The sequence below is a fragment of the Luteolibacter sp. Y139 genome (assembly GCF_038066715.1).
Taxonomy (GTDB): Bacteria; Verrucomicrobiota; Verrucomicrobiia; order Verrucomicrobiales; family Akkermansiaceae; genus Haloferula; species Haloferula soli.
This window is the reverse complement of the sequence record NZ_JBBUKT010000001.1, coordinates 973,389-1,031,059: the sequence shown is the minus strand read 5'-3', so window position 1 is coordinate 1,031,059 and position 57,671 is coordinate 973,389. Positions and strand designations below refer to the sequence as shown.

The following is a 57,671-nucleotide window of genomic DNA, read 5'->3' as shown; positions in this document are numbered from 1 at the left end:
TCGGCGATGGCACCCATGTCGAGGTCGTCGGTGAGGACGAGGTGTTTGTCGAAGCCGAGTTGGTTGCGGAGGAAATCGGTGACCATGCGGCGCGAGAGCGAGGCCGGTTTGTCAGGGTCGATTGCGGGAAAGAGGACGTGGGCGAGCATCACGGCATCGAGCTCCGGCATGAGGGCGGTGTAGGGAATCACGTCCTCCTTCAAGAGGTCTGCTAGAGTGGCGTCGCTAACCGGAAGGTCGTGATGCGGATCGGACATGGCGCGACCGCAGGCGGGGAAGTGCTTGGCGCAGGAGAGGACGGAGCGCTTGCGCAGCCAGCGGTTCCAATTGCCGGCGAGGTCGATCACCCTTTGAGGATCGCGTCCCCAACAGCGGCCGCGGAGTGAATTCTGGAGTTCGGGATGGTGGTCGAGGTCGAGCACCGGGGCGAAGTCGAGATTGAAGCCGAGCAGGCGGAGTTGGTCGGCGGTGTAGACGCCGGCCTTGGCAGCGAGCACGGTTTCGCCCTTCGCCGCGAAGGCGTTGGCGGAGGGAAGACTGGGTGAAATATCCTTGGTGCGGGTCACGCGGCCGCCTTCCTGGTCGATGGCGAGGATCGGCTCTTCGCGGGACAGGGAGCGCAAGTCGTCGGTGAGCTGGCGGGTCTGCTCGGCGGAGACGATATTGCGGCCGAAGAGAATGAAGCCGGCGGGCTGGAGCTTGCGAAACATCTCCGCCTCGTCCGGCGCGATTTCCGGGCCGCGGACGCCGAGCAGGAGCAGGTGACCATTCATGAGCGGAGGATGAATGTAGGGGCGTCCGAGAAAAGCGGGATTCTCAAATCACGCGGGGTTTCCCGTTGGCGACGCGAAGGGGTGGGCGTATCTTCCAACAGAAAGCAATGAGCGAGACCGACTCCCCGATCCATCTGCAAGGTCAGATCCTGCTGGCTGACCCGTCCCTGCATGATGGGATCTTCGACCGCTCTGTCATTCTATTGGCGGATCACTCGGCGGAGAACGGGGCCTTCGGGCTGATCCTCAATCATCCGACCGGGCACAGTGTCGGGGATTTTCTCAAGGAGCCGGCCTTCGAGCCGCTCAAACACGTGGCCGTGCATCTGGGCGGCCCGGTGTCCCGCGAGCACCTGACTTTTTCCGCCTTCTGGTGGGCGGAGGACAACCGGCTGAAGTGGCACGTCCGGATCCCGGCCGAGCTGGCAATCAAGCACAGCCGGAAGCCGGGGACGCTGGTGCGCGCTTTCGTGGGTTACTCCGGGTGGACCGCCGGGCAGCTGGAGGGGGAGATTCGCAGGAATACGTGGATCACCACGCGGCCGAATACGGATCTGCTGGGGCAGAGCCACGACCGGGACCTGTGGGCGGAAATCCTGCGCTCGATGTCGCCTTATCACCGGATCCTCGCCGAGGCTCCGGAGGACCCGCGGGCGAACTGAGTGCCCCGGATTCGGCTGGCCAATCCCTCAACCCCGACTTAGACCCGGCGCGCCGTGGCGGACACCGAGACCCAGTTTTTCACGATCGAAGACGGACCGATCCATCTTCGCGAGGGCGGCGAACTGCCGTCTGCGACCCTGGCCTATGAGAGCTGGGGCACGCTGAATGCGGAGGGGACGAATGGCATCCTGCTCTTCCACGCACTCTCGGGCTCGCACCATGCCTGTGGCCACAATCCTGCCATCCCCGGCACCGGCTCGATGTGGCAGCCGGAAATGCACGAGGGTTGGTGGGACAACATGATCGGGCCCGGCAAGGCGCTCGACACGAACAAGTATTTCATCGTCTGCGCGAACTACCTCGGCGGCTGCTACGGCTCCACCGGACCTGCTTCGATCAACCCGGCGACAGGCAAGCCGTGGGGCTCGGCATTCCCGCATGTGACAACGGCGGATCAGGCGGAGTTGCAGGCGAAGCTACTGGACCATCTCGGCGTGGGAAAGCTGCACGCACTCATCGGCCCCTCGGTCGGTGGCTTGATCGCGCTGACCTTTGCGACGCGCTTTCCGGAGCGGGTGAAGAATGTGATATCGATCGCGGCGGGATACAAGACCACCGTCTTGAACCGCCTGATCCTGTTCGAGCAGATCCTGGCGATCGAGAACGACCCGCATTTCAATGGCGGCGACTACTACGACGGCGGCAATGGCGGCCCGCTCTATGGCTTGGCCCTCGCCCGTATGATTTCGCACAAGACCTTCGTGCACCTCGATGCGATCGAGCGCCGCGCGCGGCAGGATGTGGTGCAGCCGGACGATATCCTCGCGTGGTATCGGGTGCGCGACCAATTCCAGAGCTACATGCTCCATCAGGGGAAGAAGTTCGTGAAGCGCTTCGACGCGAACACCTACCTTCGGATCAACGACATGTGGTCGCGTTTCGACGGTGCGCATGAAGGCGATGCCGAGACGCCGGAGGATCTGTTTTCGCGGTGTCGCGAGGCGGACCAGCGTTGGCTGGTGTTCTCGATCGACTCCGACTTCTGCTTCTATCCGGAGGAGCAGGCGGAGCTCACCAAGCTTCTGGAAAGCGCCAAGGTAAACGCGATGCACGTGACGGTGCACTCCGACAAGGGCCACGACTCCTTCCTGCTGGAGCCGAACTTCTATACGCCGCACATTTCCTGGTTGCTGGGTCAGCCCTGAAAAGGCGGAGGCCCGGGAGCGACCCGACTGGCCGGTATCTTCGTGTCCGAAAACCTCGTTGTGGGGAGGGTAGGGGGAAAATGCCGGTCGCCCGGTCGTTCGACGGGACTCCACGGTAAATTAGGCAGATGGCGGGCGGGTCTGACAAGACCCATTAGAGACCCGGCGCTTCCTGCTGCAGGCGCCATACGCCGCGGAGTTCGCCGAGCTGGTAGTCCCGCCCGCTTTCGTCGACCCGGCCGCAGCGGAGCTGATGTCCATCGAAGTCCGCCCACAAGGCGGGGCAGGGATTCATGAAGGCGCCGAGGTTGATCACCAGCCGGCCGCGCTTGTGCCAGATGCCGGCGCGGTGGAAGTGGCCCTTGATGATGATCTCGGCCTTCGGAAAATAGCGTTCGGCAAAGGCTGCCGCCGCATCGGCCTGGGTGGTCCAGACCCGGATCATCTGGAAGGCCCGGGTCGGTGGACTGATGGCATCGAGTGCGCGGTTCCACAGTTTTTTGCCCTTCGGGTACTCGCGGGCGCGGAGCAGGATCGCCATCTCGCGGGCAAGCACGATGCGGGCGGCGGGATCGTTGACCGCGGCCTGGTGGCGGGCCCAGAGCTCGGCCACTTCCGGCTGCTGGGTCAGCGCTTCACGACTCCATGGGGAGCCATCTTCAAAGAGCGAATCGCCGTGGATGACGAGGATCCGCCCGCCCGCAAGCTCGGCCCAGCCGGTGCCGGGCCAGCCAGGATCATGATTGCCGGGGAGAAAGACGGGCTGGGCTCCTTCCTCGGCGCAGATCCGCTTGAGGTCCTTCAGCATCTCGGCCGATCGCTCGAAAAAGAGTCGCGCCAGCTCCTGCCAGGTATCGCCATTGAAAATCACCGTGCCTGCCCCGGCGATGAGCGGCCGCAAGCTTTCCGACGACTCAATGCGGGACACACGGTGGCCCAGATGCAGGTCGGAAAGGATGCGGATGGGGTAGGTCATGCCTTCGCGAGGGACCGCTGGCGGACGGCTTCGAAGAGGCAGACGCCGGCGGAAACGGAGACATTGAGGCACTCCACCTTGCCCGCCATCGGGATCTTGGCGAGGAAGTCGCAGTTTTCCTCGGTGAGACGCCGCATGCCCTTTTCCTCGGCGCCGAGGATGAGGGCGAGCGGGCCCTTCAGATCGAGATCGTAGATCAGCTTGTCGGTGTGATCGGTGGTGCCGACCAGCCACAGCCCGGCCTTCTTCAGGTGCTCCATGGTCCGCGCGAGATTCGTGACCTGGACGAAGGGGACGTGATCGGCGGCACCGACGGAAATGCGGCGGACCGTTTCGGTGATGCCGACGGCCTTGTCTTTCGGTGCGACGACGGCATGCACGCCTGCGCCGTCCGCGGTGCGCAGGATGGCACCGAGATTGTGCGGGTCCTGCACGCAGTCGAGGATCAGGATGAAAGGCTCCTTTTTCTCCGCGATGAGCCGCATGAGGTCGTCCTCGTCGAGGGACGGGACTTCCTTGTTGGACTGCTCGTCGGGACGCTTGGCGTGGCGGTTCTCCCGGGCTTCATGCTCGCGGCGGCGCGGTTTCATGGGCGGGAGCTTGGGAGGCGTGGCGGAATCGGGCAAGTCATCCGGCAAGGAAGCGCCGCCGAAATCGGGATTGTTCAGCCAGTCGAGGGAGGCTAGATTTGGAACATGGCATCGACGCTATCCACCAGGCTTGCCGAGCTGGAGCAAAAGGTTGCCGCCTTGAGTGACAAGGTGGAGCAATCCAAGGACTGGCGTACCGCTGTGGGAAAGCTCCGGGACACGAAGCTCAATCGGGAAGCTGACGAGGTTGCACGGCAGATCCGGGCGTCTGGAGAGGAGCCCTGAGCCGTGCTCATTCTCGACACCAATCACCTGACCGAGCTGGGATACAAGAGCCGGGCCGGAGTTCGGCTTGAGCGCCGTCTGATCGAGTCGGGCGAAGAGGTGGTAACCACCATCGTGTCGATAGAAGAGCAGCTGCGCGGATGGTTGGCGTTGATTGGCAAGCAGGCCGACGTGCACCGGCAGATCGAAGCTTATACCGCCCTGGGCGAAAGGCTGGAGTTCCTTTCTTGCTTCAAGGTTCTGACTTGGGACAAGCCTTCCGCGGACCTCTTCAAGGATTTCAGGACCCGTGGAATCCGGATTGGAACGATGGATCTGAAGATTGCCAGCATTGCCATGGCCAACGATGCCGTGCTGCTTACGCGCAATCTGGTCGATTTCGAAAGGGTCCCCGCTCTCCGCTACGAGAACTGGTTGGATTGATTCCGCTTGGTGTCCTGTTGGACAAGACCGCCGTTAGAACGGGAACTCCACCTGCGGTCCCTGAGGCTTGGTCTCCTCGGACGCGGCGTCTTCGCTGCCTTGGCGCATGCCGGCGGAGGCGAAGCGGATGAAGCGTGAAAGCGTCTGCTCCATGGTCGGATTGCCAGCTTCGCCAGCGGACATGCGCTGGAGCTTCTCGCCATGGGCCATGGTGTGGATCATGGAGCCGGACATGAGGTGCATGCGCCACCAGATGTCGTCCGCGGCCAAGCCGGGAAGGGTCTTGGCAATCGCCTTGAAGAAGCGCGTCGACATGGTGATGAAGAGCTGATCGACGACTGGAGGCATGTCGCAGCCGTGGCCGAACATGCGGCCCATCAGCTTGAAGAAGATCTTTTCGGAAAGCTCCGAGCGGCGCACCTGGGTGGCGAAGGGGCGGATAAACGCGTCGAGGATTTCCTCGATCGGCACCGGCTTGCCGGCGGCGCGGCGCTCAAGCGCCTCGAGACGGGCGAGGCGCTCTTCATTGACCGGATTGATGTAGCGGGTCAGCACCACGGCGATGAGGCCCTCGCGGCTGCCGAAGTGATAATTCACCGCGGCCACGTTGGCTCCGGCCTTGGTGGTGATGTCGCGCACGGACACGCGGTCAAAGCCCTCGTCGGCGAACAATTCCTCCGCGGCTTCGATCAAACGCTGCTTGGTGGCGACCTTTGAATCTCCTGCAACTGCGCTCATGCGGGCAACCTTGTGCCGGTCCCCCGGTGTGTCAAACGATTGATTAAACGGGTGGACCGGTGATTTACGTAATGGCTTGGAAGGGCTGGATTTGCGAGCTTGTGAAAGTTTTCACAAGCGGTTAGAGGGGCTTCAGAAAGCCCTCGGAAGCCAAATCAAAATGACGGGAGGGGGCGGTGACGGCCTCACTCATCGGTCACGCGGAAAAAGCAGGTGGGCTGGGTGGCCCGGTCCACCGGGACCAGTTCCTCGTGGCTGCTACCGGTGGCGGTCACGGTGCGGACGTCGGTCCAGCCGGTGGTGAGGCCCGTGCTCTTCTGGATCCTGTAGGTTTTCCCTGATTCGGACTTCCAGCGCAGGCGCATCTGGTTTCCCTCGAGGCTGGCCTGCTCGAACTCAAGGGGTGGCTTTCCCAGCACGGTGAAGGTGACGCGGTTCGAGACTTCCGTGTAAGAGTCATTCGTGAACATGGCCGCGAAGTAGTTCCCCGGCGGGAGGTCTGGGAGGTGGAAGTTCACGCTGCCGGAGGCGGCGCCGGCGAAGTAGAGGTAGGCGGTGAGGACGTTCACGCCGGGGGTCTCGCCTTCCTTGAAGATGCCGATCCAGTCCTTGGCGATGCCAGGGCCATCGCTGAAGTGGACAGTGAAGTCGCTGCCTTGGGAGACCTGCGCCGATTCCATGCTGACGGAGGAAATCAGGGAGCCGACGGAGAACGGCACGCGGGTGCTGATCTCCTGATAGCCATCATTCACCATGAAGACGGCGTAGTAGTAGCCCTTCGCGAGGCCGGTGAAATCGCGGAAGCCGGAGGCGGCCGCGGCGTAGCTCCACTTCGCGGCCACATTGGGCGCGGGATTCGTGCCGACCTTGAAGATGCCGATCCAATCCTTGGTGCCAGCGGGTGAGTTGGTGAAGTTGATGCGTGCGGTTTCGCCTTCGTCGTATGCATCCTCGCCGGGAGTCATCGTCACCATGTTGCCGACATAGAAGGACACGCGCGGTGCGAGCTCGGTGTAACCGTCCGCGGTGAAGAAGGCCGCGAACCACTCGCCGACCGGCAGGTCGTAGGTGAAGTTTAGCGAGCCATTGCGGATCGCCGTCGCGGGGGCGGTGGTGCTGTTGTTTAGGTAGGACCAGGTGGTGGAATTTGAGGAGCCGGGAGATTGGCCCTTCTTGTAGATGCCGATCCAGTCCTTCACGTGGCCCGCGCCGTTTTCGAAGGCGACGGAGAAGTTCTCGGTCGGTGGGTAGACGGACTTCTGGAGCGTGAGCTTCGGATCCGCGGTCACGCTGCCGGTGACGGTGAAGCTCACGACATCCGACCAGGGGGACCACAGGGTGTTGGTATCGCGATGGCGAACGCGGGCCTGGTAGGTGCCATTCGGCAGGCCGGAGGTGGCAATGGTGAACTTCAGGATGTCCACGCCAGCATTGGTATTCACCGGTTCGTAGAGCGGCGAGCCGGTGTCGCCGTACATGTTTTCCACGTCGCGGATCTGGTCGATCTTGAGATTGGTGAAGGCGGCGTCGGCGGCGACCTGGAACCAGGTGCTGTTCATCGCCTCGCCGCTGGTGGTCTGGTAGGGCGTGCTGGTGAGTTGGACGGGGAGCGTGACAGGGGCGCTGAAGGTATTGGTCAACGCTGGCTTCTGCGGCGTGGCGGTGACGTTGAGCTTGCGCGAGAATTGGTCGATCAACCGGCTGTTGTAGGACCAACGGGTGGCGGTGGGGAAGCGGACGTTGGCTTCGGCGAAGCAGCGGACGTCCATGGTCTTGGCATCGAGATCGAACTCGATCAGCTGCCACGCCCAGTTGGCGATGGTCTTCTGGACATCGTCGTAATTCGACTCGTTCGACTGGCCCCAGTATTGGTCCCAGGCGCTGCCGCCGGAGATGATGTGGTAAACGGGCCACTGTCGAGTTTGCCCGCGTGCGTAGAGGTGGTGGTGGGCACCGATGTTCAGGACGTGTTTCTGCGTCTGGGCGAAGACCGGCATCGCCGTATTCCGCATCCAGCTGGAGATGTCGCCGATGTATTGCTCTGCCTGATAGGGCCGGTGGCAGAGGCTGATCATCCAATCGAGGCCCGGTGCTGCATTGGCGGCGTTGACGAGGTTCTGCACCCAGGTCGTCTGTGCGGTGGTGGTGTGCTCGCTGGATGCGTGGACGAAGGCGATGTTTGCGAGCTGATAGGCGTAGTAGACCTCGGGATCGGGACTGGTGACGCCGAGGCAGCTCAGGTCATCGTAGTTGAAGACCGCCTTGTAATTCGCGAGGCCGGGATCGCTGTAGGTCTCGTGATTGCCGATCGTGGTCATGATCGGCACGCTGGGTGAGATCCAGCCGCAGAACTTGAAGTGGAGGTGGCGGTAGTGCTCCAGCGTGCCGACATCGACCTGATCACCGGGCAGGAGCACCAGGTCGATGGCTTCCTCAATCGGCACGCCATAGAGGTCCTCGACTTTCTTCTTTGCGCGCTCGACCAAACGCTCGTAGCGGCGCTGCTCGGGATCGATGATCTGGTTGTCACCGATGACCAGCACGCGGAACCTTCCCGTGGCCGTGCCGATGGCTTTCGGCGTGCGGAAACGGAAGATCTCCGAGGTGACATTTTCAGTACGAGCCCTGTAGTAGTAATAGGTATTCGGCTGAAGCCCGGTGAGCCGCACGCTATGGTAGCAGTAATTCGTGCCCATCACGTTCACCGTGCCGCTGACGGTCTGCGTCAGGGCAGCGGCGGAGGTGCCGAAGTCGACGTAGGTCTGGGTGTCGGCATCGCTCCACCAGGAGACCCAGATCGAGTCGGGCCGCGGGGTCTGGAGATAGGGCCGCAAGCCGGCCGGGATGCCTTGGAAATCGAAATTGATCGCACCAAGGGCCCAACGGGGTCGGAAGGCAAAGGCGACGGCACCCGTGGCGGAGAGACGAAGGAACTGGGAACGATTCACGGCTAAAGCGTGCGGTAGGATTTCAATGTTGCGGAGAGGGCGAATTCGCCGGATAGACGGGCATTTTCGAAGAATGGGCCGCTCCGTTGGAGCGGAGCGGCCCGGTTAACCTCGACCCGTGAAGATGTCCTATGCCGATGGCGCTGTTCAGGGAGCAGCCGGCACTTCTTCGATCTGATAGAAGCGGCGGGTTGGAGTGCCCGACCCGAAGGTTTCGGTGAACTCCGTGGTGTCATCCCCGTCGGACGGCAGCGCGGTGCCCACTTCATCCCAGTCGACCAGCGGATCGCCCTGCAGGTGATCCGAAGCATAGACGTTGTAGGTGACGTCGGCTTTGGATTTCCACACCAAGGTCACCGCGTTTTCCGTCTTGGTGATCGATGTGACTTGGAGCGGTTCTTCCACCGGCGGCGGGCTCACGACGCTGAAGATGAGCGGACCTTGTGCCATCACATAGCCATCGTTGAGCAACAGCACGGCATAGTAATTCCCCACCGGCATGGTGAAGGTCATCGAGCCATTGGCTGGTCCGACTCCCGCGGTTTTGGTGCCATTGAGATAGTTCCAAGCGTCCGAGTATTCGTTGCTGCCGCCGGGGGTTTCGCCAATGGCATAGATGCCGATCCAGTCGGTGGCTCCGCCGGCAGCGCCGGTCCAGGTGACGGTGATCTGCTGTCCGTCTTCAACCGATGCCGAGCTGACAGAGAATGCGGCCGTATTCGAGTTTTCCCGAAGCACACGCGTGGTGGCAACCAGCGGGCTTCCATTTGCCGAGAGGGTGTAGGTGGTGGAAGGGTTGGGCACGACGACTGTCTTCGAGCCGAGGCCGGTTTCCGGATCGGTGTCGGCGGTCACGTCGATGGAGGAAACGCCATTTGACAGGCTGACTGATGCGCCGACGGGCTGGACACTCCAGCTCAGGGTGACCTCGTAGGCGGGCGCTACGGCGACGCGGGTATTGGAATCCCGGGTGAGGCTGAGGGCCTTGCCCGCCTCAATGGTCAGCTGGGTCTGCAGGTCACCATTCAAGGTGAGCGTGTAAGTGGTCGCGGCCGTGGGATTCACGAAGAACATTCCAACACCGCTCTCCGTGTCGGTATCGGGCTTCACATCGACCGGACCGCTGCCGCTATTGAGCGTCAAGGTGGAGATCTGGGCGGGATTCTGGATGGTCCAGTTGAGATAGAAGCCCTGGCCATCGACCGCGGGCTGGTCGCTGGTGAAGGTTTGTAGATTGGCAGCATTCGAGGAGAACGTGACGTTGTCCATCATCCCGTAGTAGTCGTCCGGAGTGGGTGCGGTTCCGACCATCGCGTACTTGGATTGGGTATCACCGCCGAGCTGGACCCCGATGATCTTGCCGGCATCCGCGGCAGTCGCGGTGTAGGTCAGGGTCACCGTTCTGAAGCCGGTGTTGCCTGACGAGACGGTGACGATGTGGTCGTTGGGAATATTGCCACCGTTGGCCACGGACTGGGCGGTGAATTCGTCGCTGAACCAATGGTCCGAGGCAACGACGGTGTTGGCGCCGGTGAATGCCAGCGACCACATGACATTGGAGGTGGTCTTGTAGGTGGACGAACCGAAGATATCCATGCTCACCGTGTAGGTGACGCCCGCGACGAAAGTATTGCCCGCTCCGGAGAGGTTCTGCCGGACGGCGCCGACTTCGAGCGTGGTGGCGAAGGTGGAGTCAGTCGGGTAGGCTCCTCCGAAGTAGCTGGTCGTCCATCCGTTGCCGCCGTTGGTGCCTCCGCGGATCTTGCCGGTGGTCGCGCCGGGTGGTGTGCCCGCGGTGGACCAGTAGTTGGCCTGATTGCTGGTGGCGGTGGCGAAGTTGCCATTCATCAGGTTCGCGGCCACCAGTGATTGAACGAGGCCAAAGCCCGCGGCGCCGAGCACGGCGAGTCGGAAGAACTTCGGGATGTGGATTTTCATGAGGTCGATTTGGGAGTGTTGAAACGAGGGAGGTCTGAAAGGGCTGCAAGATCGGTTGATCCCAGACGCACCGATTCGCATTGTTACCGACCGGGCCGTCTCCGGTAGTGGGGTTTTCGACGGGTGAGGGGGCAATTTCGCCGCGAGCGCGGGTCGCAGGTGACGAGCGGACCACGGGATGACGATTCGCCTTGCCCGCACCCGAATTGGCGGGGAAGCGTCTGTCCCATGTCGAACTCCCGCTCCTCGACGCGATGAGCCAGAAAGCCATCCGGCTATGGCAGCGCCAGCACTTTGACGAAGCGCTGCGGGAGTTCCGGCTCGGTGCCGCCAAGGCTCGCGGTGCGGTGGCGTGGATCGACTATGCGCATGCCCTCGCGCTCTCGTGGCAAGGGCGGCGGGCTGTTGAGGCTTTTGAACGAGGTCGCCGGATTGGTCCGCAGGGAGCGGTCGACAAGTCAGCCGCGGACCGATTCCTCGGCTTGGGGCGCTTCGATCTAGCAGCGGCGTTCCTGGAACGGATTCGCGACCGTGGTGATGCTGAAGCGCGCCATGCGCTCGGGCTCGCGGAGTGCCTCGAACGTGCGGGCAAAATCGACGAGTCTGCCGAGGCGCTCGATGCTGCCTTGGGGCGCTTCGGCCCACTGCCTGAACTCCGGATCTTTCGTGCGAAGCACCTGAGGCGTCTCGGTGAAACGGAGGAGGCGCTGGCTCTTCTTGATACCGTGATCGCCGATGGCCGCCTAGTGGGCCGGCCAGCCAGTTCCGTTCACTATGAACGCGCCGCTTGCTTGGAAAAGCTGGGACGTTTCCCGGAAGTCTTCCCGGCCTTGCGACAAGCGAAGCAACCGTTGATCGCGGCTCATCAGGAGATGGTGGCGCAAAGCACCCGCGCGCTCCATCGACTGAGGGACGAGGTCTCCAAGCTGACGCGTGATCAGGTGCGCGGCTGGAGAGAGAAGCCGGCGGGCAGACCGCTTTGCCTGATGACAGGTTTTCCCCGCTCAGGCACCACGTTGCTAGAGGTCATTCTCGACAGTCATGAAGGCGTGATGACTTCAAGTGAGGCGCCGATCTTCAGCGACTTCGTCCTCACACCCGAATGCGACGAGCAGGATGGGAGCTTTCCTGCACTCTTTGACGGTCCCAAAGCGAAAGCACTGGCGGCACGCTACTGGAACTATCAGGAAGGCAATCTCGGCGAGCCGGGAGGGCGTTTGTTGGTCGACAAGAATCCCGCGCTGACGCCGATCCTGCATTACTTCATGAACGTCTTTGGTGGCAGCCGCCTGCTGTTCTGCCTGCGGGAACCCAGGGACGTGATGATCTCGTGCTACCTGCAGGATCTGCCGGTAGGGAAGGTTTCGGTCCAGTTCTTCGAGTGGCGCACTTGCTGGGAGTTCTTCCAGATCACGATGGAAATCTGGCTGCGGATCCGCGAGCTGCTCGACGGGGATTTCCTGGAAGTGCGCTACGAGGATCTCGTGCGCGACCACTCGCGCACGATGCGGGGAGTGATCGATCATCTCGGGCTGGAGTGGTCAGACCGGATTCCGGAATACCTTCAGCGGAAGGAAGGAGTGCAGGTTTTCTCACCCACCTATGCTGATGTCCGGGCTCCGATCCATGGCGCGGCGGTCCAGCGATGGACGAACCACGAGCAGCACTTCGGCGGTCCGGATGAGGTGCCCTTGGAGCATCCGCTATTCCGGGACTTGGGATACTGATCCAAGTGGCGAGGAGGCGGTGGCAAAATCGACGGACTCGTGGGGGATTTCGCCAGAATCCGGCTCTGCGGGGTTTCAAGATTGACGATTCTATCTTAGCCGTTGGTTTGCTTGTATGGCATGGCAATCGCACCTCCCATGAACCGGAAAATCGTCGGCATCCGCTTCCCCCAATGGTCGGCGGTCGGCCCGGGAACCCTCGGCGGCGTGGTCGATTTCATGCGCGGCCACGAGGCGTGGAGGTTGATCACCGAGAACGACTCCTTCGGCGAAATGGAAGCGGTGAAAATCGACGCGGAGTGGCGCGGCGATGGCCTGATCCTTTTCCGCGCCACCGAACGCGAGCTTGCCAGCTATCGCGCCCGCGGCACGGCGGTGGTGCTTACCAGCACCGAGGGTCCTGATCTCGGTTATCCGCGGGTGGTGCCGGACAATGCCGAGATCGGGCGGCTTGCGGCCCTTCACCTCATCGAGTGCCAGTTGCCGCACTTTGGCTTCCTTGCTCGCGGCGAAACGTTCTACCGCGAGGAGCAATTCGCCCCCGGTCTTCGTGTTTATGCCCGCCAGCGGCTAAAGGGGTTCCGTGCAGGTTTGTTAGAATATGGGCATGAGCCGGTGGTCCACTACTTGCGAGGTCGTCCACTGTGGGAGGCTCACGGCTGGCGTGAGGTGCAGACGGAGGTCATGGCCTTCCTTGAAAGTCTTCCGCAGCCTTGTGGCTTGTTTGTCGCGGACGATTCGCTCGCTGCGGTGGTGCTGCGCGCGGCGGACATGTTAGGCCGTCGGGTTCCAGAGCAACTGGCGGTGATCGGCTACGGTGACGATCCCAATTACTGCTTCTCGACCTTTCCGGCGCTCAGCAGCATCGAGCACCCCGCTCATGAGATTGGCCGTCAGGCTGCGGAACTTTTACGGCGGCAAATGGCAGGAGAGGCGGTGGAGCCCGGCTCTTCGATTGTGCCGGTGAACCGGGTGATCACGCGCGAATCCAGCGACATGCTGGCGATTGCTCATCCGGAAATCCGCGAGCTGGTCCGGCACATCCGCTTGCGGGCACCGCATGAGGCGGTTCGCGTGGCCGAGCTGGCTGATCTCACCACGCTTTCGATGACGACGATCAAAGAGCGCTTCGCAGTCTCGCTTGGTCATGGGCCGAAGGAGGAGATCCAGCGGGTGCGGGTACGGTATCTGAAGCATCTGTTGGGCGATCCGGCGCTCACGCTCGTCGAGATCGCGCGGCGGATGCAATTCGGGTCCGCGCACGAGCTGAGCCGCTTTTTCCTGGCGGAGACCGGGCAACGACCGAGCGACTTTCGCTCCAGCTTGGAGTCCGGTGCAACCCATGTAGCGGAACGAGCCGTGGTCTTCGACATGGATGGCACGCTTTTCGATACCGAACCCGTGTATTGCGAGGCCTACCGGCAGGCGTTCGCCCGCCAAGGGGGGGAACTGACGCATGAGGAGTACTTCCGCGAGCTGATTGGCCGGTCGAATGACGACATCGAGGGTTATCTCGCCGCGAAGGCTCCGGCGGGTTTCAACCTGACCGGCTTTCGCAGCGGCTGGCGGGAGGAATGGAAAAACCTGGTGACCAAGGAGCCGCCGGTACCTTCGCCAGGGGTCACGGCCTTGCTTGAGGAAATTCTGGAAGCAGGGGTGCCGATTGCCCTCGCGAGTTCCAGCGACCGGGCGGACATCGACCTTTGCCTTCAAGCTTCGGGGCTGGACCGCTATTTTCCGATCCGCGCTTCGGGGGACGAAGTGGCCGCTGGCAAGCCTGCGCCGGATCTTTACCTGCTGGCGTGCCGGCGATTGGGAATTGGGCCGACCCGCTGTCTGGCGATCGAGGATAGCCGTCATGGGGTCGCCGCCGCCTTGGCTGCCGGGTTGGCGGTGGCACAGGTGCTTCCGAATGGAGGCACGGCCCGCGAGGGGGTCAGGGGTGTGAAAAGCCTGACGGAATTGCTAGGTGGGGAGTGGCAGGGTTTGATTTCTGTAAATTGTTGATTGATAGTGCAATGCGAGCTTGTGAAAATTTTCACAAGCTCCGGTTGCAATCTGCTAGGAAGCTGCGAGCTTTGCGGCATGGCAGCCACAAGCAAAGGGGTAAGCCGGGTATTGATCATCGGAGGAGGCTTCGCAGGCCTTGAATGCGCACGGACGCTGGCCGGAGATTCCCGCTTCTCCGTGACGCTGGTGGACCGGACCAATCACCACCTTTTCCAGCCGCTGCTTTATCAGGTGGCGACGGCCTCGCTGGCCGCGCCGGACATTGCGCGATCGATCCGGCAGATCTTGGCGGATGCGCCGAATGTGACGGTGCTAATGGATGAAATCACCGCGCTCGACCCGGTGGCGAAGACCGCCACTGGAGCTTCGGGGACGCACTATGAGTTCGACTATCTGCTCCTCGCCGCCGGGGCCCGGACGTCGTTCTTCGGGAAAACGGAGTGGGCAAAGTATACGCTCGGCTTGAAATCGCTGGCCGATGCACAGGCGGTCCGCCGCACGGTGCTGTCGAATTTGGAGGCCGCGGAACTTACCGACGACGAAGCGGAGCGCACGCGTCTCATGACCGTGGCCATCGTGGGTGGCGGGCCGACCGGGGTCGAGCTGTCGGGGGCCTTTGCTGACTTGGTCCATCGCTCGTTGAGGTCGAATTTCCGGCGGATTGATACCTCGAAGCTGCGGGTGGTGCTGATCGAAGGATCGGCACGGGTGCTGGAGGCCTTCGACGAGGACCAGAGCGAATATGCCCGCCAGCGCTTAAAGACGCTGGGTGTGGAAGTTTGGACGGGGATGCGGGTCGATGACGTCCAGGAGGGTCGGCTGCATTTCACCGATGGCACCCAGTTGGAGGCCGAGGCGATCATCTGGGCCGCCGGGGTGGAGGCGAATCCGCTTACCGCCATGCTCGGCGTGCCGCTGGCCGACCGGGCCGGGCGGGTGACTCCGAATCTGGACCTGTCGCTGCCGGGACTGCCGAACATATTCGTGGCCGGTGACCTGGTGCGGATGAAGGACGGAGATGACAAGCCGGTCCCCGGTCTCGCCCCGGCGGCGTCGCAGATGGGTCGGCATGTGGCCAAGCTGCTGAAAGCAGAGGCGGACGGGCGTCCACGGGACAACTTCTACTACTTCGACAAGGGATTCATGGCCATCATCGGCAAGAACCACGCGGTGGTGAAGGCGGGGAAAATGCGGATGCGGGGCTTCCTGGCCTGGTGCGCGTGGTTGTTCATCCACATCGCGTTCCTGATCGGGTTCCGGAACCGGCTGTCGGTGCTGCTTGGCTGGGCCTTCGCCTACCTGCGGGACAACCCGGAGGCCCGGATCATCGTGCATCCGCCCGGGGTGACGCCGAATCGTTAGCCGGATCCGCTGGAATAGGAGGGCATTCGGTGCTCTCTTGTGGCTGTCGACAGACGAATTCCGCGTCTGGCGGCGTTTATCCTTCAATTCTCCATGAGTTCGAAAAATCGCAACCTGACCCTCGCGGGCGTCGTTATCGTGGCCAGCGCCGGAGCCTTTGTCGCCGGTCGCATGACTGCCCCTGGTGCCGACGCAAGCGCCTCAGGCGAAAAGGGTAGCGCCGGTTTGTCGGGCAAGGTTTCGGACCGGGGTGGTATTGGAGAGTCAGGCGAGGCCGGGTCTTCCCGCCGCAGCTTGGCCGAGCGGGTCGCCGCCAACAAGAGCACCGCGGTCAAGGGCGAGGAAGCTCTGGCGAAGATGGAAGCGCTGATGCGCACCACCGACCCGATCGAGCGCAGTAAGGCGTGGCTGGATTTCGTCAATTCGATCGACCCGAACGAGTTCGAGTCGGTCGTGGCGTCTTTCCGCTCGCTCGGCATGACCGACACCCGGATGACCGAGTATTCTATGCTGCTGAGCGCGTGGGCGAAAAAGGACCCGATGCAGGCGCTGGAATATGCCAAGGCGAACACCGGAAACCGTTTCGCCCGCAATACCATTCTCACGGCTTGGGCGGCCTACGATCCGGACGGCGCCATCCGCTGGGCCGAGCAAAATCACCAAACCAAAGAGGGCGAAGGAAACCCGTGGATGATCGGCGTTATCCAGGGACTCGCCGCCAGCGATCCGGCGCGTGCGTCGCAGCTCCTGGCTGGGATGACGATGTCCGAAGAGCGCGGCGAAGCTCTCAGTGTGCTGCTGCCGACGATCCTGGCCCAAGGTTCTGACGCTGCGAAGGCGTGGGCCGATGGAATGGCCGACGAGTCGCTGAAGCAGGGTGCCATGAGCCGCATCGCCGAAACACTGGCGGCCAAGGATCCAGCCGGTATGGCCGCGTGGCTGATGCAGAACCCGGGCGAAGCTGCCGATCGCTCGATGGACAACGTGATTTCCGCCTGGATGGAAAAGGACAAGGATGCTGCCGTGGCCTACTACAAGGGGCTGCCTGCCGGCGATGTCCGCACCAATGCCCTGCGTGGCGTGGCCAACAGCATGGCGATGACGGATCCCCGCGCCGCCGCGGATTTCCTGGATGCCCATGCCAGCGATGCGAACGACCGCGTTTACGAGCAGTTCGTGTGGAACTCCTTCGGCGAGGCCCCGGACATCGCGGTGAACTACATCAGCAAGCTCACCAATGAGGATCAGCAGTCGCGGCTGTACGGCCGCATGCTAGATGGCTGGCTGCGTAAAGATTACAACACCGCCTCGCAGTGGATCAGCCAGAATTCGCTGCCGACGAATGTGGCCGAGCGGATTCAGAAGCGCATGCAGGACATGCAGCAGCGGCAGCAGTGATCGACCAGGGCAGCGCGGGATTGCCTTCGCTGGATTGATGCGGTTCGTTGAGGCATGGGTTTCAAATGGTTTCCCCGCTTTCTCGTCGTCATTTCGCTTTTTTTGGCGGGAGTTACGTGCGGCTTCGAACCCTCGGGGCCTCCGCCTGACAAGACGCTGGAGTGGACTTTCCTACATGTTTCCAACCGGACGATTCCGATCCTCAATCTCGACCAATCCTCGCTGGAGGAGGCGGTGGATTTTCTGAACACCGCTGACATCCCGAAAGACTATCGGGTGGAGATCGACGCTGAAGGTTTCGGAGAAAAATCGAACCGAAAGATCACCCTCAAGCGCGAGGGGAAGACCTTGCTCGAGGTGCTGATTGAAGTGGCCGGGCAGGCCGATGCGAATCTGGTTTTCAGCCCGGGACGAATCTCGCTGGTTCCTCGTCGGGACGGGAAAGGCGCTACCAAAGCTCCGCGCTGAAGACGTGAATCAGTCCAGTAGCTCCGGATAATACTTCCGGGCCAAGCCGACGGTGGCATTCATGATCTCCGGGCTCAGCGGTGTCTTGAGCGCTTCATCGGCCATGGCCACGCACTCGGAGTGGCTGAGTGCGCGGATGGCGCGGCGGACGCGCGGGACTTGATGCGGGCCGACCGAGAGTTCCTCGACGCCGAGGCCTAACATCAGCGGCGTAAGCCGGATATCGCCGGCCATTTCCCCGCAGACACCGGTCCAAATGCCGGCGTTCACCGCCGCATTGACAGTCTGCTTGATGAGGCGGACTACGGCTGGATGGGTGGGCCGGTAAAGCTCGGCGACGTGGTGATTCACCCGGTCCACCGCGACGGTGTACTGGATGAGGTCATTGGTGCCGATGGAGAAGAAATCGACTTCCGGAGCAATCAGGTCGGCGATGATGGCGGCGCTGGGGACCTCGATCATCACGCCGGTCTCGAGCATTTCATCAAAGGGGACACCCTGGTGGGCCAGCTCGTCCATGCACTCCTTGAGATAGTTCTTGGCGCGACGGACCTCGCCGAGGCCGGATACGAGCGGGAACATCACAGCGAGCTTGCCATGGGCGCTGGCGCGCAGGATGGCGCGGAGCTGCTCCTTGAACATGCCGGGCCGGTCGAGCGAGACGCGAATGCCGCGCCAGCCGAGGAAGGGATTTGGCTCCGGTTCGGTGAGCGGTTCCACCGGCAGCTTGTCCCCGCCGGCATCCAGCGTGCGGATGATGACGGGGTGGGGAGCCAGAGCCTTGGCGAGCCGCGTGTAGGCTTCCGACTGCTCCAGTTCGCCCGGCATTTCCTCGCCGTCCAGCAGCAGGAACTCGGTGCGGTAGAGACCCACGCCCTTCGCGCCGCTGTTTTGCACGAACGCGATTTCGTCGATGAACTCGATATTGGAGGAAAGCGTGATCGCCCGCCCATCGGTCGTGGTGGTGTCCTCGTCGCGCTGGGATTCGAGGTCGAGGCGGACCTTTTCCTTGCGGTCTTGGATCTCCCGGTAGCGGGCGAGTGTTTCCTCGGACGGGTGGAGGATCAGGCGGCCGGTGTAGCCGTCGAGGATTGCCGGGGTGAGCGTGCGGATGTCGAGGACGGCGTCCTCGATGCCGACGATGGCCGGGAGGCCGAGCGAGCGGGCGAGGATGGCGGTGTGAGAGTTCACGCTGCCGAGCTCGGTCGCGAAGCCGAGGACGTGGCGGCGATTGATCGCGGCGGTGTCCGACGGAGAGAGATCGTAGGCGACGAGGATGTGCTGCCCGTCCGGCTCGGTATGGCGCGGTGTTTCCTCCTCGCGGAAATTCCGCAGCACGCGTTGGCAGACGTCTTCCAAGTCGGCGGTGCGCTCGCGCAGGTAGGGGTCCGGGACCCGGCGCATCGCTTCCAGGAAATGCTGCATCACCGCGTAGAAGGCAAACTCGGCATTCTGGCGGCGGGTGGAGATGGCTTCGGCGACGCGGTCAAGCATGGCGCGGTCTTCCAGCACCATCAGGTGGGCCTCGAAGATCCGGCTCTCCTCCTCGCCGGAGATCGCCTTGATGCGCTCCTGCAATTCATCGAGCTGCCCCTTGGTTTCCTCCAAGGCGGCCTTGAAACGCTCCTGCTCGGCGGGGATGTCCTTTTCGGAAATCTCGTAGACCTCAGGGGCGGAGAAGCCGCGGGCGACCACATGCACCGGGCCGATTCCGATCCCCGGTGAGACGGGGGTGCCTTGAAGCACGGTTTCCTGTTTGTCGGCCATCGGCGTTTCTGCACGCATGCTGTGAGGCCGGGGCCATCCTTCAAAGAATAAAAATCAGGTCCAGGAGCCCTCAACCCCTGCGAGCTGCAAAAAAATCCCTTGGAAGGATGGGGGGCAACCTCCTAGGCTCCGCCCGTCCCGAACGACCACCCATGGCGCAGCGCGAATTTACCATCCAGAACAAGCTCGGTATCCACGCCCGTCCCGCGGCTCAGTTCGTGAAAACGGCCAGCCGTTTTTCGTCGGAAGTGCGCGTCGAAAAGGACGGCGAGGAAGTCGATGGCAAGAGCATCATGGGTCTCATGATGCTGGCCGCCGGCCATGGATCGGTCATTAGCGTGGCCGCCGATGGCTCCGACGCTGATGCCGCGCTGGATGCGCTGGCAGACCTGATCGGGCGGAAGTTTGAGGAGGAGTGAGGCGGCTGGAGGCCGAATCATCAATCTTCCAATCACCAATCGAAGTGTTTGGAAGAATATTGGGCCTGCCGGCAAAGGCGGCGCGCCGCGCTGTGAAGAGCGCTTTCTGATGGTTCCGCTTTCGCGTTTGGCGACAGCCTCTCCTACACCTCTCCTGCCATGTGGCGGAGCAGGCGCTGGTTGAACTCGTCGGCCATGTTGTAGCCGAGGCGGCGGAGCTGCTGGTCCAGCGCGGCGATGGCGACCATGCGCGCGGTATCGCGGCCGGGGGCGACGGGGACTTCGACGTGGGGGACCTGCTGGCCGAGGATTTCGTAGGACTTCGGCTGGAGGCCGAGGCGGTCGATTTCGTTCTGGTCGGCGTGGGCGATCAGGGTGACGACGAGATCGAGGCGCTTTTCCGGGCGGATGGAGGCGAGGCCGTAGAGGTTGGCGACATTGACGATGCCGATGCCGCGGATTTCCAGATAGCCACGGGAAAGGGCGGGGGCGGAGGCGTTGAGCTCGCCGCCGACGAGTTTGATGCGGACCATGTCATCGGCGACCAGCGCGCCGCCGCGTTCGATCAGGCCGATGGCGGTCTCGCTCTTGCCAGCACCGCTCTTGCCGATGATGAGCACGCCGATGCCTCGCAGGTCGACCATGCAGCCGTGCATGGTGACGTTTGGCGCGAACTCGTGCTCCAGCCGCAGGGTGGCGGCATTGAGGAATTTCATGGTCACCAGCGTGGTGCCAAAGACCGGGATGCGGTGCTCTGCCGCGATCTGCATGTGCTCCTCGGCCAGCGTGGCACCGCGGGAAATGACAATGCCCGGGATGTCCCGCTCGCACATGCGGCGGAAGCGCTCGGCGCTCATCTGCGGGGTGAGCTTTTTCAGGTAGGAGATTTCGGAATTCCCCAGCACCTGGATGCGCTTCTTGGCGAAGTAGCTGAAGAAGCCGGCCAGCGCGAGGCCGGGGCGGTTTGGCGCGGGCTCGCTGATCGGGCGCTCGAAGCCGTGCTTTTCCCCTAACAGCGTCAATGACAGGGCCGCAGCGTGGCGCTCGAAAAACTCTCCAATGGTGATCGAGGCCGTTTGCTTGACGCGGGGTGTCATTCGAAGATGAGGCTACGGCTTATAGCTTCGCATGGCGATGGCAAAAGCGGTCAGAACCCTGCCGAAATGCCGAGCGAGACGACATCGCCGCTGCCGGTGGCCTTGCCTTGGAAGACGCCCGTGGCAGCGCTGCCGTCGGTGATGAAGACATCGTCCGCGAAAATGTGGGTGTAGCCGAAGTCGAGCGTCCAGCAGGGCGAGAATTCCCAGGAGAAGCCGGCGCTGAGCCAGAGGCGGTCGGCGTCCGGGATGCGCAGCGTGAGGTTCGCATCGCTCACCGGCGCGTGGTCGTAGGCAACGCCGGCGCGGAAGGTCCATGTCTCGCTGGCCCGCCAAGTGGTGCCGACGGCGAAGCGCCATGAATCCTTCCAATTCTCCTGGGTGGCCGGCGGCTGGGCGGGCGCGCCGGCGATGTGTGGCGCGAGTTGCTGGAAGGCGCTCCAGTCGGTCCACATGATGTCGCCGTGGATGGACCAGTCGGCGAAATCGTGAACTGCGCTGAATTCCACGCTCGCCGGTAGTTCGACGGCGAGGGTCGCCGGGCCATTGAAGGCCGGGATCGCGGAGACGGCGCGGCCTTCCAGTTCGAGATCGATCTTCGAGCGGTAGTGCAGGCCGAAGCGGGTGCTTTCCGTCGCCTCGAACAGCACGCCGAGGTTGTAGCCGTGTCCCCAGTCGTCACCGGCTAAATCCAGTGCAGGCTGGGTCGCGGGGAAGCTCGAAATGAGGGTACCGTCTCCGTGGAGTGCGTCATAGCCGGCACCGACGGACCACTGCTCGTTGATCCGCCAAGCGAGTGAGGGATTGAGATTGATGGAAACGAGCTCGCTGAAATCGGCGACCGTCCGAGCGGGGAAGGCGAGGGGGTAGTCGGACTTGAGCCCGAAGGTGGTGTAGGCGCCGAAGCCAAGGCTGAGGTGGTCGTTGAGGCGCTTGGCGAGATAGAGGTAGGGAAGGTAGGCGTCGTCGGAGACGTTGCCCGCGGGGGCAGGAATCACCGTGCCTGGTGGCGCGGGCGCTGGCGGGGAGTAGGTCCCATTGACCTCCACATCCGGGAAGATCCCGCTGGCGCCGATGGCGAAGGACCATTCGTCTTCTAACAAGACTATGCCCGCTGGGTTCGAGGCGATCACGGTGGCGTCATCGCCAATCGCCGCTTCACCGGAGAAGGCCCGGCCGAGGCCGGCGGCGGAGCGCTCTTGAAGCTGGAACCCAGCGCCAAGAGCGGAATCGAGCAGGGCCAGGGAGAAGACAGCGATGCGGTGTTTCATGGAAGGGTCGGGACGTATTTTGCAACGATCCCCCAAGTTTTAAACATGGGGGCCATCCGGAGACAAGAAAGGCTGACAATAAGTTCCAAGGGGCCGGACGATGTCTGGTGCCGCCGTGCAGTTGACCATTGGTCCGTCCGCTGCTCCCTTCGGCGCGTCATGAGTGCTCCCGATTTTCGCGATCCCATCGGCCGCATCCGTCTCGTGGGGATGGTGGAGGCGGTGTCCTTCCTGATTCTGATTGGGTGCTCGGTGGCGAAGCGCGTCGCCGACATGCCGCTTGGGGTAAAGGTCTTCGGCCCGATTCACGGAGCGCTCTTTATGCTCCTGCTGTATTTGATTTTCCAGGCGTGGGGCGACCGGCTGCTCACCAAACGGCAGGCCGTGCTGGCCGGAGTGATGTCGATCGTGCCTTTTGGTCCGTTTTGGATGGATCGCCGTCTGGCCGAAACTGCGACACAATCGGGGGATTCGGTGGATTGACAGGGAGGGGCTACGGCCCAACCCTCCGGCCGCCATGCCCGCCGCTCCTGCCGACGTAGCCGCCCCGCCCGCCGATGCCATCACGAGCCCCACGGGCTTGGCCTCGAAACTCCTCCAAGCCGGCTCCGGCACGGAAAAGCCGGGACCGGCTGACACGGTGACGGTCCACTACTCGGGCTGGACGACGGATGGCCGGCAGTTCGACAGCTCCGTCGACCGCGGTAAAACGATTTCCTTCCCGCTCGATGGCGTGATCGCCGGCTGGACCGAGGGCCTGCAGCTCATGGTGACCGGTGAGAAGCGCCGCTTCTGGATTCCGGGCAACCTTGCCTACGGCGAAAACCCGCGTGCGGGTGCGCCGAAGGGCATGCTGGTGTTCGACGTGGAGCTCTTCGACATCAAGAAGGCTCCCGAGCCGCCGCCGGTCCCGGAAGACGTGGCCGCGCCGCCGGCCGATGCGATCAAGACCGCGAGCGGCCTTGCTTCCAAGGTACTCTCGCCCGGCAATGGCAGCCGCCATCCGAAGGCGACCGACCGGGTGGAAGTGCACTACTCCGGCTGGACCACCGACGGCAGGCTTTTCGATAGCTCGGTCGTCCGCGGTGAATCGATCGACTTTCCGCTCAATGGCGTGATCCCCGGCTGGACCGAAGGCGTGCAGCTCATGGTAGGCGGTGAAAAGCGCCGCTTCTGGATCCCCGCGAACCTCGCCTACGGCAACAATCCGCCTCCCGGAGCTCCTGCCGGCATGCTGGTCTTCGACGTGGAGCTCCTCGATATTCTCTGACATGAACATGGAACCTTCCTCTTTTGCCAACGTCACCGTCTCGACCAAGGCCAACGTCTATTTCGACGGCAAGGTCGTCTCCCACTCCCTGATCCTCGCAGACGGCCGCAAGAAGTCGCTCGGGGTGATCTTCCCGGGTGAATATCACTTCGGCACCGGCGAGCCGGAGGTGATGGAGATCACTGCGGGTGCGTGCGAGGTGGTGCTGGATGGCACCAGCGAGACGCTCACGATTTCCGCTGGCAACTCGTTCGACGTGGCCGGCAACAGCGGCTTCACCATCCGCGTGGCCGGCGAGCCTTGCGAATACATCTGCTCCTTCGGCACGCCTTGATCCGGGCGGCCGGGGAGGCTATGCCGCGCCCGCCATGTCGTTGTTTCGTTTCGTCTCGCTGCTGCCGGTGATTTTGCTGGCGTCCTGCACCCTGCATTTGCCGGTGCCGGAGGTTTCGCGGCAGCGTGTCGAAACGCGTTCGATGCCGGTCGCCGCTTCGGCGGACACGGTGCCGATCTACCTGCTCTCCGATAACCTTCACACGGGCCTGGTTTTCGATCTGAAGTGGCTCGTGGAGAGCGGCTATGTGAAGCCGCATGAGACCGGCGATCACAAGTGGGTCAACATGAGCTGGGGTGAGGAGACCGCTTACGTGCAGGAGCGCTGGTTGAATCCTTATCAGGTCTTTCGCGCGCTTTGTACGCCATCGCCGTCGGTGATGGAGATCATTCCCTTCGATTGGAAGGTGGAGCAGGTCTGCCATCATCAGAAGGTCTTGATTGCGGATGTCCCTCGCTCGGCGGGGCCGGCGCTTGCGGCCTTCCTCAATGGCTGCGCAGCGAAGCGAGCGGATGGCACTCCGGAAACGATCGCTCCTTCAAGCTGGGGAAATGGCCGCCTGATCCGCTGCCCGAAGAATTACTCCTACTACTTCCCTCGTATTTGCAACGTCTGGACCGCGCAGTCGCTGCAAAGCTGCGGCTACTCGATCAAGACGCGGTCGGCTTTGTCCGCCAGTGGTCTCGTTCGGCAGGCGTCGTCGCCGCAGAATGGATTTGTGAAGATTTGGGATCCGGCGACGGATGAGTCGAAGGTGGTGAGGTGACGGGAGCGGTTCCTTGGATTGAGCAACTCAGGGCAAGGGAGGAAACGCGATCCACGTGGAGTCGCGGAGTTGGAAGCACCGGTTCTCGAACGAACCTTCTTCGATCCGTGCAAGCAGCCACTTCAATCGGGATAATATTGCGTTCCGGTTCGGCTGCCTGAGGGCGATCACCACGACTCCAGCATGCGTATCGAACAGGTGGGGAATGGTGTGGAAGAAGTCGCGGTCAGTTGTCAGCAGTACCGCGCCGTAGGCCTGAGCTTTGACGAAGACCGACGAATCTTCGATTCCTTCCTCGGCAGTTCCCCGAAAGTCGAAAACCTCGTGGCCCGCTTCTTCCAGAAAGCTCGCAGCCGCTTTCGGAAAATTCTCGTCGAGGAGAAACCTCATGCGACTGCTTCGTAGCCCGACATCTGATAGTCAGAGAGCCGGCTGGCAAACTCAAGAGCAGCAGCGATGTCTTCTGCAGTGATCGAAGGGTAGTCTTCAAGGACCACCTCAATGGAATCGCCGCCGCTTAGAGCGCCCAGAATGGTCGACACGAGGACACGTGTGCCCCTGATCACGGGCTTGCCGTGACAAACCGTTGGGCTGATCTGAAGTCGGGGATTCACAAGAGAAGACTGCCACGAATCCCGCGTGGATCAAGCCAGCGATTTGAAACACCATCCCGGCTGGGGCCTGAATGGAGCCGCGGTGAATTCTCGGTGAAGCTTCGGATGAGTCTGGAGCGAGCTGGCGTGCCCATATGATGCTGCCGGGATGTCACGGAAGTTCTCCAGCAGGCTGGTTCTTTATGCCGGTGCCTTGGCGGCTTACTTGCTTTGGCAGCCGCTGCACAATGGTTGGCTGCGCTATGGCTTGCCGGTGATGGTGGTGGCGGTGTGGGTGGGCTTGCTGATGCTGGCGTGGGATCGGAAGAAGTGGCGGCTCGCGTTGCTGTGTCTTCCTTTGCTGGTGGCGTTGCCGTTTGTGATGCCGGGACGGGAACTGGATCGTGGCAGGCTGACAGAGCGCTATTTGGCATCGATGCGTGGCTTCGTAGGGACGCGTTATGTGTGGGGTGGCGAAGGTGGTCGCGGCATCGATTGCTCCGGCTTGCCGAGGCGGGCCTTGCGGGATGCTTTGCTTGATCAGGCAATCCGCGGCAATGGACGCGCTGCCCGGATGTGGATCGAGCAGTGGTGGTATGACACCAGTGCCTTGGCGATGAAGGAGGGCTATCGTGGCTTCACCCGTCCGGTCGGTATCGCCGGTCCCTTATGGGAACTGGATCCAGCATTGATGCAGCCGGGAGACCTCGCCGTGACTCGCGGTGGTAATCACGTGATGATCCACCTCGGCGGCGGCGATTGGATCCAGGCTGATCCGGGACCCGGCAAGGTGATCACGGGGCGGCCGGATCAGGTCGATAACCCGTGGTTCCGTTCGATCGTCTCGATCCATCGCTGGACGGCTCTTGAGTGACCGTCAGTCCGCCGAGAACACGAGGGTCAGCTCCTTGGCCTTGGCGAGGTCGCGCGGGGTGATCATCTCACGATCGAGGGGCAAGTGTCCTTGACCCTCGATTGCCTCGATCACTGGCTTGTAGGGTTTCCAATTCAAGCTGCCGAGGATGACGGTTTCGCCGAGTTCCTTGCCAGTGGCAGCTTTCCATCCGCGCCAGATGAGCTCGGAACAATAGATGGCCTCGTCGTCGAAGCGGTAGTGGGGGTCGTAGGGTTTGCCTAGGTCCCTGCGCATGGCGGCGAGGGCTGCGGGCACGTGCTTGCGGTTTGATTCGTCGAGGCGATACGCCCAGACTTTTCCGCCGCGGCCACGGGAGACGTATTCTGTTAGCGGGGTGATCTTCACCGGCCCGATGGCCTCCATGACTTTCCACGATCCTTCTTCTTGGAAGACCATGCCGCAGTGCGAATAGGGGGAGTTGGTCGAGCCTTCGATGGCATCGACCAGATCCATGCCTGCGGGATTCGGCAAGGATTGGAAGAGGATGTCACCTTCGGCCGGCTGGTAGGTGGCGCTTTTCTTGGATTTGCCGCCGGTGCCACAGGAAGCGAATGCGAGAACCAAGACGTAGAGGAGCCGGAGCATATGCCAACACGATGACCGCGGTGATGCATCTCGCCAAGTCAGATGGAGATGGAAAGGAGGGTTTTGCCTGTCGGTGGATGCGGTTTGCACGATTTGAACAGCGCCCGAATCGCCCAAGGCGTTGAAAATGAGTGAGGAGGAAAGTGGTTCGCCATGTGCGAAAACGTTGGCGAGGAGGCCCAAGGCGGCTTCCCGAAACAACCCATGATTACCATGAGAGTTCTAGCAATTCCCCTCGCCATCGTCATGCCCTTCGTCTTCACACAGTGTGAGAAGGTGGAAAGCAAAGCCGACATGTCTTTTGCCAAGAATACCTTCGAAGCGCTGGCTCGCGGCGATGCCAAGGCCCGTTCGGCGATTGATTGGGGGACCTTGGAAGCGATGGGACAGAATGTGGGGGCGGCGTATGTGCTGATTCCTTCGGAAACGGAGAAAGCGAAATTTGAGGAGGCTTTCGTCACCCAGTTTGCCGCTTCGTTCCGCCAAGCCGGTGGCACTCCCGACCAGTTCGCGAATTGGCGGGTTTCCCATCATGACGATCTCAAAACGGAAGTGGCCGCGGATTCCAACGGCGGCACCGTGACCATCACCGTGACGGAGCGCGACGGTAAGGAGCGCGTTTCCGGACTCGGCTTCATCCGCTGATGCGAGTGCACCTGCGGTGGAGTGCCATGACAGAGCAGGGGCCGGTCTCTTCCACGGAGGCCGGCCTCACAGCGTGGGGGCGATCGCAATGACGGCGTCGAGGAATGAGGGGAAGCGAGGTTCCCAGCCGAGGGAGCGGAGCTTGGCATTTGAGACGCGCTTGTGGGTCCAGCCGCGCTTGCGATCGGGGTCACGGGGGCCGGTGGGAGGAAGAGGCCGGGAGAAGATGCTACTAAGACTCTCGTAGCACTCGCGCTGGGTGAGCGAACGAGAGTCGGAGAGGTTGAAGAGTTGGGAGCGATGGGTGGAGAGGTGAGAAGAAATGCAGAGGATCGCGGCGGAGGCGTCGTCGCGGTAGATTTGATTCAGATAGCGTCGTCCATCTTCCTCGATCACCGCTTCGCCGGAGAGGAACTTTTTCAGGATGACGCTGCGCTGCGGGCCATAGATGCCGGAGAGTCGCGCGACGATGCCACCGCGGGAGAGCACGAGGTCTTCGGTTTCGCGAAGGGTCTTGCCGGTTTCGCGATCGGGCTCGGCGGGGCTTTCCTCGGTGACTTCCGAGCCATCGACCTGGGCGTAGACGGAAGTGCTGGAGGTGAAGAGGAGAGGGACGCCGGGGAAGCGGTCTAACAAGTGTCGGCAGCCACCGAGGTAAACGGCGCGATAGGCTTCCGGGCCGCCACGGCCGGACGAGGCGCAGTGGACGATGAAGTCCGGCTGCACATTCAAGGAGGAGACGTCCTCTGCTGAGGAAAGGTCGCAGGCCAGGCTGCCATCGTCGCCGGATCTGGAAAGCGCCGTGACTTCCCATCCCGCTGCAAGGAAGTCGCGAGAGATTGCTTGGCCGAGGTAGCCGTGACCGCAGAGAAGGAGATGGGGCATGGGGCTAGGCGCAAGGCTATGCGCGCCCAGAGGTGTGGAGCAAGCGATCCCGTATCAAGCGCAGTGCTCCGGGATCGATCCCTCGAATTCACCGAAGAGCAGGCTGCGGAGGATGGTGTTGTCGCGCAGGTGCCAGCTCGCCCAGGTAAGGGGCGAGTCGCCGTTGGTGTCTCTGGTGCTTTTGTCCGCACCGGCGGCAATCAAGGCGGTGATCATGTCCACATCACCGTAGGCGGCGGCGCGGTGAAGAGCGGTCTCGCCGCGAGCGCGGATGTCGCGGGCGAAGCAGAGTGTCGCAACGCCAGGGACTGTTTGCCGGTTCACATCGGCTCCCGCGGCGATCAAAGCCTTGACGATGCGAGTGCGTTGCGGACTGCCGGCCTTCGTGATCACCTGATGCAGGACGGTCTCACCGCTTGGAGCTGCCGTTGCATCGGGGTCAGCGCCAGCTTCCAGAAGAAGGTCGCAGGCTGCGGCTTGGCCATTGTAGGCAGCGGCTTCGAGCGGGCTGCTGCTGTTGAAGCTGCGGCCACTGATCGCAGCGCCTTTTTGAAGGCATTCCTGGATTGCGAGAAGATCGCCGTCCCAAGCGGCATTCCATAAGGTTTCTTCGGGGGAGGGCATGAGGAGGGAGCTGTCAGGAGGTTCGTTGGTGCGACCTTCGGTGAAAATGCCAAAGGCGCACGGTCGACCGCAGGGTAGCTAGCCGGGCAAGGGCTTTAACTACAATTTCGTTCCCCAATTGCACTCGGGCAAACCTTCAGGATCATCCCTATTTCGGAATTTCATTCAGCGTGTACCAGCCCTCGTCATGCCACAGCTTGCCGCCGGAAGCGGACTTCACGCCGGAGGCTTGGAGGTGATGGACGTGGCCTTGGACCATGCCGTCGACCTTCAGGCGGACCTTTTTCTTGTCCGGCGAAACGGTGGCGGCGGTGATTTTCGGGGTGGCTTGGTCGACTTCGGGCGAGCCGTATTCGGCGCGGTAGATGTAGGTCCAGGCTTCCATCTTGTAGGACTCCGTTTTGCCGGCCGTCTCGGGATCGACGGGTTCGGTGAAGGTGACCTCGAAGCCATCCTTCAATGCGGAGATATCGTGCATCTCGAAGGGAGTCTTGCCGGTCCAACGGACGCGCTCGAAGGTGAAGGGCTTGTGGCCGCTGGAGGCCCAGCCGCGATTGGTGCCGCCGATGAAGACGGAGCCGTCACTGGCCTGGCGCAGCGGAACTATGCCGGCCTCGAAGCCTTTCAGGAAATGGAACACGGCACCCTGATAGAGGCCGTTTACCTTTTCCAAGGAGATTCGCTGAACCTCGGACTCCGTTTGCTCACCGACGTAGATCTGCTTTTCCCATGGGCCGAATTTTCCGCCGGTGGTATCCGCGGCGAAGCCGCTGGGAGAGTGGCCGACTTTGGCGTGGGGAAGGACCACGGCCGGCGGAACGAATTCCTTGATGCGAGCGCGCTCCTTGATGATGCGCGAGAGGTCATTCGGCTCGACGGGCCGCTTGCCCATGTTCGGCGCGAGGTCGTAGAACTTGTTGCCTTGGGGATTCCCTTGGAAGGAACCGGGCTTGAGCCATTTCAGCGAGGATGAGCCGTTCCACGGGCCTTGGTTGTCGGTGTAGAAGGCGTCTCCGTCCGCATTGAAGCCAATGCCGCCGGGGGAGCGGATGCCGGAGCAGGTGGGGATCATCTTGCCGTCCGGCGTGATGCGGACGCACCAGCCTCGAAATGGGACGTCGGCGGTGAAGGAACCGGTGAGGCAGAGCGCCACCCAGATATTGCCTTCCTTGTCGGCTTCGGAGCCGAAGGCATACTCGTGATAGTCGCCCTTGATCGACCAATCGGAGCAGATCGTTTCGAAGGTGTCGGCGACGCCGTCGTTGTCCGAGTCCTTGATGCGGGTGACCTCGGGGCGCTGGGTGAGATAGAGCCAGCCGTCCTTCCAGAACATGCCGAGGGGCTCGTGAAGGCCTTCGGCGAACTTCTTCCAGGTGACCTTGGAAAGGTCGTCTTCGTAAGCGCCGGTGCAGATCCACAGGTCGCCGCGACGCGAGGTGACGGCGATCTTCTGGTCGGGCATCAGCGCGATGGAGCCGAGCTCCAGGACCTCGCCCTTGGGTGTTGGGATTTCCTCGCGGCGGTAGAAGTCGGATTGTTGCTGGGCGGAGGAAGCTGCGGCGAGGCAGACGGAGAAGGCGAAGGAGCGCGAAAGGGACATGGTGGACGCGGAGAGGGTTTTCACTTCCAGCGGTAGGTGAGAGTGGCGGTTTGGCCGGGCGCTAGCTTGAGGACGAGTTTGCTATCGCGGTTCTCAAGGGTGGCACCTTCGGCTTGGAGCGAGAGGTCGTTGCCGAGGCCGAACTCCTTGTCGCTGGCTTTCTGGACCGGGAGTTTTTCGGAGAGCAGGAACTCGACCGGGCTGCCTTGGCCTTTCAGGGACAGCGTGCGGAGGAAGGCGGGTGACTGGGCGGAGCCGGCGGGCTTCCATGAATCGAGCAGGATCTGTTTGTCGATCTGCACGGAGAAAGTCGGGTTACCGGTGGGATCGAGCTTGTAGCCGCGGAAGCGGGCGTCCTTGGGAAGGGAGGGGGAGCCTGAGAGCTTCACGACGTTCTCGCCGGCGGGCGGCTGGTCGCCTTGGCCACGCTCGACCCAGTGGCGCGAGGCATCCATGAAGGCACCGGTCCAGATCAGCTCGGCGGTCAGGTTATCGGCGGAGTAGGCGAGGTTCACACCGCCGGGAAAGCCGATGCCGATGGCGCGCGGTGTGGTGCCGGCGATGAAGTTCCGATAGACGACGGCGCGGCCGTTTTGCGGTTCGACCGGGATGGGATCGGGGCCGACCTTGGGCGGCTTGTCGGAAAGATTGCGCCAGGAGGGGATGCCTGGGCCGCGCCAGGAGAGGGCGATGCCTTCCTGGCCGTGGAATTCGAAATACTCGACCCGCAGCTTGTGGGCTCCGGCCGTGAGTTCGATTTTCCCTTCTTTGCCGCGACTGCCGTCCATGGGGCCGGTGCCGTCGACTTTGACGACTTCCTTGTCATCGAGCAGGACGCGTGCGCCATCGTCGGCATCGAGGCGGAAGCGGAACTCGCCAGCCTCCGGGGCGGTGAGATCGCCCTGCCAGACCATGCCGAAGGATTCGTTGAAGCCGGCCTTGGCGATGCTGATCTTGCCGCTGTGCTCCTCCTCGACGTTGCCGGGCTTCAGGGTGGAGAAATCGGGGAGCTTCTGCCACTCGCCCTGATAGACTTGGGAAAGGAGGTTGGCGATCGGTGGCTTGGTCGCAGTGAGCGGATGGAGCTTGAGAAGTTCCTCCGCGGTCCACTGGGTCTTGCGGTCGGCGGTGGCGTCGCGGGTGGCTTTGACGAACTCCGGGGTGACGGGCTGCTCCTTGTTTCCCCACGACGAGCGGACGTGGGTGAGGATGGCGGCGATCTGGTCGTCGGGCAGGACGCCGCCCTGCGGGGGCATCTCGAGATTGAAGGTGCGGCCGTCGACTTCGACTTCGCCGTGGAGGCCGTGGAGGACGACTTTCACCGCGCGGGTGGCGTCTCCGGCGACCCACGGGCTGCCCGCCAGCGGGGGGAAGGCGCCGCCGGTGGCGCCTTTCCCGTCTGGGCCGTGACAGGCTGAGCAGTAGAGGGTGAAGAGCTGGCCGCCGTCCTGGGCGTGAAGGGGAACGGCGCAAAGGGAGGCGAAGAGCGCGGTGCGGAGCATGGAGCTGATTAAACGTTTATTCCGCTGGCCGTCTATCTCCGGAATTGTCGTATTTGGGGGAGATTCCGGCTTCCTTGGAAACCGGCAGCGGAGGTGCGGGAAAGTGCATTGGCGCGATTTTGGAATCTGTTCCAGTCGTCCCCGGGCTGCGGGGCGCTACCTTGCGCTGCGTGAAAAGGTCCCTCGCGCTTCTCTTTCTGAGCACTTTCTGGTCGGGCCACGCATGCGCGGACCTGAGTGTCTCGAAGCTCCGGTGCGAGTATTTGGTCGATCCGATCGGCATTGATGAGATCGAGCCGCGGCTGTCGTGGGTGGTCGCTTCGACCGAGCGCGGGGAGAAGCAGACGGCGTGGCAGGTGTTGGTGGCGTCGACGCCGGAAGCCCTGGCGGCGAACCAAGGCGACCTTTGGGACAGTGGCAAGGTGAGCGGCAGCGCCACCAACCAGATCGAGTATGCGGGGACGGCTCTCGTTTCCCGCGCCCAGTGCCACTGGAAGATCCGCGCGTGGGACAAGGACGACCACCCGTCGGCATGGAGCACCCCCGCGAAGTGGAGCGTCGGGCTGCTGGAGAATTCGGATTGGAGTGCGCAGTGGATCGATGGTGCCACTTTCGGCACTACTGAAACAGGTCCGCCTGCCACGATCCTCAGTGCGACCTATGAGGCCATCGATGGCACGGGCACCCCGATCAATGCGACCGCGCTGCTCAATGGCATGGTGGCGGGAGGAAGCTTCGCGCTGGGCGTGACCAATGAGACTTTCGGAGGTGAGCCTTCCTACAATCATCTCAAGCAACTGCGGGTGCAGTACCAGCGGGGAACACAGACGACCACCAAGACCTTCGCGGAGGATTCGGTGATGAGCTATCCCGCCGATCTGCCGGCAATCGTGTTCCCAACGATCACCAGCGCGCGCTACGAGTCGGTCGCGAATCCTTCCGTCTATCGCGACGTCACGTCTTCTCTTCAGGCGAGTGCGCAGGGCGGCAGCTTCAGCAAGGCGGTGAACAATACCAACTTCGGCCCCGATCCCGCAGTCAATCAGGTCAAGCGCCTGCGTGTGAACTATGAGATCGATGGTGTGAGTTCAGTGCGCTTCACCGCGGAGAACAGCACCTTCAACTATCCTGCCGATCTTCCGAAGCCGCTCGCGGTGACGCTGACGGCAGCGACCTATGCGGCGATCGATGGCACGGCTTCGGCCAATGTCCTGACCAACCTGAACAACCGCGCCGCCAGCGGGCCCTTCAGCATCGTGGTGAACAATGCCAACCTCGGTGGTGATCCGGCGCCGAACAAGGTGAAGCGGCTGCGACTGGACTACACGCTCGATGGCAAGTCGCTGGTGAAGTATTACGATGAACAGGTCACGCTGAATTACCCAAGCGATCTCGCCAAGCCGACGACGGTGCCCTATCTGCGCAAGCCCTTCGCTCTCGCGAAGCCGGTGAAGAAGGCGACGCTGTATGCCGCGGCGCTGGGGGTGTACGAGCTCTCATTGAATGGCCAGCGGGTGGGGGATTCGATCCTCGCTCCGGAGTGGACGGACTACTCGAAGCGCTTACGTTATCAGGCCTATGACGTGACCGCACAGCTGGCTTCCGGGAACAATGTTTTCGGAGCGCATCTTGCGCCCGGATGGTATTCGGGGCACATCGGCAATGGCGGCTTCAAGTTCTGGGGCGCGAGTCCGGCCTTGCTCGGGCAATTGGAGGTGACCTTCACGGACGGCACCACGCAGACGATCGTGACGGATGGCTCGTGGAAGATGGCGGCGAGTCCGACGACCTATACCGACTTCATGTTCGGTGAGGATTATGATGCCCGGCGCGAAGTGAGCGGGTGGAATACGGCGGGCTTCGATGATTCGACGTGGGGTGGCGTGCTGCGTCGTCTGGAACCCGCGCGGCCGATCGATGGCCAGGTGATGGAGCCGGTGAAGAAGCTGATGGAGATCACGCCGAAGGCTTTGACACAACCGGCTCCCGGCAAGTGGACCTATGACCTCGGGCAGAACATGGTGGGGGTCTTGCGGCTCAAGATCACCGCTGCCGCTGGCACGAAGATCACGCTACGCCATGGCGAGATGCTGAATCCCGACGGCACGCTCTATACCGCCAACTTGCGCGGTGCGCCATCCATCGACACCTACATTTGCAAGGGCGGTGGCGAGGAAGTCTGGACGCCGCGGTTTACTTTCCACGGTTTCCGTTACGCGGAGCTTACGGGCGTGAGCAGCCAGCCGGCGTTGGATGCGGTCACCGGCATCGTGTTCTCGTCGTCCATCGATTTCCACGGCCAGTTCACCTCCTCGGATGGCTTCATCAACCAGCTCCAGTCGAACATCCAGTGGGGCCAGCGCGGCAACTACCTGAGCGTGCCGACCGATTGCCCGCAGCGCGACGAACGCCTTGGCTGGCTGGGCGATGCGCAGGTCTTCGTCCGCACGGCCACCTACAATGCGGACATCGCGGCCTTCTACACCAAGTGGATGACGGATGTGACAGATGCCCAGCTTGTCGATGGCCGGGTGCCCGACGTGGCACCGAATGCCGCACCCAGCTCCGGTACGCCGGCATGGAATGATGCGGTGGTGATTTGCCCGTGGACCATCTATCAGGCCTACGGCGACAAGCGCATCCTAGAGAAGAGCTACCCTGCCATGAAGGCGTGGGTGGAATACTGCCGGACGAACAGCACCAACTCGATCCGCGATCGCGGCCGTGGTGCGGACTATGGTGACTGGCTCTCGATCAATGCGGACACGAACAAGGAACTGATCGGCACCGCTTACTACGCTTATTCCGCCCGTTTGCTTGGCAAGGCGGCGGAGGTGCTTGGCAAGACTGCCGAGGCGGCGACCTACGAGGCGCTTTTCGAGGCCATCAAGACGGCTTTCAACGGCAAGTATGTGAACCAGACGACGGGTGCCTTCGTTGGCACTGGCGCGAGCACGCAGTGCGCCTATGCGCTCGCGCTGAAGTTCGATCTACTGCCCACCGCGCTGCGTCCGGCGGTGACGCAACTCCTGGACAACGATGTAATTGCCAAGGGCAATCACCTTTCCACCGGCTTCGTGGGGGTGAGCTACCTGCTGCCGGTGCTGACGGAGAACGGGAAGAACAACACCGCCTACAACCTGCTGATGCAGGACACGTTCCCGTCCTGGCTTTTCTCCGTGAAGCTGGGTGCGACGACGATCTGGGAGCGCTGGGACGGCTGGACGCCGCAGAATGGCTTCCAGAGCACGATCATGAATTCCTTCAATCATTACTCGCTCGGTTCGTGCGGCGAGTGGCTTTACGGCAGCGTTGCCGGCATCGGTTTTCACCCGGCCGCTCCGGCCTATAAGAAGATCCTGATTCGTCCTCGTCCCGCCGCACAGTTGACTCACGCCAGCGGCAAGATCGAGTCGATGTATGGCGAGATCGCGAGTTCGTGGAGCACGCATGCGGGTGGCTTCGTGCTGAACGTGACCATTCCGACGAATACGACCGCGGAGGTTCATGTGCCTGCGGCCAATGCCGCCGAGGTGATGGAGTCGGGTCAGCCCGCGAACGCCGTGGCGGGCATTACCTTCCTGCGCATGGAAAATGGGGCTGCGGTTTTCGATGTGCCTTCCGGCCGCTACCGCTTCTCGACCGGCACCACGGCTCCCGGTTCGGACACCGCCGCGCGAGATCCGCAGGCTCCGCTGCAGATGAGGATCTCCACTCTGATGGCGAACGATGGCAGCGGCCTTCAGTTTCTCTCCGTGGACCCGTTTAGCGTGAATGGGGCGACGCTTGAGGTGATCGACGGCTCGATCCACTACACACCGCAGCCCGGCAATGAGAGCCCGGATTCGTTCACGTATGCGGTGCGCGATGCGCAGGGCGGTGTCCGCAGTTTCACGGTGAGTGTAGGTATCATTCCTGCCGACGCGCCGGTGCAAAAGGCGGAGGACCTCAAGGTCCGTCCCGATGGCTCGCGCCGGGTTGTTTTCTCCGGAGTGCCCGGACGCATCTACCGCATCCAGTCCAGCGAGACGATGAGCAGTTCCGAAAGCTGGACCGACCGGAAGACGGTGCAGGCGGATGACGACGGGAGATTTGAAATGATCGATGCCCTGCCGTTGCCGGGGAAGCGCTTCTATCGGGCGGTTTTTCCGTGAACCCGTCGTTCATGGACCGTGTGTTCAAGGGGTGAACCAGTGCACCCGGATGAAATTTTGCAGGCCGGCCGGCGGGTTGGATATCCTGCAGGTGAGCACTTCCTTGCCTGAAGAAACGATTCGGCTTTCGACGGTGAAGGGGATGTTGGAGAAGCCAGTGAGGTTGGCGGAGTGCTCGATGGAGAAATCGATGTCCTCGGCGGCGAGCGAGCGGGTGACGGTGATCCTCCAATCTCCGCCGGGGAGCATCTGAATGAGCGATACGCCTGATAGATCAGGGTGCTGGGGATCGCCTCCGGTGGCGTATTCTATAAGAGGGTTCAGACCGTCGCCGTCGGTGTCCTGGGTTTCCGAGGTGATGTTGGCGTTGGCTTTCCATGCCGCGTAACCGAGTGTCCCGGAGGATAGAGGCGAGCCGCCGTCGATGGTGGAGGCATGCCAATTCAGGGGATCGTCAGGATCGGGGAAGGATGCCGCGCGGCCGAGGACGAGGCTGCGGCCTGCGCCATCGGCCTCGGCAGGCCAGAGGCCGTCGGTGCCGTAGGTGAAGCTGAAGATCTCGGTGCCGCTGGGGGACTCCAGGGTGACGAGTTCGCCGGCATTGTCGAAGTGGTCGTTTAGGTATTCTCCGGCGATAGCCGCGGACGGCACGGATGGATAGCGGGCGGCGAAGGCGGCGAGTCGGTTTACCACGAGGGTTCTCTGGCCCGGGGCAAGGACGCGATTTGAGGGGAAGGTGAAATCAATGCCGGCGGTGAAGCGGCAGCCGGCGAGGTCCACGCTGCTGTTGGAGACGTTCATCAGCTCGATGAACTCGAAATCGTCGGCGTCCGTGAAACCGGCGATCTGCTCGGAGAGGGAGGGATCGGCGGGATGATAGTGGAGCTCTGTCACCATGATATTGGCAGACGACGCGGGGGTGGCGGCGAAGTAGTAGCCGGTGGCGGGAGCGCTCCAGAGCGAGGCGGATTTCGCGCGTGTGGTGAGTCGCGAGCCTTGGGTGATGGTGATGGTGCCGCCGCTGGGCAGTAGCGATGCGGAAGGGCTGGTGCCACCGCCTGACAGACGGGGATCACTTCCATTCAGCGTGTAGTAGATGGAGCCTTGGGAAGCGGTGACGATGACTGAGTTCCCGGGGCCGTTTGTTAGCACGGGCTTGGGTACGAATTGGGTGTCCATCCAGGCCGTGTGCTGCGTGAGCCAGGTGCGGACGATGTCGTATTCGTCGCTGTAGGTCGCGGTTGAACCGGCGTCGGGGCCGTCGCGAAAGGCCATGGATGGCCACTTCGAGGCGTTGCGTCCCGCGGCTTCGGTGAGTTCGGTTTGATACTGGGCCAAGAGAGAATTGATGCTCGCATCGGACAGGGTGCCGCCGCGCAGTTCCGCCCAACGGTCGGTGAAGAGTTGCCAGAAATCCGGGTCGGCATAGAGGTATTTCCACCATCCCCAATGCAGGAGATCGGTGGAGTCGCCGCCGGTGGAACTCCAGTTGAGCGGGTTGCCATTGCTCATCGAGAGATCGAAATCCCAGATGGGTCCGGCGATGAGCTTGCCGCCGCGCGGCTTGTGCATGAACGTGCTCAGGCGGAGGCCGTCGACGTTCGCGGAGAGGATATTGAGAAGGCCGTGGTCGACCCACGAACCGCGATCAATGTAGTCGGTGTAAGGTTTTCCAGTCGTCGGGTTGGTCCAGTTGGGTTGGACGACGGCGTCCTCGAATTCCTGCACGTAGTTCCGGATGTAAGCGGATTGGGCTGCTGGGATTGAAGGGAGTGGGAAGGGTTCTTCGGATGGATAGTCGTAGACGAGGCGGCCGACGGAGCCTGCGACTTCGGAGAGCGGGAAGTTCCGGTTCGTGACCCAGCCGGAGGTGCCGGGTTCGACGCGGTCGACGCGGATGATGTAGCCGCCGGTGAGATCGTTTCCGGTAGTCACGTTGGGTTTCAACTTCTCCACCGGGATGCGGTTGGCACCGCGCTCCGGCTTGTCCATCAGGGCGTAGACGCCGAGATAGTCGCCGGGGTAGTCGACGGTGCCGTCATTGGTATTCGCGAAGACTTCCACGTATTTCGTGCGCGAGGCGAAGCGACCGATGCGGTTGCTCATTTCATACATGAACGGATTGCGGATCATGGCCCGGTCCGTGTCGTAGAAGCTGCCGAGGATCCAATCGGCCTCGGCTGGCATGCCGAGTGGCGAGACGTCGGCGTCCGCGTCGAATTCGTCCCAGGCTTCGATGTTCATCGAATACTTGGGCCAGCCTGCGGAGCTGGAACCGCGCACGACCATGCGACCGCGGGTGGCGAGGACGGGGAGGTTAGTCAGGGAGGTGCGATTGGCGGAAGCGGCATTGGGCTCGTAGAGCATCCAGGCCATCTGTTTGTCGGAGTCCGGGCGTCCACCGGCGAAGTTGTCGAGGACGACGACAGGGAGATTGGAGGTGAAGGCTCCGGCCCCTGCACCCAGCTTCACATACGTTTCTGAATGGACTAGACCCGGTGCGAAGCCAACGGCGCTTTCAAACGTGCGGGCCCTGACTTGCGTGGTGGCGCTCAGCACGAGCGGACTGGTGTAAGCAGGGGATGAGCTGTTAGGCTCCGAGCGGTCGGTGGTGTAGCGAATGGTCGCGGTCGGCGATGCGGTGGTGAGAGTGAGCGAGATGGAAGAGGTGGAGAATGCCTTGGAGGGGATGCTGAAGTTCACCACTCCAGCCGGGGTTCCTGCGGCGGTGGTATTGGCGGCTCCGGGTGTGGGGGTTTGGAAAGGGAGATAGTTTCCGCCCGGGGATGGGAGTGTGAGACCGTAGGACCAGTATTCCGGAACCACGGGGAAGGCGGGGGAGAAGGCTTTGACGATCGTTGATCCATTGGGTTCCACGAGCGCGAGATATTCGCCTTCTTCGGAGAGCTTGAAGTTGGTGTGCAGTTGCTGGCCGCTCACCACGCGATTTTTGTCAGAGGCGAAGACCACGAGGTAGCCGTTCGCGGGAATGAGGGTCGGGGAAGGAAAGCGCCACTTGTTGAGCTTCGTTGCGTTGTCGGTGAGGTAGTAGCCGCCGATGTCCACCGCGCTGGCGGCCGGATTGTAGAGTTCAACCCAGTCTTCTTCGTCTCCGTCAGAATCGGGATAGGGGTGTGGGTTATCTCCATTGGTGGAGACGCAGAATTCGTTCAGGTAGACCGTGGTCGGGGTGAAGTTGGTGGTGGTGAAGGTGCCGCTTGCGGGTGCCCAAGCGGTGCCTGCCGCATTCTGGGCGCGGGCGCGGAAGAAGTAGTTCGCGGTGGTAGTGAGTTCGCCTACGAGGGCGGAGAAATTCGCGGATTGAAGACCGACATTTACCGAGCGGGCCCACGCGCTAGCATTGGTGCCGCCGTTGGTGCGGCCATAGAAGATGGTGATGGTGGTGGGCGCATTGCCGGTCGAGACGACGTTCCCGCCGAGGGTGGCGGAGAAGCCATTGATCTGGGTGGCGGGCACGTTTTCGACGACTGGCAATGCTGGCAGGGGTGTCGTGAAGCTGGCCGAGGAGGATGCCCAGGACTCTCCGCCTTCATTCACGCCGAAGACGCGGAAGTAGTAGGTGGTGCCTTGGGTGAGTCCGCCTATGACGGTGCTTGCGGTGGTGTCCGATGCACCGAGTGCCACGGAGTGCAGCCATGCGGCGGGATTGGTGCCGCCGTCGGAAGGTCCATGATAAAGCGTGAGGACCGGCGTCCGGCCGCCAGTGCTGGTCACGGTTGCGCCGACGCGAGCGGTGTTGATGGTCAGTTCGCTCACAGGCAGGTTGGCGACTACCGGTGGTGCGGTGATGGTGGCGAACTCGAGGCCTGCCGGAGACCAGCTTGAGCCACTCGTATTCTGGACGAATGCCGAGTAGTAGTAGCGGGTGCGGGGTTGCAGGCCTGTTAGGGGCACCGAGAAGTTTCCGCTTTGTGAGCCGAGAGCAACCGACTGTTGCCAGTTTGTGGGAGCGTTCCCGCCGTCGGTGGTGCCGTAGTAGAGAGTCACCTGCGGCACGTCAGAGCCGACACGAGTGACCGCGCCGGTGATGGTGGCTGTGGTGCCGGCTACGTTTGATGAGTTGAAATTTCCGACGAGCGGAGTGCTTGCCGGTGGAGCGGGCACGACATCCTGCCAGGTCTGGCCCATGCGGATCTCATCGTGCATGACGGTGCGGCTATTCAGATAGGCACCGAAGGAGATCCCATTGAACGACATGTCGGACGCCGAGAGTTTCGTGAGCGTGGGTGTCTCCGGTTCGGTGAGGGACGTGGGGTTCATGTAGACCCGCACGTCGTCGTTGCCTGCCTTGAAATCGATCCTGACGACGTAGAGGTTTACGTTGGTATTGCCGGGACCAATGGTGGTGTGAGTGCCATTGGGAGCACGCAGGTTTACGTTGTTGCTGCCGGAGAGGTCGTTGCCGATGCCACCGATGCGGCCGGGATCGCCGAGGTCGTCGCGGTGGAATTCGAACTCGTAGAAGTAGCTGGCTGCGTTCGGCTGCTGCAGGAAGCTGAGATAGAGCGTCTTTCCGTCTGCTCCGATTCTTCCGTTGCCATCCCGGTAGCCGAGAGTTCCGAAGGGGCCGCCAGCTGAAGTGTTGAGATTGCGGCCGACGCGGGAACCATTCGGCAGATAGCATCTTTGACCGGTGGAGAAACCGTCGTAGCCGGGTGGGCCGTTGAGGCCCGCTGTCATGCTGCCGGAAGAAACGTCCGCATTTCCGCCGATCGCTTGCCAAGCTCCGCTCCAACCGGTTCCTCCGGATTGGGCGACGATGTTTCCGGAGCCGACCGCGCCATCGAATCCTTCATAGAGGATGGGGGCGGCGAGTGCTGGCTTGATGCCAAGCAAGATCACGCCAGCGCTTATTGCCGAACGGCAAAGCCGGAGAAATGGAAGCATGTGGTGGTGGGTTTTGCCCTCTTGGGTTTGAGGACGATGCAGCGGTCGCCACAGACATGAAGGTGGGCGATCGACCGGTCTCACAACGGAGAAATGGGCGATCCTACAAAATCCAGTAATGACAGGTTTCCGGGATCTATTGCCGCCGTGGAGACGGTTGAGCGTGCGACTTCACCGCACTGGGGAGCGCTCCCGAAAATAGCGCTCAAGCCCGAGTGCGACGCAGCTGGCGTATTCGCGGAAGATCGAAGGGCGCATCTTTCCGGCGACCTCGCGCTCGCCTTCGTAGTCGCCAGCTTCAATGCGGGCGTAGTCCTCGGTCGAGTTCATGACGTAGGGCTCGTAGTAGACGACCGGGCACTCGTAGAGGCGGTTCGCGAGGAGATTGCGGGCCCAGAGGTAGGGATTTGCGTCGACGTTGCGGTTGTTCCTTTTGTCCGGGCTGTAGAGGTAGGGCGGCATGCCGGTTTTCTCGACGAAGGCGGCGGCGGCGCTGGCGGCGAGCTTGCGCTCCTCGTCGTGGATGCCTTGCAGCAGCTTCGTGAGCAGATCGTGGCGCTGGTCGGCGAGGGCGACTTCGTCATCGGTGTAGCCGCCGTTGAGGATCATGTGGAAATGATTGGCCGGGACGAGGGTGGGAGCCTTCGGGTCGCCCCACTCGTTGGCATTGAAGTGCAGGCAGAGGACGAGGTCGGGCTTGATGGTGTCGTTCACTAGCTTCGCCCGGGCACGGATTTCGGCGGTGCGGTAGAAGAGTCGCTCGGCGAGCTTGGCGATGCTTTCGCCGGATTGGCTGGCGCGGGCTTCGTCCTGGAGCATTTCCGGGCGGATGGTGGTGACCGGCTCGGTTTGGTCGCGGACGAGGGTGACGGTGGCGCCGAGTGCTTCGAGCTTCGGCTTCAGGAGCTTCGCGACCTGGAGGGTCATGTCGCCCTCTTGCACCTGCAGGTTGCTGCCGGGGAGTTGGAACCAGCGCTCCTCCATCTTTCCCCAGCGGCCGCCGATGTGGCCGGGGTCGATGGCGATTTTCAGGCCGTCCAGCGGGCGATCCGGTGGTGCGGGCGGGAGCTCGGCCAAGGTCCGCCAGTAGCGGGGCGGGGTGCTGGCGAGGCCGTCCGGGGCGAAGCGGAGGCGGAGGGATTCGCCGTCGGTGGTGCGGATTTTCGCGTCTTCGGTGCCGACCTCGATCCAATCGCGCCACGCGGGCGAGACGGTGAAAACCTGATCCATCAGCCGCAGGAAGTCGGTGCGGGTGATGGTCGACTGGTAGCGGTTCAGGGACGCCCAGTCGGGAACTCCGGCCAAGTCGGAAAGTGTTGGTGGCGGGGGTGTTGGAGCGGGCGGGAGCGGTGGGGGAGCTGGCTTTTGCCACCACCAGAGGGCGGCGGCGGCGGCCAGAAAAAGCACGATCCAAAGCGGGGCGGAGCGGGGGGTCATCGGGGAATAGGCTTGGCGCAAGGGACGCTTGGGGGGTAAGCCTCGCGCGCCGGGGCATGCGAGCGCCGGCCGAAATTTCCCGGTCTTATGGAGTCGATCCGCATCCTTTTCCTTGGTGACATCGTTGGTGAACCCGGTCGCAGGGCCGTGATCGAGCATTTGCCAAGCCTGCGCAAAGAACTGGCGCTCGATTTCATCATCGTCAACGGGGAGAACGCCGCGGGAGGGCGGGGGATTACACCGCGCATCGCGATTGACCTGCTCCGGGCCGGGGCGGCGGTGATCACCACCGGCGATCACGTGTGGGACCAGCAGGAAATCGTGGACTACCTGCCGACCGAGCCGCGGCTGCTGCGGCCGATCAATTATCCGGAGGAGACGCCGGGCCAAGGCTCGGTGGTCTTGGAGACTCCGAAAGGCCGGGTGGCCGTGATCCAGGCGCAGGGGCGCTCATTCATGCAGCCGCCCTTGGAAAATCCCTTCCTGATGGTGGAAGCGGAGGCCGAGCGCCTGCGGGCGGACGGGGTGCAGGTGATTTTCCTGGATTTCCACGCCGAGACGACCAGCGAGAAGATCGCGATGGGCTGGGCGCTGGATGGCAAGATTTCGGTGGTGGTGGGCACCCACACCCACGTCCAGACGGCGGACGAGAGGATTCTGGCGGGCGGCACGGGTTGCCTGACCGACGCCGGGATGTGCGGCCCCGAGGACTCGGTGCTGGGACGGGCCCCGGAGTCGGTGGTGTGGCGGTTCCGGACCGGCATGCCGACCCGTTTTCCGATCGCCACCGGCCCCGTCCGGATGTGCGGCGTGGTCGCGGACATCGATACTGCGACCGGGCGATGCCTTCAGTTGTCGCGCTTCAACCGCTTGATTGCTGCGGAGCAGGCTGCGGAAGCCACGGCGTGAAGTTTTCGAAATTGTGTAACTGATTGAATCCGAATGATTTTTCCGGGGTTTTCGATAAATCTTCTTTCAATCAATATTTTTTTTGACAGGGTGGTCGGCTTCGGTCAGCTTGCGCCCCGCTTTTCCCGGAACCGACCAGGAAATTCGGAGGGTTTGTCGCTCTATGGAAGCCCCTTCGAACTTCTTGATCATCCGTCCGGGTCCAGCGTCAACGCCGTAAGGCTCGTGTAGCTCAGGGGTAGAGCGCATCCTTGGTAAGGATGAGGTCGGGGGTTCAATTCCCCCCACGAGCTCCAGCGGCCGCATGACCGGACGAGCAGCTCAATCGCGAAACCACCACCACCATGGCCAAAGAATCATTCAAGCGGAACAAGCCCCACGTCAACATCGGCACCATCGGCCACGTTGACCACGGCAAGACGACTCTCACCGCCGCCATCACCAACACCCTCGCGGACAAAGGATTTGCGGAAAAGAAGAGCTATGCAGACATCGACGCCGCTCCCGAGGAGCGCGAGCGCGGTATCACGATCAACACCGCCCACGTCGAATACGAAACCGACAAGCGCCACTACGCTCACGTGGACTGCCCGGGTCACGCTGACTACGTGAAGAACATGATCACCGGCGCCGCCCAGATGGACGGTGGCATCCTCGTGGTGTCCGCCGCTGACGGCCCGATGCCGCAGACCCGCGAGCACATCCTTCTCGCCCGCCAGGTCGGCGTGCCTGCCCTCGTGGTGTTCATGAACAAGGTGGACCTCGTCGACGACGAAGAACTCCTTGAGCTCGTCGAGATGGAAATCCGCGACCTTCTCTCCACCTACGAATTCCCGGGCGACGAGATCCCGATCGTGAAGGGCTCCGCCAAGGCGGCCCTCGACGGCGACGCGACCCACAAGGAAAACATCTTCAAGCTGATGGACGCCGTTGACTCCTACATCCCGGAGCCAGAGCGCGCTGTCGACAAGCCCTTCCTCATGCCCGTGGAAGACGTGTTCTCGATCGAAGGTCGTGGAACGGTCGTCACCGGTCGTGTCGAGCGCGGTATCGTCAAGAAGATGGAGGAAATCGAAATCGTCGGCATTCGCGACACCCAGAAGACCACCGTCACGGACATCGAAATGTTCCGCAAGCTGCTCGACGAAGGTCGTGCAGGTGACAACGTGGGTCTCCTGATCCGCGGTCTGAAGAAGGATCAGGTCGAGCGCGGCCAGGTCATCGCCAAGCCGGGTTCGGTGAAGGCTCACTCCAAGTTCAAGGGCGAAATCTACGTCCTGTCCAAGGAAGAAGGCGGCCGCCACACCCCGTTCTTCTCGAACTACCGCCCGCAGTTCTACTTCCGCACCACCGACGTGACCGGAAGCATCAAGCTGCCGGAAGGTGTCGAGATGGTGATGCCTGGTGACAACGTGAACCTTGAGGTTGAACTCATCACGCCGATCGCCATGGAGCAAACCATGCGCTTCGCCATCCGCGAAGGCGGCCGCACCGTGGGTGCCGGTCGTGTCAGCGAAATTCTTTGACTAACCCTCAAGTAGGCCCCCAGTCTGTCGCCCCGCGACATCAGGCTGGGACGAATTTCGGGGCACTTCGGCAGCTTTGCCGGGGTGCCCCGCCATCGCCTCCACCGGTAACGAAGGGAACATCAATACGGAAGTAGCTCAATTGGTAGAGTAGCGGTCTCCAAAACCGTTGGTTGTGGGTTCGAGTCCCACCTTCCGTGCCACCCTTTCCCTCCTAGTTTTTCAAGTTTCCTCCGGCATGTTCTCAAAAGTCTCACGTTTCGTCGGCGAAGTGAAAGGGGAACTCCGCAAGGCCAGCTGGCCCTGGGAGTCCGACCCGAAGGTGAAGGGTTTCAAGAAGTACAAGGAACTCACCGATTCCACCGTGGTCGTGCTGATCGCCACCGTCCTGCTTGCGGGATTCGTGTCGCTGTGGGACTTCCTCTGCACCTACGTCATCAACTTCATCACGTCCTTCGGGCACTGATGCGTTTTTTCGTTTTTCCCCGCCCGCCTCTTTCCATCCCGTCATGCCTGCCCCGTCTCCAGAGAATCAGTGGTACGTCGTCCATGTCCTGTCCGGACAGGAAGGCCGCGTGAAGGAGCGCATCCTGCGCCAGCGCGAGTCCGAGGAGATGGGTGAATTCATCTACGAGGTGCTGGTTCCCACCGAAATGGTGTCCGAGATCCGCCGCGGCAAGAAGACTTCCACCAAGCGGAAGTTCTTCCCCGGCTACATCATCGTGAACATGAACCTGCTCACGCCTGACAACCAGCTCGTCGAGAGGACCTGGTATTTCATCAAGGAGATGGAAGGCGTGATCGGCTTCGCCGGCACCAAGGACCGTCCGATCCCGATGCGCCAGAGCGAGGTGGACGCCATGCTTTCCCAAATCAAGGAGCGCGAAGAACATGCGCGCCCCGCCATCAGTTTCGAAGTCGGCGACACCGTGAAGGTGGCCGACGGCCCGTTCCAGAGCCAGAATGGCATCGTCGAGGAAATCGACCCCGAGCGCGGCAAGCTGCGCGTGGCGGTCACGATCTTCGGCCGCTCGACGCCCGTGGAACTCGAATACTGGCAGGTCGAACGCGCCTGAACTTAGAACCGCACCACATCCCGCAATCCTTTTACCACCATGGCCAAGGAAGTCGTTAAAGTCATCAAGCTCCAGATTCCCGCCGGAGCCGCCAACCCGTCCCCGCCCGTCGGTCCCGCACTTGGTCAAGCCGGTGTGAACATCATGGGCTTCTGCAAGGAGTTCAACGCCCAGACGCAAAGCCAAGCCGGCGACGTGCTCCCGGTCGTGATCTCGGTCTACAAGGACAAGAGCTTCACCTTCATCACCAAGAAGCCCCCCGCGGGCAACCTGCTGAAGAAGGCCGCTGGTCTCGCCTCCGGCTCCAAGGAGCCGAACAAGGTGAAGGTCGGCAAGATCACCAAGGCCAAGCTCATGGAAGTCGTGGCCATCAAGATGCCCGACATGAACACCAAGGACCCCGAGGCTGCCGCCCGCATCCTGGCTGGCACCGCCCGCCAGATGGGTCTGGAAATCGAAGGCATGTAATCCTTTCCGCGGCGCTCTCCGGAGCGCCGCAAGAAACCGCAGGAGGGCTGCTTCAAGTCCGCCAGCACTGCAAAAACGAAACATGAAGAACCGCAGCAAGCGCTACGAAAAAGCCGCCGCCCTCGTGCCGGCCGGCAAGTCCTACGGCTTGGAAGAAGCTGTCGGCACCGTGAAGAAATTCCCGGCGCCGAAGTTCGACCCGACCGTCACCGTTTCCTTCCACCTCGGCGTGGATCCCCGCAAGAGCGACCAGATGGTCCGTGGCTCCGTCGCCCTGCCTCACGGCTCGGGTAAGAACGTCCGCGTCGCCGTCTTCGCCGCTGGTGCCGCCGCTGAAGCAGCCGAGGCTGCCGGTGCGGAGTTCGTCGGCTTCGAAGAACTCATCAAGCGCGTCCAAGGTGGCTTCACCGACTTCGACGTGGCGATCGCCACGCCGGATGCGATGACCGAAGTCCGCAAGATCGCCCGTGTCCTCGGTCCCCGCGGCCTCATGCCGAACCCGAAGACCGGCACCGTGACCGACGACACCGCCAAGGCCATCAAGGAAGTCAAGGCAGGCCGTATCGACTACAAGCTCGATAAGAATGGCAACGTCTCCGGCGCTGTCGGCAAGGCCTCCTTCACCGAAGAAGCCCTCATCGACAATGCCCGCGCCTTCATCGACAGCGTGGTGCGCGCCAAGCCGCCGTCGGCCAAGGGCAACTTTGTCCGCAGCGTGACGGTCGCCGCCTCGATGTCCCCGGGCATCCCGCTGGAATCCAGCGTTTACACCAAGTCCGTCTAACTTTTTCCACGACCATGAATCCCGACAAGAAAGTCATCATCGACGCTCTGCTCGAAAAGGTGAACGCCTCGCCTTACGTGCTCGTGGTGGATTACACCGGCATGACCGTGCCGCAGTTCTCCGAGCTGCGCAACCGCCTGGGTGCGGCCGGTGCCGAGTGCCACGTCGCCAAGAACACCTACGTGAAGAAAGCTCTCGCCGAAGCCGGTCGTCCGGACATCGGTGAGTCGCTGGTCGGCCAGACCGCCTTCGTGACCGGTGAGAGCGAAGTCTTCGCCGCCGCCAAGGCCATCAAGAACTTCGAAAAGGAGTTCAAGAAGCCGGAAATGAAGGTCGGCATCCTCGGTGACGCCGTCCTCGACGCTGACAAGCTCAAGGCAATCGCCGACATCCCGTCCCGCGAAGCTGTCCTTTCCCAGCTTCTGGCGACGATCCTCGAGCCGTCCACCCGGATTGCCCGCGTCATCCAGAAGAAGTTCAACCCGGACGCCGACTCCAAGAAGGACGAAGCAGCCGAAGAAGCTCCGGCTGCCGAAGCTGCCGCCGAGCCCGTGGCCGAAGCAGCAGCAGAACCCGCCGCCGAAGCCTAATAAGAATCTGAATAGATGGCCGCGGCGTCTCCCGCCGCGGCCTGAACCCACAATGGTTCCTCGTCGGAGTGGCGGCCGCCACTCTCAAATGCCCGGAAGCCTCCGGGTGCGACGATACCGCAAAGGAGAAATACAATGGCCAATATCGAACAACTCGTTGAAGAACTCGGCAAGCTTACCGTTCTGGAAGCTGCTGACCTCGTGAAGAAGCTGGAAGAAACCTGGGGCGTCTCCGCCGCAGCTCCTGTCGGCGTTGCCGTGGCCGCTGGCCCGGTTGAAGTCGCTGAAGAAAAGACCGAATTCGACGTCGTCATCACCGACGGTGGTGCGAACAAGATCGCCGTCATCAAGGCCGTCCGCGAAGTGTCGCCGGGCCTCGGTCTCGCCGACGCGAAGAAGGTCGTCGAAAGCGCTCCTGCCAAGGTGCTCGAAGGTGTCTCGAAGGACGCCGCCGAAGCCGCCAAGAAGAAGCTCGAAGAAGCCGGCGCCAAGGTCGACCTCAAGTAATCCAGTTCCCGGATTTGCTTCGCGGCCCCGTTTCAAAGCGGGGTCGCGAAGTCTTCTCCGGAACCGGCGGAAGCCGTCACGAAATCCTCCCAACCAGCGACCGTTTCCGCCGATCCCGGATTCCCTTTCCATTCTCTGAATCTCATTCGCCCGGTGCCGCTTGCGGTCCGGGCTCAACTCGCAAGAAGCACCACTACCAGCCATGGCCGACCGTCTCCACTTCGGGAAAATCGAGGAAGTCATCGAACCACCGAACCTCATTGAGGTTCAGAGCCGCTCCTATGAGGAGTTCATGCAGAAGGACGTGTCCGCCAGCGAGCGCACCGACGCCGGTCTGCAGGCCGTCTTCCGCGAGGTATTCCCCATCAAGAGCTACGATGAAGCCATCGAGCTCGACTTCGTCGCTTACGACATCGAGGACCCCAAGATCACTTCGCTGGATGCCCTGCGCACCGGTGAGAGCTTCTCCGCTGCCCTCTACGTGACCTTCAAGCTGAAGGACGAGACCGGCACCAAGAAGGAGCGCGTGTACATGGGCGAACTGCCGATGATGACCCGCCGCGGCACCTTCATCATCAACGGTGCCGAGCGCGTCATCGTTTCCCAGCTTCACCGCTCGCCGGGTATCTGCTTCGAGACCTCGCAGCACCTCAACGGCAAGATCCTCCACAGCTTCCGCATCATTCCCGACCGCGGTTCCTGGCTGGAAGTGCAGTTCGACACGAACGACCTGCTCTACGTTTACCTCGACCGCCGCCGCCGCCGCCGGAAGTTCCTCGCGACCACTTTCCTGCGTGCCCTCGGCTACCCGACCGACCGCGACATCGTCACGAATTTCTACAATGTCGAGACGCTGAAGCTGAAGGAAGAGATGGACGAGCAAGAGCTCGGCCACAAGGTCCCCTTCGAAGACATTCTGGATGGAGAACTGGTCGTGGCGAAGGCCTACGAGCCGCTCACCATCGGTATCGTCCGCCAGCTGATCGCGCTTGGTAACAAGCAGGTCGAAGTCATCGACGGCCGCGAGGATGAAATCCTTCTCAAGTCCCTGCGCAAGGATCCCGCCAAGGATGAAGACAGCGCGCTCAAGGACATCTACCGCAAGCTGCGCCCCGGCGATCCGCCGACCGCCGCGAACGCCCGTGCGCTGCTCAAGCGTCTCTTCTTCGACCCGAAGAAGTATGACCTGACCCGCGTCGGCCGTTACAAGATCAACAGCAAGCTCGAGAGTAAGGTCGATCCCGACGAGCGCATCATGGTGCCCGAGGATTTCCTCGCCGCCGTGAAGTACCTGCTCAAGCTCAAGAAGGGCGAAGGCGTCATCGACGACATCGACCACCTTGGCTCCCGTCGCGTGCGTGCCGTGGGTGAACTCCTTTCCAACCAGTGCCGCGTGGGCCTCGCCCGCACCGAGCGTCTGGTGAAGGAGCGCATGACCCTGTTCGACGTGAACATCGAGGGCATGACCCCGCAGAAGCTGATCAACCCGAAGGCCCTCTCGGCCGTCGTGCGTGACTTCTTCGGCCGGTCCCAGCTTTCGCAGTTCATGGACCAGACGAACCCGCTGGCCGAGCTGACTCACAAGCGCCGTCTGTCCGCCCTTGGACCTGGTGGTCTCAATCGTGACCGCGCCGGCTTCGAAGTTCGCGACGTTCATCCTTCGCACTACGGCCGTATCTGCCCGATCGAGACCCCGGAAGGTCCGAACATTGGTCTGATCAACTCGATGTGTACCTATGCTCGTATCAACGAGTTCGGTTTCATCGAAACCCCGTACCGCAAGGTCAAGAACGGCAAGGTCACCAACGATATCGAATACCTCACCGCCGACCAGGAAGAGAAGTTCCTCATCGGTCAGGCGAACAACCCGATCGACAAGTCCGGCAAGTATCTCAACGACCGCGTCACCGCCCGTGAGCGCGGAGGCGAGTTCATCGAAGTCGCTCCGGACGACGTCAACTACATGGACGTGTCGCCGAAGCAGCTCGTCTCCGTGGCTGCCGGTTTGATCCCGTTCCTCGAGCACGACGACGCCAACCGCGCGCTGATGGGTTCGAACATGCAGCGCCAGGGCGTGCCGCTCCTCGTCTCCGACTCGCCGTATATCGGCACCGGTCTGGAAGGCAAGACTGCCCGCGACTCTCGTGCGGTCATCGTGTCCGAGATGGATGGCATTGTCGCCGCAGCCACTGCGGAAATGATCGTGACCACCCCGGATGGCAAGATGCCGGTCGCCGATGAAAAGTTCCTTTCCGACCCCGAGTCGGTGAAGACGAACATCGACAAGGGCATCATGGCCTACCCGCTGCGCAAGTTCATGCGCTCGAACGCCGGCACCTGCATCAACCAGAAGCCGATCGTCAAGAAGGGTCAGAAGATCAAGAAGGGCGACGTCCTCGCGGACGGTCCGAACACCGAGAAGGGCGAGCTTGCACTCGGCCGCAACGTGCTCGTGGCCTTCATGCCTTGGAACGGCTACAACTTCGAGGATGCCATCGTCATCTCCGAGCGTGTGAAGAAGGAAGACATCTACACCTCCATTCACATCGCCGAATTCGACGTGGCTGCCCGCGATACCAAGCTGGGTCCGGAAGAAATCACCCGGGACATCCCGAACGTCGGTGAAGAAGCGCTCAAGAACCTCGACCACGACGGCATCATCCGCGTAGGTGCCGAGGTGAAGCCGGGCGACATCCTCGTCGGCAAGATCACGCCGAAGTCCGAAACCGAACTCGCCCCGGAAGAGCGCCTGCTGCGCGCCATCTTCGGTGAGAAGGCCGCGGACGTGAAGGACACCTCGCTGCGTGTTCCTTCCGGTTGCACCGGCATCGTCCAAGACATCCGCGTCTCCTCTCACGGCAACGCCCGCAAGCGCGCCGAGAAAGTCGATCCAGTTGAGCTCAAGAAGCAGCTCAAGAAGATCAACGACGAGCACAAGAAGAAGGCTGACAAGCTGACCGACGACCTCACGGAAAAGCTCTCCGACATCCTGCTCGGTGAGAAGATCCCGCTCGACGTGGTCAACGCGCAGACCGGTGAAATCATCATTCCGGCGAACCGCAAGATCACCAAGACGCTGCTTCGCAAGCTGGCCTCGGTTCACGATCACATCGAAATCGATCCTTCCCCGATCCGTAACAAGATCCTGGAAATCATCGGCTCCTTCGAGCAGCGCTTCCAAGAGCTCGACACCGAGCGTGAGCGTAAGCTGGACCAACTGGAAGCCGGCGACGAAGTCGATCCGGGCGTCATCAAGGAAGTGAAGGTCTTCATCGCCGCCAAGCGCAAGCTGTCGGTGGGTGACAAGATGGCCGGCCGCCACGGTAACAAGGGCGTTGTCGCGACCATCGTCCCGGAAGAAGACATGCCCTACCTCGCGGACGGAACTCCGGTGGACATCGTGCTTAATCCGCTCGGCGTGCCTTCGCGTATGAACGTCGGTCAGGTTCTTGAAACCCACCTCGGCGTTGCTGCCAAGGCACTCGGCTTCAAGGTCGCCACACCGATTTTCGACGGCATTCCCGAGTCCAAGATCTGGGAATTCATGTCCCAGGCGAAGCAAGTGGACGGCTACACCTGGATCGGTGACGGCAAGGATGGCACTACCGGCGGTAAGTCGACCCTCTATGATGGTCGCACCGGTGAGGCCTTCCACCAGCCGGTCGTTGTCGGCATCATCTACATGCTGAAGCTCGGTCACTTGGTCGCGGACAAGATCCACGCCCGTGCCGTCGGTCCCTACTCGCTCGTCACCCAGCAGCCGCTCGGTGGTAAGGCGCAATACGGTGGCCAGCGCTTCGGGGAAATGGAAGTCTGGGCCCTCGAGGCCTACGGCGCCGCCTACACCCTGCAGGAGCTTCTCACCGTCAAGTCCGACGACGTGCAAGGCCGCACGCGCATCTACGAAGCGATCGTCAAGGGCGACAACAACCTGGAAGCCGGCACGCCGGAATCCTTCAACGTCCTCATCAAGGAAATGCAATCCCTTGGCCTCGACGTCCGTCCAGGACGCCGCGGTGCCGGTGGCCCTGGCGCGCCAGCCATCGGTGGCGTGGACGACTTCTCGCTCGACGACCTCACCCTTTGATAGCCCGAACCACGAACCGATAACCTAACAAGCTAGAGATTATCATGAACGTTGATACCAACCTTCGCGAACTTTTCGGCGTGGACGAGCGGCCGGAAGCCTTTGACCAGGTTTCCATCACGGTCGCATCCCCGGACGTCATCCGCTCTTGGTCCAAGGGCGAGGTGAAGAACCCGGAAACCATCAATTACCGTACCTTCAAGCCGGAAAAAGGCGGCCTCTTCTGCGAGCGGATCTTCGGACCGACCCGTGACTGGGAGTGCGCCTGCGGCAAGTACAAGCGCATCAAGCACAAGGGCGTCGTCTGCGACCGTTGTGGCGTGGAAGTCACCCTGAGCCGCGTTCGCCGCGAGCGCATGGGCCACATCGAACTGGCCGTGCCCGTGTCGCACATCTGGTTCTACAAGTGCATGCCGTCCCGCATCGGCCTGGTGCTGGACATCAGCGCCCGCCACCTCGAGCGCGTCATTTACTACGAGGACTACGTCGTCACCGAGCCGGGCAATACCCCGCTCGAGCGCGGCCAGCTCCTCACGGAGAACGAACTCCGCGATTCCGAGGATGCCTACGGTGAATCTTCCTTCCGCGCCGCCATGGGTGCCGAGGCGATCCAGGATCTGCTCGCGCAGGTCGACTTGGCCGACCTTGCCATCAAGCTGGAGCAGGAGCTCGAAACCACCCGCTCGAAGCAGAACAAGAAGAAGCTCTCGAAGCGTCTCAAGATCACCCAAGGCTTTGCGCAATCGAAGTCGCGCCCGGAATGGATGATCCAGACCGTGCTGCCGGTGATCCCGCCAGACCTTCGTCCGCTGGTTCCGCTTGAAGGCGGTCGTTTCGCGACTTCCGACCTCAACGACCTGTATCGCCGCGTCATCAACCGCAACAACCGTCTCAAGAACCTCCTCCAGCTCAAGACGCCGGAGGTCATCATCCGCAACGAAAAGCGGATGCTGCAAGAGGCTGTTGATGCGCTCTTCGACAACGGTCGCCACGGCCGTGCCGTCACCGGTGCTGGCAACCGTCCGCTGAAGTCCCTGAGCGACATGCTCAAGGGCAAGGGCGGCCGCTTCCGTCAGAACCTGCTCGGCAAGCGCGTCGACTACTCGGGTCGCTCGGTTATCGTCATCGGTCCGGACCTCACTCTCAACCAGTGCGGTCTGCCGAAGAAGATGGCTCTGACCTTGTTCGAGCCCTTCATCATCCGTCGCCTCAAGGAACTCGGCTACTGCCACACGGTTCGCTCGGCGAAGAAGATGATCGACCGCAAGACCCCGGAAGTCTGGGACATCCTCGCGGAAGTCACCAAGGGTCACCCGGTGTTCCTGAACCGCGCACCGACGCTGCACCGTCTCTCGATCCAGGCCTTCGAACCGAAGCTGATCGAAGGTGAGGCCATTCGCGTTCACCCGCTCGTTTGCACGGCTTATAACGCCGACTTCGACGGTGACCAGATGGCCGTGCACGTGCCGCTCTCGGTCGAAGCCCAGATGGAAGCGCGCCAGCTGATGCTCGCGCCGAACAACATCTTCTCGCCCGCGTCCGGTCGCCCGATCACGACGCCGTCGCAGGACATCATTCTGGGCTCGTACTACCTCACCTGGGCGCCAGTGCGCACCCAGAAGGATCGCGAAAAGCAGGAGCACCTCCCGCTGTTCGAGAACTCCTCCGAGGTCGAGTTCGCCATCGCATCCCGCAAGGTCGGCTATCACCAGTGGATCCGCATCCGTAACCCCAACTTCGGGAAGCCGGGTACGGTCTATGGTGACCACGAGAGCAAGATTCTCGAGACCACGCCGGGTCGCGTCCGCTTCAATGAAATCTGGCCTGCCGGCCTTGGCTTCATCAACCGCACCGTCGGTAAGAAGCAGATGTCGGACATCATCTGGCGCACTTATCAGGTGTCCGGCCAGAAGACCACGGTCCAGACACTCGATGCGCTTAAGAGCCTCGGCTTCCGCGAAGCCACCCGCTCCGGCACCTCGATCGGTATCGTTGACATGGTCGTGCCGGAAGAGAAGCCGGCGATCATCGCCGACGCCTACGCCCAAGTGGACAAGGTGACCAAGCAGTACCGCAACGGCGTCATCACCGACGGCGAGCGCTACCAGAAGGTCGTCGACATCTGGACGCACGCCACCGACACCATCGCGTCCGCGCTCTATCGCAAGATCGAGTTCAACGACGGCAAGCCGGGTGCAAGCCCGCTGTTCATGATGGTCGACTCCGGCGCTCGTGGTAACAAGTCGCAGATCAAGCAGCTCTCCGGCATGCGCGGCCTCATGGCCAAGCCGTCCGGTGAAATCATTGAGCGTCCGATCACCTCGAACTTCCGTGAAGGTCTGTCCGTGTTGGAATACTTCATTTCCACTCACGGTGCCCGTAAGGGTCTGGCCGACACGGCGCTCAAGACCGCGGACTCGGGTTACATGACCCGCAAGCTCGTGGACGTGGCTCAGGATGTCATCGTCACGGTGCAAGATTGCGGCACTGCCAGCGGCATCGTCGTTGCGCCGATCTATGACGGCGACGAAGAGGCGGCCTCGCTGGGCCTGCGTATCTACGGCCGCACTTCGTGCGAGCAGGTCAAGGACCCGGTCACCGGCCAGATCGTGCTCGATTACGATGAGCTTGTGGACGAAAACTCGGCCAAAGCGGTCGAGCGCATCGGCTACGAGAAGCTGAAGATCCGCTCGGTGCTCACCTGTGAAGCCAAGCGCGGTTGCTGTGCGAAGTGCTACGGCTTGAACCTCGCCACCGGCAAGCCGGTGAAGATCGGTGAAGCGGTCGGTATCATCGCCGCCCAGTCGATCGGTGAACCCGGCACGCAGCTCACGATGCGTACCTTCCACGTGGGTGGTGTGGCTGCTGCAACGTTCAAGCAGCCGATCATCAAGGCGAAGAACAACGGCCGCGTGATCTACAAGGATCTCCGCGTCGTCGAAAGCGCCGAAGGCAAGTGGGTGGTGCTCAACAAGAACGGCTCCGTGTCCATCCGCGACAAGGACGGTCTGGAGCTCGAAAGCCAGCTGATCGTCATCGGCTCCGTCATTGAGATCAAGGACGGCGACGACGTGAAGAAGGGCGACACCGTTGCCACCTGGGATCCTTACAACGTGCCGATTCTCACGGAGAAGCCGGGTAAGGTGGAGTTCCGCGACATGATCTCGGGCATCACCGTTACCAACGAGACCGACAAGGAAACCGGCAAGAAGGTCATGGTGGTCACCGAGCACAAGGAAGACCTCCACCCGCAGGTGGTGCTCGTGGACGAGAAGACCAAGGAAGTCCGTGCGTCTTACTCGATCCCGGTCGGCGCTCACCTTTCCGTCAAGGAAGGCGAAGTGGTCACGGGGGGCACGCAGCTCGCCAAGACTCCCCGCAAGGTGGCCCGCACCAAGGACATCACCGGTGGTCTGCCGCGCGTTGCCGAGCTCTTCGAAGCCCGCAAGCCGAAGGATGCCTGCGTCATCGCCAAGATCGAAGGGGAAGTCTCCTTCGGTGGCACCGTCCGCGGCAAGAAGAAGGTCATCGTCACCGACGCCGATTCTGGCGAGCAGGTGGAGCACTTGGTCCCGATGGGCCGCCACATCATCGTCACCGATGGTGACCGCGTGAAGCGTGGTGACCAGATCACGGAAGGCCCTGTATCTCCGGAAGACCTCCTCGAGGCTTGCGGTGCCCAGGAACTCCAGGAGCACTTGGTGAACGAGGTGCAGTCCGTTTACCGCGTCCAAGGCGTGGAAATCAACGACAAGCACATCGAGATCATCATCCGCCAGATGCTGCGCAAGGTGAAGATCACCGACCCGGGCGACGCGGATCAGCTCCTCTGGGGCGACCAGATCGACCGCTCCGCCTTCAACCGCATCAACGACGGCATCGTCGCCAGCGGTGGTAAGCCGGCGGAAGCCGAACCGGTGCTGCTTGGTATCACCAAGGCCTCGCTCGAAACCGACTCGTTCATCTCCGCGGCGTCCTTCCAGGACACCACCCGCGTGCTGACCGAAGCGGCTACCCTCGGCAAGGTGGACTACCTGACGGGCTTCAAGGAGAACGTCATCATGGGTCACCTCATCCCGGCTGGCTCCGGTTTCGATTGTCACCGCGACGCCGACATCGAGTTCACCGTGGAAGAGCCCGAGCCGATCTTCGTCCCGGCTGCGCCGGAAGGCGAAGAGGTCGTCGAGAGCGCCTGATCAGTTCGTCATCGAATCATTCCAAGCCCGGCCGTGCGAGAGTGCGGCCGGGCTTTTTTGTGGGGTCTTGGTTCTCTGCTGCTGGCCGCTGCGTTGACATTTCCCGCTTCGCCGGGCTTGTTAGTGGCATGCTCCGACGCTTGGAAATTCTCAATCGCCGTTTGTCGGAGACGGATGCGGAGGATGCGCGGATCCTACTCTACGTTGCGCCGGATGAGGCGGAGCGGAAGTATCTGACGGATGAGCTTGGAATCGATCCCCACACGCTGACATCGGCGAGTGACCCGGATGAGCTCGGGCGGGTCGAATTCGAGCCCAATCACGCGGCGATCATTTTCAAGCGGCCGAAGCAGTACTGCGCGGACGACAACTTCTTCTTCAAGATCAGCTCGGTGGGGATCTTCCTATTCCGGGAGCGGCTGGTGTTCGTGGTGGCGGAGGACAACCTGCGCTTCGAGGGGAAGCATTTCCAGCAGATCAACAGCCTGGAGGAACTGCTGCTAAAGGTGGTCTTCCGCTGCATCTGGCACTTCGAGGAGCACCTCAAGGTCTTCAACATGATCGCCGAGGAGCTGGAGCACAAAGTGAACCTCTCGATGGAGAACAAGCACCTGCTGCACATGTTCACGCTCGAGAAGAGCCTCGTGTACTACCTCAATGCAATCAGCAGCAACGGGCGGGTGATCGAGAAGCTGAAGGCGCTGGCGACCCGGTTCCGGTTCACGACCGAGGATGTGGAGTTCCTCGATGACCTGACGATTGAGAACGCCCAGTGCCACGAAATGGCGAATACCTACAGCCAGGTGCTTGCCAGTCTCGTGGGTGCGCGGGTCAGCGTGGTGAGCAATAATCTCAACGTGCTGATGAAGCGGCTGATGATCGTGACGATCGGGCTGATGCTGCCCACCGCGGTGTTCAGCCTCTTCGGCATGAACTTAAAGCTGCCGATCAACGAGAGTCACGGAGCTGTCGGCTTTTGGATCGTGATCGTCCTGGCGATTCTTTCGGGAATGTCCGTGTTCGTGATGGTCCGGTGGAAGAAGTTCTGAGCTGGCCGGTCACCGCGAGGCGGTCTCGACGCGTTCGCCGGCTTCCTTGGTCAAAAGCTCGGCGATCGCCCAATCAAACCAGTAGGGACGGATGGGTTTGCCACGTTCGAAGTCCTTGCCGTCGCAATTCCTGACGATGTCGCGGGCCTTGCGGAGAGAAATTCCTGCCAAGTCGGCATGGCCCGCATTGGCGTGAGCCATG

The 57,671-nt window shown here is 62.1% G+C and carries 47 protein-coding genes and 2 tRNA genes (2 of these 49 cut by a window edge); 30 read left to right on the top strand and 19 right to left on the bottom strand.

All coding sequences use genetic code 11. The features are described from left to right. A protein-coding gene (gene nagZ / locus WKV53_RS04280) for a beta-N-acetylhexosaminidase (RefSeq protein WP_341403114.1) crosses the window boundary here: on the bottom strand, window positions 1-773 show its 5' portion. 295 nt of this gene lie to the left of the window's left edge; only the first 773 of its 1,068 coding nucleotides appear in the window; its start codon is at window positions 771-773; its stop codon lies off the left edge, out of view. Window positions 774-880: 107 nt separating this feature from the next. Here nagZ and WKV53_RS04275 point away from each other — a divergent pair, with 107 nt between their 5' ends. Together WKV53_RS04275 and metX are read left to right on the top strand one after the other, a co-directional pair. Next, the gene (locus tag WKV53_RS04275) at window positions 881-1,435 is read left to right on the top strand and encodes a YqgE/AlgH family protein (RefSeq protein WP_341403113.1); all 555 of its coding nucleotides are present in this window, start codon (window positions 881-883) and stop codon (window positions 1,433-1,435) included. Between the two features lie 54 nt (window positions 1,436-1,489). Next, complete coding sequence (gene metX, locus WKV53_RS04270; RefSeq protein ID WP_341403112.1) at window positions 1,490-2,641, top strand: homoserine O-acetyltransferase MetX; 1,152 nt, start codon at window positions 1,490-1,492, stop codon at window positions 2,639-2,641. Between the two features lie 154 nt (window positions 2,642-2,795). On the opposite strand, the gene WKV53_RS04265 is transcribed toward metX, so the two are convergent. After that, on the bottom strand, window positions 2,796-3,617 hold the full coding sequence (locus tag WKV53_RS04265; RefSeq protein ID WP_341403111.1) for a hypothetical protein: 822 nt from the start codon (window positions 3,615-3,617) through the stop codon (window positions 2,796-2,798). After that, window positions 3,614-4,207 (bottom strand): 23S rRNA (guanosine(2251)-2'-O)-methyltransferase RlmB, encoded by a 594-nt coding sequence (gene rlmB, locus WKV53_RS04260; protein ID WP_341403110.1) that lies wholly within the window; start codon window positions 4,205-4,207, stop codon window positions 3,614-3,616. The genes WKV53_RS04265 and rlmB overlap by 4 nt, the downstream gene beginning before the upstream one ends. Before the next feature lie 105 nt (window positions 4,208-4,312). Between rlmB and WKV53_RS04255 the strand changes: the two genes are divergently transcribed. Further along, entirely contained in the window at window positions 4,313-4,492 is a 180-nt protein-coding gene (locus tag WKV53_RS04255; protein ID WP_341403109.1) for a hypothetical protein, read from the top strand. Between the two features lie 3 nt (window positions 4,493-4,495). Beyond that, window positions 4,496-4,915 (top strand): type II toxin-antitoxin system VapC family toxin, encoded by a 420-nt coding sequence (locus WKV53_RS04250; protein ID WP_341403108.1) that lies wholly within the window; start codon window positions 4,496-4,498, stop codon window positions 4,913-4,915. 33 nt (window positions 4,916-4,948) lie between these two features. Here the strand turns inward: WKV53_RS04250 and WKV53_RS04245 are convergent, their stop codons facing one another. The 3 genes from WKV53_RS04245 to WKV53_RS04235 form a co-directional block, all read right to left on the bottom strand. Then, window positions 4,949-5,653: a TetR/AcrR family transcriptional regulator gene (locus WKV53_RS04245; protein WP_341403107.1), complete on the bottom strand. Its 705-nt coding sequence runs from the start codon at window positions 5,651-5,653 to the stop codon at window positions 4,949-4,951. A gap of 185 nt (window positions 5,654-5,838) precedes the next feature. Then, window positions 5,839-8,601, bottom strand: a complete 2,763-nt coding sequence (locus WKV53_RS04240; RefSeq protein ID WP_341403106.1) for a purple acid phosphatase family protein — start codon at window positions 8,599-8,601, stop codon at window positions 5,839-5,841. A gap of 147 nt (window positions 8,602-8,748) precedes the next feature. Beyond that, window positions 8,749-10,539 (bottom strand): autotransporter outer membrane beta-barrel domain-containing protein, encoded by a 1,791-nt coding sequence (locus WKV53_RS04235; RefSeq protein WP_341403105.1) that lies wholly within the window; start codon window positions 10,537-10,539, stop codon window positions 8,749-8,751. Between the two features lie 254 nt (window positions 10,540-10,793). Between WKV53_RS04235 and WKV53_RS04230 the strand changes: the two genes are divergently transcribed. The 5 genes from WKV53_RS04230 (at window position 10,794) to WKV53_RS04210 (ending at window position 17,504) form a co-directional block, all read left to right on the top strand. Then, window positions 10,794-12,266 (top strand): tetratricopeptide repeat-containing sulfotransferase family protein, encoded by a 1,473-nt coding sequence (locus tag WKV53_RS04230; protein WP_341403104.1) that lies wholly within the window; start codon window positions 10,794-10,796, stop codon window positions 12,264-12,266. Window positions 12,267-12,404: 138 nt separating this feature from the next. After that, on the top strand, window positions 12,405-14,273 hold the full coding sequence (locus tag WKV53_RS04225) for an HAD-IA family hydrolase (RefSeq protein ID WP_341403103.1): 1,869 nt from the start codon (window positions 12,405-12,407) through the stop codon (window positions 14,271-14,273). Between the two features lie 78 nt (window positions 14,274-14,351). Further along, window positions 14,352-15,638 (top strand): NAD(P)/FAD-dependent oxidoreductase, encoded by a 1,287-nt coding sequence (locus WKV53_RS04220; protein WP_341403102.1) that lies wholly within the window; start codon window positions 14,352-14,354, stop codon window positions 15,636-15,638. A gap of 93 nt (window positions 15,639-15,731) precedes the next feature. Next, the gene (locus WKV53_RS04215) at window positions 15,732-17,036 is read left to right on the top strand and encodes a hypothetical protein (RefSeq protein ID WP_341403101.1); all 1,305 of its coding nucleotides are present in this window, start codon (window positions 15,732-15,734) and stop codon (window positions 17,034-17,036) included. Window positions 17,037-17,138: 102 nt separating this feature from the next. Continuing rightward, on the top strand, window positions 17,139-17,504 hold the full coding sequence (locus tag WKV53_RS04210; protein WP_341403100.1) for a hypothetical protein: 366 nt from the start codon (window positions 17,139-17,141) through the stop codon (window positions 17,502-17,504). Window positions 17,505-17,513: 9 nt separating this feature from the next. Here the strand turns inward: WKV53_RS04210 and ptsP are convergent, their stop codons facing one another. Next, window positions 17,514-19,271, bottom strand: a complete 1,758-nt coding sequence (ptsP, locus tag WKV53_RS04205; protein ID WP_341403099.1) for a phosphoenolpyruvate--protein phosphotransferase — start codon at window positions 19,269-19,271, stop codon at window positions 17,514-17,516. A 152-nt stretch (window positions 19,272-19,423) separates the two neighbouring features. Here ptsP and WKV53_RS04200 point away from each other — a divergent pair, with 152 nt between their 5' ends. Then, a complete protein-coding gene (locus WKV53_RS04200; RefSeq protein ID WP_341403098.1) occupies window positions 19,424-19,690 on the top strand; it encodes an HPr family phosphocarrier protein in 267 nt (88 codons plus the stop codon). A gap of 143 nt (window positions 19,691-19,833) precedes the next feature. Here WKV53_RS04200 and hprK read toward each other — a convergent pair whose 3' ends face one another. Further along, window positions 19,834-20,787 (bottom strand): HPr(Ser) kinase/phosphatase, encoded by a 954-nt coding sequence (gene hprK, locus WKV53_RS04195; RefSeq protein WP_341403097.1) that lies wholly within the window; start codon window positions 20,785-20,787, stop codon window positions 19,834-19,836. 50 nt (window positions 20,788-20,837) lie between these two features. Beyond that, window positions 20,838-22,058, bottom strand: a complete 1,221-nt coding sequence (locus WKV53_RS04190) for an OmpP1/FadL family transporter (RefSeq protein ID WP_341403096.1) — start codon at window positions 22,056-22,058, stop codon at window positions 20,838-20,840. 159 nt (window positions 22,059-22,217) lie between these two features. Between WKV53_RS04190 and WKV53_RS04185 the strand changes: the two genes are divergently transcribed. The 4 genes from WKV53_RS04185 to WKV53_RS04170 are packed head-to-tail and all read left to right on the top strand — an operon-like array spanning window position 22,218 to window position 24,428. Beyond that, window positions 22,218-22,541 (top strand): DUF3817 domain-containing protein, encoded by a 324-nt coding sequence (locus WKV53_RS04185; RefSeq protein WP_341403095.1) that lies wholly within the window; start codon window positions 22,218-22,220, stop codon window positions 22,539-22,541. 34 nt (window positions 22,542-22,575) lie between these two features. Next, a complete protein-coding gene (locus WKV53_RS04180) occupies window positions 22,576-23,328 on the top strand; it encodes an FKBP-type peptidyl-prolyl cis-trans isomerase (protein WP_341403094.1) in 753 nt (250 codons plus the stop codon). A 1-nt stretch (window position 23,329) separates the two neighbouring features. Then, the gene (gene ppnP, locus WKV53_RS04175; RefSeq protein WP_345789629.1) at window positions 23,330-23,662 is read left to right on the top strand and encodes a pyrimidine/purine nucleoside phosphorylase; all 333 of its coding nucleotides are present in this window, start codon (window positions 23,330-23,332) and stop codon (window positions 23,660-23,662) included. A 34-nt stretch (window positions 23,663-23,696) separates the two neighbouring features. Next, window positions 23,697-24,428 carry a DUF2459 domain-containing protein gene (locus WKV53_RS04170; protein ID WP_341403092.1) on the top strand — a complete coding sequence of 244 codons (732 nt, stop codon included), beginning with the start codon at window positions 23,697-23,699 and terminating at the stop codon, window positions 24,426-24,428. A gap of 27 nt (window positions 24,429-24,455) precedes the next feature. Here the strand turns inward: WKV53_RS04170 and WKV53_RS04165 are convergent, their stop codons facing one another. Both WKV53_RS04165 and WKV53_RS04160 read right to left on the bottom strand, forming a co-directional pair. Beyond that, a complete protein-coding gene (locus WKV53_RS04165) occupies window positions 24,456-24,818 on the bottom strand; it encodes a DUF5615 family PIN-like protein (RefSeq protein WP_341403091.1) in 363 nt (120 codons plus the stop codon). After that, complete coding sequence (locus tag WKV53_RS04160) at window positions 24,815-25,042, bottom strand: DUF433 domain-containing protein (RefSeq protein WP_341403090.1); 228 nt, start codon at window positions 25,040-25,042, stop codon at window positions 24,815-24,817. Before WKV53_RS04160 ends, WKV53_RS04165 begins: the two co-directional genes overlap by 4 nt. A 148-nt stretch (window positions 25,043-25,190) precedes the next feature. On the opposite strand from WKV53_RS04160, the gene WKV53_RS04155 reads away from it, so the two are divergent. Continuing rightward, window positions 25,191-25,895: an NlpC/P60 family protein gene (locus WKV53_RS04155; RefSeq protein ID WP_341403089.1), complete on the top strand. Its 705-nt coding sequence runs from the start codon at window positions 25,191-25,193 to the stop codon at window positions 25,893-25,895. Between the two features lie 3 nt (window positions 25,896-25,898). Here the strand turns inward: WKV53_RS04155 and WKV53_RS04150 are convergent, their stop codons facing one another. Beyond that, entirely contained in the window at window positions 25,899-26,522 is a 624-nt protein-coding gene (locus tag WKV53_RS04150; protein ID WP_341403088.1) for a YiiX/YebB-like N1pC/P60 family cysteine hydrolase, read from the bottom strand. A 213-nt stretch (window positions 26,523-26,735) separates the two neighbouring features. Here WKV53_RS04150 and WKV53_RS04145 point away from each other — a divergent pair, with 213 nt between their 5' ends. After that, window positions 26,736-27,167, top strand: a complete 432-nt coding sequence (locus WKV53_RS04145; RefSeq protein ID WP_341403087.1) for a hypothetical protein — start codon at window positions 26,736-26,738, stop codon at window positions 27,165-27,167. Between the two features lie 66 nt (window positions 27,168-27,233). Here WKV53_RS04145 and WKV53_RS04140 read toward each other — a convergent pair whose 3' ends face one another. From WKV53_RS04140 to WKV53_RS04125, 4 genes are all read right to left on the bottom strand, one after another. Continuing rightward, on the bottom strand, window positions 27,234-28,052 hold the full coding sequence (locus tag WKV53_RS04140) for an NAD-dependent epimerase/dehydratase family protein (protein WP_341403086.1): 819 nt from the start codon (window positions 28,050-28,052) through the stop codon (window positions 27,234-27,236). A gap of 54 nt (window positions 28,053-28,106) precedes the next feature. Beyond that, entirely contained in the window at window positions 28,107-28,676 is a 570-nt protein-coding gene (locus WKV53_RS04135) for an ankyrin repeat domain-containing protein (protein ID WP_341403085.1), read from the bottom strand. A gap of 148 nt (window positions 28,677-28,824) precedes the next feature. Continuing rightward, window positions 28,825-30,300 carry a DUF7133 domain-containing protein gene (locus tag WKV53_RS04130; protein WP_341403084.1) on the bottom strand — a complete coding sequence of 492 codons (1,476 nt, stop codon included), beginning with the start codon at window positions 30,298-30,300 and terminating at the stop codon, window positions 28,825-28,827. After that, window positions 30,297-31,778 (bottom strand): PA14 domain-containing protein, encoded by a 1,482-nt coding sequence (locus WKV53_RS04125; RefSeq protein WP_341403083.1) that lies wholly within the window; start codon window positions 31,776-31,778, stop codon window positions 30,297-30,299. Before WKV53_RS04125 ends, WKV53_RS04130 begins: the two co-directional genes overlap by 4 nt. A gap of 170 nt (window positions 31,779-31,948) precedes the next feature. Here WKV53_RS04125 and WKV53_RS04120 point away from each other — a divergent pair, with 170 nt between their 5' ends. Continuing rightward, window positions 31,949-35,932 (top strand): family 78 glycoside hydrolase catalytic domain, encoded by a 3,984-nt coding sequence (locus tag WKV53_RS04120; protein ID WP_341403082.1) that lies wholly within the window; start codon window positions 31,949-31,951, stop codon window positions 35,930-35,932. 24 nt (window positions 35,933-35,956) lie between these two features. Here the strand turns inward: WKV53_RS04120 and WKV53_RS04115 are convergent, their stop codons facing one another. Both WKV53_RS04115 and WKV53_RS04110 read right to left on the bottom strand, forming a co-directional pair. After that, window positions 35,957-40,840 carry a CotH kinase family protein gene (locus WKV53_RS04115; protein ID WP_341403081.1) on the bottom strand — a complete coding sequence of 1,628 codons (4,884 nt, stop codon included), beginning with the start codon at window positions 40,838-40,840 and terminating at the stop codon, window positions 35,957-35,959. A 171-nt stretch (window positions 40,841-41,011) separates the two neighbouring features. Next, the gene (locus WKV53_RS04110; RefSeq protein WP_341403080.1) at window positions 41,012-42,277 is read right to left on the bottom strand and encodes an N-acetylmuramoyl-L-alanine amidase family protein; all 1,266 of its coding nucleotides are present in this window, start codon (window positions 42,275-42,277) and stop codon (window positions 41,012-41,014) included. Between the two features lie 87 nt (window positions 42,278-42,364). On the opposite strand from WKV53_RS04110, the gene WKV53_RS04105 reads away from it, so the two are divergent. From WKV53_RS04105 to WKV53_RS04045, 13 genes are all read left to right on the top strand, one after another. Beyond that, window positions 42,365-43,186, top strand: coding sequence for a TIGR00282 family metallophosphoesterase (locus tag WKV53_RS04105; protein ID WP_341403079.1), 822 nt, complete (start codon window positions 42,365-42,367; stop codon window positions 43,184-43,186). Window positions 43,187-43,407: 221 nt separating this feature from the next. Continuing rightward, window positions 43,408-43,482 (top strand) — tRNA-Thr (locus WKV53_RS04100). A gap of 48 nt (window positions 43,483-43,530) precedes the next feature. Then, on the top strand, window positions 43,531-44,712 hold the full coding sequence (gene tuf, locus WKV53_RS04095) for an elongation factor Tu (RefSeq protein ID WP_341403078.1): 1,182 nt from the start codon (window positions 43,531-43,533) through the stop codon (window positions 44,710-44,712). 127 nt (window positions 44,713-44,839) lie between these two features. Continuing rightward, window positions 44,840-44,915 (top strand) — tRNA-Trp (locus WKV53_RS04090). Between the two features lie 35 nt (window positions 44,916-44,950). After that, on the top strand, window positions 44,951-45,178 hold the full coding sequence (locus WKV53_RS04085; protein WP_341403077.1) for a preprotein translocase subunit SecE: 228 nt from the start codon (window positions 44,951-44,953) through the stop codon (window positions 45,176-45,178). Between the two features lie 43 nt (window positions 45,179-45,221). Beyond that, entirely contained in the window at window positions 45,222-45,788 is a 567-nt protein-coding gene (nusG, locus tag WKV53_RS04080) for a transcription termination/antitermination protein NusG (protein ID WP_341403076.1), read from the top strand. 39 nt (window positions 45,789-45,827) lie between these two features. Beyond that, window positions 45,828-46,256, top strand: a complete 429-nt coding sequence (gene rplK / locus WKV53_RS04075) for a 50S ribosomal protein L11 (RefSeq protein WP_264500662.1) — start codon at window positions 45,828-45,830, stop codon at window positions 46,254-46,256. Window positions 46,257-46,338: 82 nt separating this feature from the next. Continuing rightward, complete coding sequence (gene rplA / locus WKV53_RS04070; protein WP_341403075.1) at window positions 46,339-47,040, top strand: 50S ribosomal protein L1; 702 nt, start codon at window positions 46,339-46,341, stop codon at window positions 47,038-47,040. Between the two features lie 14 nt (window positions 47,041-47,054). After that, entirely contained in the window at window positions 47,055-47,630 is a 576-nt protein-coding gene (rplJ, locus tag WKV53_RS04065; RefSeq protein ID WP_341403074.1) for a 50S ribosomal protein L10, read from the top strand. 135 nt (window positions 47,631-47,765) lie between these two features. Next, a complete protein-coding gene (gene rplL, locus WKV53_RS04060) occupies window positions 47,766-48,137 on the top strand; it encodes a 50S ribosomal protein L7/L12 (RefSeq protein WP_341403073.1) in 372 nt (123 codons plus the stop codon). A 202-nt stretch (window positions 48,138-48,339) separates the two neighbouring features. Continuing rightward, window positions 48,340-52,224: a DNA-directed RNA polymerase subunit beta gene (gene rpoB / locus WKV53_RS04055; protein WP_341403072.1), complete on the top strand. Its 3,885-nt coding sequence runs from the start codon at window positions 48,340-48,342 to the stop codon at window positions 52,222-52,224. Between the two features lie 44 nt (window positions 52,225-52,268). Then, window positions 52,269-56,420, top strand: a complete 4,152-nt coding sequence (rpoC, locus tag WKV53_RS04050) for a DNA-directed RNA polymerase subunit beta' (protein WP_341403071.1) — start codon at window positions 52,269-52,271, stop codon at window positions 56,418-56,420. A gap of 128 nt (window positions 56,421-56,548) precedes the next feature. Then, window positions 56,549-57,469 carry a magnesium transporter CorA family protein gene (locus WKV53_RS04045; protein ID WP_341403070.1) on the top strand — a complete coding sequence of 307 codons (921 nt, stop codon included), beginning with the start codon at window positions 56,549-56,551 and terminating at the stop codon, window positions 57,467-57,469. A 9-nt stretch (window positions 57,470-57,478) separates the two neighbouring features. Here the strand turns inward: WKV53_RS04045 and WKV53_RS04040 are convergent, their stop codons facing one another. Further along, window positions 57,479-57,671: the 3' end of a serine/threonine protein kinase gene (locus tag WKV53_RS04040; RefSeq protein ID WP_341403069.1), read on the bottom strand. The gene runs 2,027 nt beyond the window's last position; the window shows 193 of its 2,220 coding nt (coding positions 2,028-2,220); the start codon falls outside the window, past its right edge; its stop codon occupies window positions 57,479-57,481.

Coding starts and splice junctions, on each gene's coding strand:
- WKV53_RS04170 (WP_341403092.1), top strand. CDS start 23,697: ATGTCGTTGTTTCGTTTCGTCTCGCTGCTGCCGGTGATTTTGCTGGCG.
- WKV53_RS04140 (WP_341403086.1), bottom strand. CDS start 28,052: ATGCCCCATCTCCTTCTCTGCGGTCACGGCTACCTCGGCCAAGCAATC.
- WKV53_RS04230 (WP_341403104.1), top strand. CDS start 10,794: ATGAGCCAGAAAGCCATCCGGCTATGGCAGCGCCAGCACTTTGACGAA.
- WKV53_RS04180 (WP_341403094.1), top strand. CDS start 22,576: ATGCCCGCCGCTCCTGCCGACGTAGCCGCCCCGCCCGCCGATGCCATC.
- WKV53_RS04110 (WP_341403080.1), bottom strand. CDS start 42,277: ATGACCCCCCGCTCCGCCCCGCTTTGGATCGTGCTTTTTCTGGCCGCC.
- WKV53_RS04275 (WP_341403113.1), top strand. CDS start 881: ATGAGCGAGACCGACTCCCCGATCCATCTGCAAGGTCAGATCCTGCTG.
- WKV53_RS04220 (WP_341403102.1), top strand. CDS start 14,352: ATGGCAGCCACAAGCAAAGGGGTAAGCCGGGTATTGATCATCGGAGGA.
- WKV53_RS04265 (WP_341403111.1), bottom strand. CDS start 3,617: ATGACCTACCCCATCCGCATCCTTTCCGACCTGCATCTGGGCCACCGT.
- tuf (WP_341403078.1), top strand. CDS start 43,531: ATGGCCAAAGAATCATTCAAGCGGAACAAGCCCCACGTCAACATCGGC.
- WKV53_RS04200 (WP_341403098.1), top strand. CDS start 19,424: ATGGCGCAGCGCGAATTTACCATCCAGAACAAGCTCGGTATCCACGCC.
- rlmB (WP_341403110.1), bottom strand. CDS start 4,207: ATGAAACCGCGCCGCCGCGAGCATGAAGCCCGGGAGAACCGCCACGCC.
- WKV53_RS04105 (WP_341403079.1), top strand. CDS start 42,365: ATGGAGTCGATCCGCATCCTTTTCCTTGGTGACATCGTTGGTGAACCC.
- rplK (WP_264500662.1), top strand. CDS start 45,828: ATGGCCAAGGAAGTCGTTAAAGTCATCAAGCTCCAGATTCCCGCCGGA.
- WKV53_RS04185 (WP_341403095.1), top strand. CDS start 22,218: ATGAGTGCTCCCGATTTTCGCGATCCCATCGGCCGCATCCGTCTCGTG.
- WKV53_RS04155 (WP_341403089.1), top strand. CDS start 25,191: ATGTCACGGAAGTTCTCCAGCAGGCTGGTTCTTTATGCCGGTGCCTTG.
- WKV53_RS04215 (WP_341403101.1), top strand. CDS start 15,732: ATGAGTTCGAAAAATCGCAACCTGACCCTCGCGGGCGTCGTTATCGTG.
- ptsP (WP_341403099.1), bottom strand. CDS start 19,271: ATGGCCGACAAACAGGAAACCGTGCTTCAAGGCACCCCCGTCTCACCG.
- rpoB (WP_341403072.1), top strand. CDS start 48,340: ATGGCCGACCGTCTCCACTTCGGGAAAATCGAGGAAGTCATCGAACCA.
- WKV53_RS04190 (WP_341403096.1), bottom strand. CDS start 22,058: ATGAAACACCGCATCGCTGTCTTCTCCCTGGCCCTGCTCGATTCCGCT.
- WKV53_RS04235 (WP_341403105.1), bottom strand. CDS start 10,539: ATGAAAATCCACATCCCGAAGTTCTTCCGACTCGCCGTGCTCGGCGCC.
- hprK (WP_341403097.1), bottom strand. CDS start 20,787: ATGACACCCCGCGTCAAGCAAACGGCCTCGATCACCATTGGAGAGTTT.
- WKV53_RS04245 (WP_341403107.1), bottom strand. CDS start 5,653: ATGAGCGCAGTTGCAGGAGATTCAAAGGTCGCCACCAAGCAGCGTTTG.
- WKV53_RS04135 (WP_341403085.1), bottom strand. CDS start 28,676: ATGCCCTCCCCCGAAGAAACCTTATGGAATGCCGCTTGGGACGGCGAT.
- WKV53_RS04085 (WP_341403077.1), top strand. CDS start 44,951: ATGTTCTCAAAAGTCTCACGTTTCGTCGGCGAAGTGAAAGGGGAACTC.
- rplJ (WP_341403074.1), top strand. CDS start 47,055: ATGAATCCCGACAAGAAAGTCATCATCGACGCTCTGCTCGAAAAGGTG.
- nusG (WP_341403076.1), top strand. CDS start 45,222: ATGCCTGCCCCGTCTCCAGAGAATCAGTGGTACGTCGTCCATGTCCTG.
- WKV53_RS04145 (WP_341403087.1), top strand. CDS start 26,736: ATGAGAGTTCTAGCAATTCCCCTCGCCATCGTCATGCCCTTCGTCTTC.
- WKV53_RS04115 (WP_341403081.1), bottom strand. CDS start 40,840: ATGCTTCCATTTCTCCGGCTTTGCCGTTCGGCAATAAGCGCTGGCGTG.
- WKV53_RS04125 (WP_341403083.1), bottom strand. CDS start 31,778: ATGCTCCGCACCGCGCTCTTCGCCTCCCTTTGCGCCGTTCCCCTTCAC.
- rplA (WP_341403075.1), top strand. CDS start 46,339: ATGAAGAACCGCAGCAAGCGCTACGAAAAAGCCGCCGCCCTCGTGCCG.
- rplL (WP_341403073.1), top strand. CDS start 47,766: ATGGCCAATATCGAACAACTCGTTGAAGAACTCGGCAAGCTTACCGTT.
- ppnP (WP_345789629.1), top strand. CDS start 23,330: ATGAACATGGAACCTTCCTCTTTTGCCAACGTCACCGTCTCGACCAAG.
- WKV53_RS04255 (WP_341403109.1), top strand. CDS start 4,313: ATGGCATCGACGCTATCCACCAGGCTTGCCGAGCTGGAGCAAAAGGTT.
- WKV53_RS04225 (WP_341403103.1), top strand. CDS start 12,405: ATGAACCGGAAAATCGTCGGCATCCGCTTCCCCCAATGGTCGGCGGTC.
- WKV53_RS04150 (WP_341403088.1), bottom strand. CDS start 26,522: ATGCTCCGGCTCCTCTACGTCTTGGTTCTCGCATTCGCTTCCTGTGGC.
- rpoC (WP_341403071.1), top strand. CDS start 52,269: ATGAACGTTGATACCAACCTTCGCGAACTTTTCGGCGTGGACGAGCGG.
- WKV53_RS04045 (WP_341403070.1), top strand. CDS start 56,549: ATGCTCCGACGCTTGGAAATTCTCAATCGCCGTTTGTCGGAGACGGAT.
- WKV53_RS04165 (WP_341403091.1), bottom strand. CDS start 24,818: ATGAGGTTTCTCCTCGACGAGAATTTTCCGAAAGCGGCTGCGAGCTTT.